Genomic DNA, 57,671 nt, shown 5'->3' with positions numbered 1-57,671 from the left:
TACTTAGAAACATCCAGCGTAAAGGAGTGCCTGATACAGCAGAGATAAAGAATGCTGCCAAACGGATTGCAATTGAAACGAGTCATCCAGAGTGGTTAGTTGAGCGTTGGACAGCTGCATATGGTTTGGAGACAACTAAAGAAATGTGTTTAACAAATTTAAACAGAAAATCTGTGTCCATTCGTGTACAGCCGTTAAAGATTACACGTAACGAAGCAATGAAAGCCCTAAGTGAGCAAGGTTTTGAAATTAGAGAATCCGTGTTCTCTGACCAAGGGATTATTATTGATAAGGGAAACATTCTTAAAAGTGACTTATTTAACGATGGATTTGTAACAATACAGGATCAAAGCTCTATGCTCGTAGCTGAGATGCTGAATGTAGAAAAAGAGATGCATGTACTGGATGCTTGTAGTGCCCCAGGTGGAAAAGTTACACATATCGCTGAAAAAATGAAGAATACTGGAAAGATACATGCGTATGATCTGCATCAGAAAAAAGTAAAGCTAATAGATAAAAAAGCGGCTGATCTTCAACTATCTATTATTGATGCTAAAGCGGTTGATGCCAGACTATTGCAGGAGGAGCATGAAGAGGAAAGTTTTGACCGTATAGTTGTTGATGCCCCGTGCTCAGGGCTTGGGGTGCTTAAAGGCAAACCTGAAATAAAATATCATAAAAAGGAATCTGATATTAATCGGCTAGCGACGATTCAATTAGATATCCTCGAGAGTGTTGCACCTTTACTGAAGAAAGAGGGCTTATTAATATATAGTACCTGTACCGTAGATCCTCAAGAAAACGAGGGAGTAGTTAACAAGTTTTTAGATAGAAATAGTAATTTTAGTATAGATGGACGTTTTTTTGAGGAATTGCCGAGTGAAATTAAATCATCACCGGGGATAACAGCTGCTGGATTACAGTTATTCCCTCAAACCCATGAAACTGATGGCTTTTTTCTCACTAGATTTATCAAAAATTGAGAATAATGTTTTTTTATTAGTTTAATTGTGTAATACTTTAAATACAATAATAGAATTACAAGCATTAGTCATGTATTCTAAGGGGTGATTCAATGAAGGGACAATTTTTGACTGATAAGGGTCTTATCCGGAGCCATAATGAGGATTCAGGTGGTATCTATACCAATTCTTCCGGTCAAATTCTTGCTGTTATCGCTGACGGGATGGGTGGCCATCAAGCAGGTGATGTTGCAAGTCAGATGGCAACAGCTTTAATTCAAGAAAAATGGTTAAGATGTACTGAACTACATACGCCAGACGAAACCGAAAACTGGCTTACGAATACTATCGGGGAGATCAATGAAGCTATCTATAACCATGCTATGCAAAATGAAGCATGTCATGGAATGGGCACAACGATAGTAGCAGCAATTTGTATCAGAGACTTTATTACTGTCGGCCATATTGGTGACAGTCGCTGTTATATTTTAAATGAAAACGGATTTAAGCAAATAACGGAAGATCACTCGCTCGTAAATGCACTCGTTCAATCTGGACAAATTACTAAAGAGGATGCATTAAATCATCCAAGAAAAAATGTCGTCCTAAAAGCATTAGGAACTGAAAAAGAAATGATTGCTGATGTGCAGACACTAATAATGGAGCAATCCAATAAAATTTTACTATGCACAGATGGTCTTACTGATAAGGTTTTGGATGAAGAATTATGTAAACTAATGCAAACTTCAAGTGATATAATGCAAACTGGCGTAAAAATGATAGAACTTGCTAATGAACGAGGTGGAGAGGATAATATTACGCTTATAATTATGCAGTATGATGCTTCTCAGGAAGTTGGTGGATCCCCATGTTAAACGGCCACCTCTTAAATGACCGTTACCAAATAAATGCAACCATAGGCGGGGGCGGTATGGCTAATGTTTATTTAGCTAGAGACATTATATTAAACCGTGATGTTGCCATTAAGGTATTACGTCCAGAGTATGCTGACGATGAAGAGTTTATTGCAAGATTTGATCGAGAAGCCCATTCGGCAACAAGTCTTTCACACCCGAATGTGGTTAATATTTATGATGTTGGTGAAGATGACACTATTTTGTATATTGTCATGGAATACGTAGATGGAATGACTCTGAAAGAATACATACAACGTTATAGTCCACTTGATGTTCAGGAATCATTAGACATTATGAAGCAAATCACTGCAGCTATAGCACACGCACATGCAAATGATATTGTTCACCGTGATATTAAACCACAAAATATTTTAATCGATACATATGGACAAGTTAAAGTTACTGATTTCGGTATTGCAATAGCCTTAAGCGCAACTTCATTGACCCAGACAAATTCAATTTTAGGTTCTGTTCATTATTTATCTCCTGAACAGGCAAGGGGAGGGATGGCTACAAAGAAATCTGATATTTACTCAATTGGTATTGTGTTGTTTGAGCTGTTGACTGGAAGACTTCCCTTTTCAGGACAATCACCGATTTCAATAGCTTTAAAACATTTGCAGAATGATACACCATCCGTACGAAGGTTTAATCAGAATGTCCCGCAAAGCGTTGAAAATATTGTGCTCAAAGCAACTGCTAAGGATCCATTTCACCGGTATGAAACTGTTTACGAAATGGATGAATCATTGGATACTGCTTTACATCCTGATAATTTAAACGAAGAAATATATACTCCACCGGTAGAAGCTGGTGAGGAAACAAAAGCCATTCCTATTATCACGGATAATCAATTACACCATGATGCAGATCAGGACACAGTGATCCATCAAACAAATGGAGTTACAAAAAACTTCAGCGCTGAAGAAAGTGCTGTATCGGACCCTGATTTACCAAAAAATAAAAAAGCTTTAAAAAAAGAGAAAAAGGAAAAGAAAAAGAAAAAAAAGGGTAGAAAAAAATGGGTTGTTATTTTTATCATAGCACTTATTCTGTTAACTTCCGGAATTGCAGCATTGTTTATCATACCTGGTATACTACAGCCTAAAGATGTTATCGTACCGGATGTAATAAATATGGAATATGAAGAAGCAGTTGAAGAATTAGGCAATCGTAATCTTTTATTCGAACAAGAGTTAATTTATTCAGAAGAAGTGGAAGAAGGCCTCGTTGTCAAAACCGATCCAAATCCGGGCAGGACAGTAAAAGAAGACTCTACGGTCGTTGTTTATGTTAGTCAGGGAAAAGAAAGAGTTGTATTTTCTGATTATGTAGGTAGGGAATATAGTCAGGTTGAACGCTTGCTCGAAGATGATTATGAAGAAGTGATTGCATATGAGAAACATTCAGATAGACCAGTAGGAGAAATCATTACACAAATTCAGCCTGAACCAGGTAGCGAGGTGGTACCAGGTGACACACGCGTTATCTTTGAAATTAGCAGTGGACCCGAGTTAATCAGCTTAAACAATCTCAGAGGGATGACTAAACAAGAGGCATCAGACTATTTAACTAACAATAACTTAACAATGAACACCATAGATGAAAATTCCGAAAATGTCCCTGAAGGAGAGGTCGTTCGCCAGGACCCTGGAGCTAATACTGAATTAAAAGAGGGCGATACTGTAAACGTGTATATATCGATTGGTCCTGAAGAAAAACCTCCAGTATCCCATTCGATTACCTATACGGTCCCATATAACCCCGAGAGCTCCGAGGGAGAAGAAGACGAAGAAAACGAAGAAGAACAGGTGGAGCAAATTGTAAGAATCTATATAGCGGATATGAATAACAACCTAGCTGAAGTGTATAAAGAAGAGGCGATCACAGAGGATACAGAGTTTACATTCACACTAACAATCGCTCCTAATGCGGAAGCAGAATATTTAATTATGCGTGATGATGATATAATTACAAATAAGTCGGTCTCGTACGAAGAAGGTGAATAAATGGCAGAAGGAAGAATTATAAAAGCACTAAGTGGATTTTATTATGTTAAATCAGGAGAAACAATATATCAATGCAGGGGCAGGGGGGTATTTCGTAAAAAAAATATAACCCCTCTAGTAGGTGACTTTGTTTCTTTTGATATAAATGATCCCAACGAGGGATACATAATGGAAATCAAACCAAGGTCTAACGAATTAGTTCGTCCTCCAATAGCTAACTTAAATCAAGCAATTATTGTAAGTTCAGCCAAGGATCCTGATTTTAGTGCTACCTTGCTAGATCGTTTTCTCGTATTAATAGAAGCAAAAAATATAAAACCAGTAATTTTTATAACCAAGATGGACATTGTATCCAGTTCAGTAAAGCAAGAAATCGAGACCTATCAGAAAGAGTATCAGCAAATTGGTTATGATGTAGAGCTTCTGTCCTCAAAATTACCAGCTCAATTACCGAAATTAGATCATTATTTCACTGACAATGTGACTGTGATAGCGGGACAGTCAGGTGTTGGAAAAACGTCCTTGCTAAATGCACTAGATCCAACATTACTCCTTAAGACAGCAGAGATATCGAAGAGCCTTGGTAGGGGAAAACATACTACAAGGCATGTAGAGCTGATAGATGTACAAGGTGGTTTGGTAGCGGATACGCCGGGATTTAGCGCTTTAGAATTCAGTGAACTGGAATTAGAACAACTTGCTGGTTGTTTTCCAGAAATAAGAGAACAGAAGCAGTATTGTAAATTTCGAGGATGTATGCATGTCAAAGAACCTAAATGTGCTGTTAAGCAAGCAGTAGACCAAGGCGCCATACCCGCTTACAGATACAAACACTACTTAAATTTTTATGAAGAAATACAATTAAGAAAGCCGAGGTATTAATAATGACGAAAATAGCTCCATCTATATTATCAGCAGATTTTTCTAAACTGGGACAAGAAATTAAAGACGTGGAAAAGGGAGGAGCCGATTATATCCATATCGATGTAATGGATGGTCATTTTGTACCCAATATTACAATAGGGCCATTAATAGTAGAAGCGGTAAAGCCGATAACAAACCTTCCACTGGATGTTCATTTGATGATTGAAAATCCGGATAATTATATACCTATGTTTGCTAAGGCAGGTGCAGATATAATCACTGTTCATCAAGAGGCGGCAAAACATTTACATCGAACGATTCAATTAATTAAAGATAATGGTGCAAAAGCAGGTGTGGTACTTAACCCGGCAACGTCAGCGGATGCTATTTTACCGATTCTTCCTGACGTGGATATGGTGTTGGTCATGACAGTGAATCCAGGTTTTGGAGGACAATCGTTTATTCGCAGTATGATTCAGAAAATCGAACAAATTGCAACCTGGCGTAAAGAAATGAACTTATCATTTGAAATAGAGGTAGATGGCGGTGTCAATGTACACACAGCAAAGGAATGTGCAGATGCAGGTGCAGATGTTTTAGTAGCAGGAAGTGCAGTATTTGGCCGCTCTAATAGAAAAGAAGCTATAAGAGATATAAAGAATGCTGTAAAGGGGAAATAACATACATGGTATCTGTAGCGATAGTGGGTAATGGACCTGAACATCTTCATCCTGATTTGGAATTGTATAGAGATGTTATTGATATCTGGATAGGTGCAGACCGTGGTACTTTACATTTAATTAAAAATAATTTACCGGTCAATTATGCAGTCGGTGACTTCGACTCAATTAACGAGGATGAAAAACAGGCTATTCAACAGAGTGCAGCGTACTATAAAGAGTACCCATCAGAAAAAGATGAAGCGGATTTGGAAATAGCTTTATCTAAAGCCTTTGACCTATCTCCCAAAACAATTTACTTATTTGGTGTTACAGGCGGAAGACTAGATCATGAATTAATTACTATTCAACTTTTGTATTCCATCATAAACAAGGGCATTAAGGGTATTATTTTGGATCAATCTAATTATCTGGAGTTAACGTTGCCGGGAAGCTATTTATTAGAGCATGATGATGACTATCCAGCTATATCGTTTATCCCGTACACCCAATACGTTAAAGGCATAACGTTAGCTGGATTTTATTATCCATTAGTTAATCAAACTATCACATGGGGCTCAACTCTTAGTATATCAAACAAGCTTCTTTTAAATAATGGTACTTTTTCGTTTGAAGAAGGCATATTATTACTAGTAAAGAGCCGGGATACGATTCCCGTGTAAGCGTGTTTGTAAAAGAGGAGGGCGGACTTATGAAATTTTATACTATTAAGCTCCCAAGATTTATTGGTGGATTTGTCAGAATTATTATTAGTACATTTAAAAAAGAAAAATAAATGTGACTGGCTTTTGTCAACGGATTGGCAAAAGCTATTTTTTTATTCGCAGAAAAAAATCACCCAATTGTATAGATTCATACAATTGGGTGATTTTCGTTTCAAAACTAATGCTAAGTGGTATTTTCGGTATATTATACGCGTTCTACTTTACCCGATTTAAGGGCACGTGCAGAAACGTAAACTTTTTTTGGTTTGCCATCTACCATAATACGTACTTTTTGTACATTAGCCTTCCAATTACGCTTGTTGGAATTCATAGCGTGAGAACGTTGGTTTCCACTGCGAGTTTGACGTCCAGTAATAACACATTTTCTAGCCATGCTATCCCTCCTACTCTAACATGTGTCATTTAATACTTATATAATTTACCACATGTATTACAAGAATGCAATTAAATCTTTTTTGTATAATAAAGAATCACCAATAATAGTTTTCTTATTTACCACCTGTTACCCATTTTAAAGACAACTTCTATAAAGAATAAATTCTTGACAGAATACCCATCATCATTCATTGTAATAGATGGTATTTTATACATAAAATTATAACACTGCTTTTAAAATTCATCTGAATGTAGTAGAATATGCTTATATAATGAGCAGGTATTTAAGGAGGATTATTATGTCCATTGAACTTAATACAAATGATGGTCAAGTAACTATTACAAATGAAGTTATATCCACGATTGCCGGCGGGGCCGCAGTAGAGTGTTATGGTATAGTAGGAATGGCATCTAAAAGCCAGATCAGAGATGGTATTGCAGAAATTCTGCGGAAAGAAAACTTCTCTAAAGGAGTGGTAGTACGTCAGGAAGACGACTACTTGCACATTGACATGTATATTATTGTCAGTTACGGAACAAAGATCTCTGAAGTAGCGCATAATGTCCAATCTCAGGTTAAATACACCTTAAGCCAATCATTAGGTTTATCAATTGACTCGGTTAATATATACATACAAGGTGTCCGCGTAGCTAAAGATTAACCTTGTTAAAATTTTATAACTTAACTAACTGTAGATAAGTTAACAATTGCGCATGGTCACCACCAGATCCAGTGCCCGGCTAGTAGACTTCTATGTTTTCTGGTTTGATTCGTCGCTTACACACGGACGCAATCTCCTAACCGATGCATGTACGGACATAGTATTATTACTGCTGAAGGAGCGCTTGCGCTATTGTTTATGGAGGAGGAAGTATAGTGACGGTACAAAAGTTGGATGGCATTACTTTTGCACAAATGGTGCTCTCTGGAACACATCATTTATCGAACAATGCCAATAGGATTGATGCATTAAATGTTTTTCCAGTTCCTGATGGAGATACAGGTACAAATATGAATTTATCGATGACTTCTGGAGCTGCTGAAGTTAAGAAGTTGAACTCAGAAGATATCTCTGAAGTAGCAAATGCCTTTGCCAAAGGGTTATTAATGGGAGCTAGAGGTAACTCTGGCGTTATTTTGTCCCAAATTTTCCGGGGATTTGCCAGAGGCCTGGAAAAAAAACAAAATGCGACAACAAAGGATTTAGCCATTGCATTCGAAAATGGAGTAGCTACAGCATATAAAGCTGTGATGAAACCTGTAGAAGGTACTATTTTAACAGTGGCTAAAGATGTAGCGAAAATTGCTGCAAAGGAAGCCAAAAGGGAAAAAGATGTTATCGTATTAATGGAAATGGTTATTAAGGAAGCGAAAGCGTCTCTGAAGCGTACACCTGATCTACTTCCAATACTTAAGGAAGTAGGAGTCGTTGATTCTGGTGGACAAGGCCTATTAACAATTTATGAAGGTTTTTTAGCAGCATTAAAGGGTGAAGAACTTCCTGAGAATGCTTCTGAAATAGACATGGAAGAAATGGTAAACGCCGAGCACCATAAAGTTACACAGGATTTCATGAACGCTGCTGATATTGAATTTGGGTATTGTACAGAATTTATGATTAAGTTCGAAGAGGATAAAATTGCTGAAAATCCATACAATGAGGAAGACTTCAGAAATGAATTAAGTAAGCATGGCGATTCCTTATTAGTTGTTTCGGATGATGAAATTATAAAAGTACATGTACATGCAGAGTATCCGGGAAATTGTATGACACTTGGCCAGCGCTATGGCAGTCTTATTAATATGAAAATAGAAAATATGCGTGAACAGCATTCTGCTCTTGTAGGGAAGAATCAGGCTGAAGCACCTAAAGAAAAAGTTGCGTATGCTATTATAACTGTTGCAATGGGAAATGGTTTAAAAACACTGCTTGAAAGTCTGGGAGCTTCTGTTGTTATTGAAGGTGGTCAAACAATGAACCCAAGTACTCAGGATATTACAGACGCAATTAAGAAGGCTAATGCTAAAAATGTGCTGATTTTACCTAATAATAAAAACATAATTATGGCAGCAGATCAGGCGGCAGAAATTGCAGAAGAAAACGTCAGGGTCGTACCTACACAGACAATTCCACAGGGGATCAGTGCTATGCTTGCATTTCATCCGGAAGCCGATATAGATGGCAATAAGGAAGTAATGGATGAAGCGAGGAAACAAGTGAAAACAGGACAGGTTACATACGCAGTTCGAGATACTCAGATTAATGGGATTACGATTGAAAAGGGTAACTTTATGGGAATTGCCGATGGTAAAATAAAGGCAACGCATCATGATAAAAAAGAGGCAGTAAAATTATTGTTAAATGAAATGCTTACAGAAGAAGATGAGATCTTAACTATTTTACAGGGTGAAGATGCATCTGACAGTGAAGTGAAAGAACTTATAAAGTATATTGAAGAAACATATGAAGATCTTGAGATCGAAGTCCATAACGGAAACCAACCGATCTATTCGTATATTTTTTCAGTCGAGTAATAAAAAAGAAATCGTCTCCAGGAGAGGCGATTTCTTTTTATTACTGGCTGTACATGAAGCAAAGCTGATTATCCAACACACCTTATATTCCTATAATTTTAATTAAAAATTCGAATAAGAATAGTGCGGATATAATTAGTAGGGCTACAGATAAATCCTTTTGTTTACCCATTGCAAGCTTTACAATGGGATAAGCAATAAACCCAAAAGCCATCCCATCAGCGATGCTGTAAGTAAATGGAATCATTGCTATAATTAAATAGGCAGGTACAGATTCTGATAAATCATCTAAAGGTATCTGTCGAATATTTTGAGCCATTAGAAATCCAACGATGATAAGAATCGGGCTGATTGCAGTATTTGGTATCATAGTAACCCAGGGTATGATAAAAATGGTTATTAAGAATAACAACGCTGTTATTATCGCTGTTGCACCGGTTCTACCTTTAGATGCTATGACCGCAGTGTTCTCAGCAGCTGAAACGGTTGGCGATGTTCCCAAAAAGGCACAGGTAACAGTTGAAAATGCAGTCACTTTATAAGCCCTGCCGTATTTTTCATTTTGATTCAGCATATAAAGCTGACCATGCAATAATCCCATATTTTCAAAAATAAGAATCAGTGCCAGTGGGAATACAGCTAACCAAAATGATAGTTGACCAACTGCTGTAAACGATGGGAGAAAGAGTATCTCTTCTGCCTTAATATTTACAGGTTCCGTTGATGGAATAACTATACCGAAAATGGATGCAAGTATGGTTCCGATGATCATCGTAATTAAAAAATTTGCAGGAACATTCTTAACAAATAAAAATAGTGCTAAGAATAATGTTATTATCCCTACGATGACAGTTGGAGAAGTGAAATCACCAATCTCAATAATCGTATTTTCCCCACTGACAGCAAGACCGCTTTTCTCCAAACCAATCAAGATTAAAAAGAATCCCAGCCCTACTGTTACAGCATGTTTTAACGAATCTGGTACAGCTTCTTTCAATATAATCCCAAGTTTGCTGAATGCTGTAATTAAAAAAATTATGGCAGCAACTAGCACGACAGCCAATCCTTCATGAAAACTGAGATCGGTTCCTTGTACTATCGTATAAGCAAATAGAGCGTTTATCCCCATTCCAGGTATTAAAATTAATGGCAGCCTGCCAACTAATCCCATTAAAAGCGTTCCGAGGAAACTTACAAGAATGGTTGCGATCATGCCTGTTTCGAGGGAAACTCCAGCTTCACTAAGTATAGACCCATTAACTACTACAATGTATACTGTAGTAAAGTATCCGATTAATCCTGCAACAATCTCGTTTCGAAAGTTTCCTTTCTGATTCAATTTTGATCCTTGGCTGTTATAAGGCATATATATTCCTCGTAGTTATTGATTGTCCCTCTCCCACCCGATTACTGCTTTCATAATCCACAAATGATTATTATGGACTTTTTTGTTATACTTAGCAATGGATGCGTAAACTATACTAATATTTAGGCGGTGACTATAAATATGAAGTTTAATTCAGTATTTGATATTATTGGTCCGGTAATGATTGGTCCCTCCAGCTCACATACAGCAGGTGCTGCACGAATAGGAAAAGCAGCACGTAATTTATTTGGAGAAGAACCAACGTGGGCAAAAATCTACTTGTATGAATCATTTGCAAAAACGTACAAAGGCCATGGAACCGATTTTGCTCTGGCTGGTGGTCTTCTTGGATTTGAAACGGATGATATACGAATGAGTAAAGCACTCGATATAGCTAAAGAAAAGAATCTTAAGATAGAATTTGTAGAAGATAGTGCAGCAGTTGATCATCCAAATACGGCCCGTCTTGTCATTGGAAATGATGAGGATCAAATTGAACTGGTCGGAATATCAATTGGTGGAGGTAAGGTGGAGATTACAGAACTAAATGGCTTCGAACTACGATTATCAGGAAATCATCCAGCAATATTAATTATGCATAATGATAGATTCGGAGCTATTGCGTCTGTTACAAGAATCTTAGCAAAATATGAAATTAATATTGGTCATATGGAAGTTAATCGTAAGGATGTAGGGAAAGAGGCATTGATGGTAATTGAAGTCGATCAGAATGTCGACGATACTGTTTTAAGAGAATTAGAGAATGCTGATCATATCATTCAAATTGCCAAGCTTGTCAGCTAGAAAAGCAAGGAGAGGAGTTTTACTATGTTTAGAACAGTAGCTGAATTAGTAGAAATTGCTGAAAAAGAGAATATTCTTATATCAGAAGTAATGATACGACAGGAAATGGATATCAAAAATAAATCCCGTGAAGATGTATATGCAGAGATGGAAAAGAATTTAAATGTAATGGAACAGGCTATTGAAGATGGCTTAAAAGGGGTGCAGTCTGTAACAGGCTTAACTGGCGGGGACGCTGTATTAATTCAAAAATATATGAAAGAAAATACACCGCTTTCAGGCAACATATTAATGGATGCAGTTAGTAAGGCGATGGGTACCAACGAAGTAAATGCTGCAATGGGTACAATATGTGCTACACCTACAGCGGGAAGCGCCGGCTGTGTACCAGGGACATTATTCGCAGTGAAAAATCAGCTGAATCCAACGCGTGATCAAATGATCCGCTATCTATTTACTTCAGGAGCGTTTGGATTTGTAGTTGCAAATAATGCTTTTATTTCAGGAGCTGCTGGTGGCTGTCAGGCCGAAGTAGGTTCAGCAGGTGCTATGGCTGCTGCTGCGATTGTTGAAATGGCTGGTGGAACACCGCAGCAGTCCTCAGAGGCATTCGCCATGACATTAAAAAATATGCTTGGCTTAGTTTGCGACCCAGTAGCAGGTTTGGTAGAGGTCCCTTGTGTGAAACGTAACGCAGGCGGTTCTTCCCTAGCAATAGTGTCAGCTGATATGGCATTAGCAGGTGTTACAAGCAGAATACCGTGTGATGAGGTCATCGGTGCAATGTACCGAATAGGAAAACAAATGCCCTCCAGTTTACGTGAAACTGGGGAAGGTGGGTTAGCGGACACACCTACAGGTCGTTTGCTAAAAGAGAAAATATTTGGAATGTAAGTATAGAGAGAGTGATTAACATGCTAAGTGAGTCTGTTACACAGATAAAAGGCGTCGGTGAAAAATTTGCTGAGGATTTAGCAGTAATAAATATTCATACTGTTGAAGATTTACTGAACAATTACCCATATAAATACAACGTATTCGAAATAAAGCCTCTTAGCGAATTGATACATGATGATAAAGTAACGATTGAGGGAAGGGTTATCCATGAACCTTCCCTCACATATTATGGAAAAAACAAATCCAGATTGTCATTTACTTTAGAGGTAGAGGGAGTTGCCATAAAAGCTGTCATGTTTAACCGGGCTTTTGCAAAAAAACAAATACATGCCGGAGATATGATTACATTAACCGGTAAGTGGGATACACATAGACTACAAATTACAGTTAGTAGTTATAAAACCGGACCAGCAGAAAACCATGCAGAAATTCAATCTATATATTCTGTTAAAGGCGATGTGACTAATTATAAATTAAAAAAAATTATAAAAAATGCATTAAGTGCTTACAGCAATGATATTGATGAAATGGTACCACAAAGGTATTTGAATGCTTACAAACTGCCGAATCGCAAAGATGCGTTATTAACCATACATTTCCCCCCTAATAGACTCGCGTTAAAACATGCACGACGCAGATTTATTTATGAAGAGTTTTTGCTGTTTCAGTTAAAAATGCAACTTCTTCGCAAACTAAAGCGTGAAGCAACCCAAGGTAATGCACAGCATTATGATTCAGAAAAAGTTAAGGAGTTTGTGAATATTTTTCCATTTACTTTAACGGAAGCTCAAAATAAATCTTTAAATCAGTTATTAACAGATATGAAGTCCCCTTACCGGATGAACAGGCTGCTGCAGGGAGATGTAGGTTCTGGGAAAACAGCTGTGGCTGCTGTATGCCTATACGCGTCAATTACTGCAGGAAAACAAGGTGCTTTAATGGTCCCAACTGAGATATTGGCAGAGCAACATTATCAGTCATTAACTAAACTGTTTGGTGAGAGAGCTCAGATTGTTTTATTAACAGGCTCTGTAAAAGGAAAAAGAAGAAGAGAAATGGTGGAAGCCATTAAAAGTCATAACGTGCAAATAGTTGTAGGTACTCATGCTCTAATTCAAGATGATGTTTATTTTAATGATCTGGGGCTTGTGATAGTCGATGAACAGCATCGGTTTGGGGTGAACCAGCGTCGAACTTTGCGGGATAAAGGTCTAAATCCAGATGTGCTATTTATGACTGCGACACCAATCCCTCGTACGTTAGCTATTACCGCTTTTGGTGATATGGATGTGTCGGTAATTGATGAGATGCCAGTGGGCAGAAAAGAAATTGAGACATACTGGATAAAGGAGAATGCGTTGGATCGAGTATTAGGATTCATAGAAAAAAGAATTATGCTTAAAGAGCAAGCATATGTTATTTGTCCTCTTATTGAGGAATCAGATAAATTGGACATCCAAAATGCGGTCGATTTATACCATCAACTCCAGGAATATTATCCTGATAATATAAAAATAGGATTAATGCACGGTCGGCTTTCCACAGATGAAAAGGATAGTATTATGAAGGATTTTGCTGCAAACAGAATACAGATACTAGTATCTACAACCGTTGTAGAAGTTGGGGTTAATGTGCCAAATGCAACAATTATGGTTATTTACGACGCTGAACGATTCGGTTTATCTCAACTCCATCAGTTGAGAGGGAGAGTTGGCAGAGGAGAACAGCAAAGTTATTGTATTTTGATCGCTGACCCTAAAGGAGAGGTTGGCAAAGAAAGAATGCGGATTATGACCGAAACTACGAACGGATTTGAATTATCGGAGCAAGATCTGAAACTAAGAGGACCGGGAGATTTCTTTGGCAAGAAGCAAAGTGGACTCCCCGATTTTAAAGTTGCTGATATGGTTCATGATTATAAGGCCCTTGAAACAGCACGTAATGATGCGCAAGAAATAATAGAAATGAACATGCTGGAACAGGATGAAGAGTTTTACAAGTTAAAGCAGTACTTGGAAAACGATTCCTTTTTAAAGGAGAAACTGGATTAAAGGATGCTTGCATAATTAAAGCTGGTAATATATATTACTATTAGTACCAAGTCTTAAATCTATATTTTTATCATTACATGTGGACGGTGTCATTTATGAGAAGATCTAAAGTTGAACGTCAACGTTTATTGAGGGAAACAATCCAGCACACACCTTTCATAACAGATGAAGCACTAGCAAAGGAGTTTTCCGTAAGTATTCAAACTATCCGGTTGGATCGGATGGAGCTTTCTATACCAGAACTCCGTGAACGGATTAAGTCTGTAGCAAATGTTCAATGGAATGAAACAGTAAAGGCATTGCCACTGGATGAAGTAATCGGAGAAGTTATTGATTTAGAACTGGACGAGCGAGCTATTTCCATTCTGGATATTAAACCTGAACATGTTTTTTCAAGAAATAAGATTGCCCGCGGGCATCATATATTTGCACAAGCTAATTCGCTTGCTGTAGCGGTAATAAATGACGAATTGGCATTGACTGCTAAATCAGAGCTTAAGTTCACCAGACAAGTTAAAGAAGGTGAACGTGTTATTGCAAAGGCAACCGTTGAGGGAAAAAACGAAAAAGGGCTAACAATTGTGCAGGTGAGCAGCTATGTAGAGAAAGAAATTGTCTTTACAGGATTCTTTCACATGTACCAGTCAAATGAACAAAAAGGGGAATTGTGATATGAGATTAGCAATTGATGCTATGGGTGGAGATCATGCACCGAAAGAAATAGTTTTGGGTGCCATGGATGCCGTTTCCCAGATAGACAATTTACATATAACCTTAATAGGAGACGAAAATAAGATTAGAGCATACGTAACTGACGAGAAGAATATTGACATAATACATACAGAAGAAGTAATTACAAGTGAAGATGAACCTGTTAGAGCGGTAAAACGTAAGAAAAATGCTTCCCTTGTTTTAATGGCTCAGGAAGTTAAAGAGAACAGAGCAGACGCTTGTATTTCAGCAGGGAACACAGGTGCATTAATGAGCGCTGGTTTATTTGTAGTCGGCAGGATACCGGGTATCGATCGACCGGCTTTAAGCCCGACTTTGCCTACAATTGACGGTAAAGGATTTTTGCTATTAGATGTTGGAGCGAATGTTGATGCGAAAGCCGATCATTTAGTACAGTATGCAATAATGGGATCCATTTATACAGAGAAGGTACGAGCTGTATCAAATCCAACAGTCGGACTATTGAATGTAGGCACAGAGGATGGTAAAGGGAACGATCTGACTAAAAAGGCTTTTGCTCAAATGAAAAATGCACCAATAAATTTTATAGGAAATGTAGAAGCACGTGACTTACTAAATGGAGCGGCAGACGTTGTTGTAACAGACGGATTCAGTGGTAACATTGCTTTAAAAACCATAGAAGGAACTGCAATGACTATGTTTTCGATGTTAAAAGATACGTTTATGTCCTCCATGAAAACTAAAATTGCAGCAGGTATGGTTAAAAAGGATTTGAAAGAACTAAAGAACAAGCTGGATTACTCTGAATATGGTGGAGCAGGATTGTTTGGATTAGCGGCCCCAGTTATAAAAGCCCATGGATCTTCAAACCGCAGGGCAGTATACAGCGCTATAAAGCAAGCATGCCATATGGTTGAATATAATGTGACAGAAACAATAAAAAATACAATTGAATTGAACAAGGAGGAGAAAGAATGAAGCGTGTTGCCTTCATGTTTCCAGGTCAAGGATCTCAGGCGGTAGGTATGGGAATGGAATTTTACGATAATTACCCTGAAGTTAAAGAGCTTTTCCAGGAAGCCAATCAAGTTTTAAATAAAGATATTACCCAAATTATGTTCGAAGGACCTAAAGAAAAACTAACTGAAACAGAGAATGCCCAACCTGCACTATTATTGTCCAGTATAGCAATACACTCCTTACTTCTGAAAGAAGAAATTCAACCCATTATGACAATTGGACACAGTTTAGGTGAATACAGTGCCTTAGTTGCAGCTGGATCCATTTCTTTGGATAAAGCATTACCATTAGTTGAAACTAGAGGTAAATTGATGGAAGAAGCGTTTCCTAAAGGTCAAGGAACAATGGCCGCAGTACTGGGATTAGATGAGAAATCTGTACAAAACGCATTGAAAGAGGTAAGTGGAGAGATTGTTGATATTGCTAATTTAAATTGTCCAGGACAAATTGTGGTTTCTGGCTCAAAAGAAGGTATTGAGGAAGCAATTACTACTCTAAAAGCCCACGGCGCCAAACGTGTTCTTCCACTGAATGTCAGTGGACCATTTCACTCCAGGTTAATGAAATCTGCCAATGTGGAATTCGCTAAGCATCTGGACAAAGTTGAGGTCAGAGATGCCAGTATACCAGTCTATGCCAACGTATCTGCTTCACCTGTTACAGATAATAAAGAAATAGAAGACCTGCTGCTTAAGCAGTTATATTCTCCTGTTCGGTTTGAAGAATCTATACGTCGTATGATTGAACAGGGTGTTGATGCTTTTGTTGAGGTGGGTAATGGAAAAGTGTTGAGTGGCCTGGTGAAAAAGATTGATCGTAGTATACCAGCCTTTGCAGTCCAGGACATAAAATCAATGAAAGACTTTATTTCATGGTATAAGGAGGAGTCATAAATGTTAAAAGGAAAAAATGCATTAGTTACTGGTGCATCACGCGGCATAGGCCGGGCAATCGCATTAGAGCTTGCCAAGCAGGGAGCCAATGTTGCAGTTAACTACGCAGGCAGCGAAGTTAAAGCACAATCTGTTGTTGAAGAAATTGAGCAACTGGGAACTAAAGCCTTCAAGGTACAAGCAGATGTTGCAAATGAATCAAGCGCAAAAGAGATGGTCAAAGAAGTAATTAGTCAATTTGGGACATTGGATATTCTAGTCAACAATGCTGGTATTACAAGAGATAATTTATTGATGCGAATGAAAGAAGAAGAATTTGACCAGGTTATTAATACAAATCTTAAAGGTACATTTATATGTACAAAAGCAGTTACAAGACAAATGATGAAACAAAAAGCTGGAAGAATTATAAATATAGCCTCTATTGTAGGTGTTAGCGGCAATCCAGGACAAGCTAATTATGTAGCAGCTAAAGCAGGGGTTATCGGCTTAACCAAATCTTCTGCAAAAGAATTAGCATCACGTAATATCCTTGTAAATGCTGTTGCACCAGGGTTTATATCAACCGATATGACAGATGCTCTAACGGATGAGCAACGTGCGGGAATGTTAACTATGATTCCTCTGGCGAAGCTTGGTGAACCTGAAGATGTGGCAAAAGTAGTACGTTTTCTGGCATCGGATGATGCTAATTACATAACCGGGCAAACCCTGCATATTGACGGTGGAATGGTGATGTAAATCCAAGATATGCAGGGTGTCGGATGAATTATTAGTGTATGGATGGGACTAGCTAGATTACTAAAGCTACCTCTTTAAAACGGTAGAAATCTAAACCTGAATCCTATATACTACTTGAAGGGAGGTGAAGTATTATGGCAGATGTGTTGGATCGTGTAAAAGCTATTATCGTTGACCGTCTTGATGTTGAAGAGTCAAAAGTTACAATGGAAGCTTCTTTTAAAGATGATTTAGAAGCTGATTCTCTAGATGTAGTAGAGCTTGTAATGGAACTGGAAGATGAATTTGATATGGAGATCGCTGACGAAGAGGCTGAAAAGATAAATACTGTTGGTGATGCTGTAAACTACATAAACAGTTTACAATAAATTAAGCAGAACAGACTGAGCTATTATAGAAGAGGATTTTTATAGTGGATTATTTAAGCTGTTTCTTTAATGTTCAGTAAATCTTTATTGAACACGACTAAGCTTTAAACAATAAAGTCTCGCATTAGCGGGACTTTCCGTATATATAAAGAAAACAGGGGTGACATGGATGAATGTTGCACAACTAGAAAAGCAGCTGGATATTACTTTTAAGAACCATAAATTATTGAAACAGGCTTTTACACATTCATCCTATGTGAATGAGCATCGTGAAGAAGTATTTTCGGATAACGAGCGATTGGAGTTTCTAGGTGATGCTGTTTTGGAACTGGGTGTTTCCCAATACTTATATAAAAAAAACACAGCAATGCCAGAAGGAGAAATGACAAAATTACGTGCATCCATTGTTTGTGAACCATCCTTGGTTAATTTCGCCAGAGATCTTAATTTTGGTGATCATATTCTTCTTGGAAAAGGTGAGGAGCAAACAGGAGGAAGGGAACGTCCTGCACTGTTAGCTGATGTATTTGAAGCGTTTCTGGGAGCCCTATACTTGGATCTGGGGTTTGAGCAGGTTTTGAAATTTTTAGAAGAGCATGTATTTCCGAAAATTACTACAGGTGCTTTTTCGCATGCGATGGATTATAAAAGTCAACTGCAAGAATTAATTCAACAATATAGAAACCAAGTAGTGGCATATAAGATAGTGGAAGAGAAAGGCCCTTCACACAATAAAGAGTTTGTCGCACAAGTGATTATTAAAGACAATATATCAGGAGTGGGGATAGGCCGTACAAAAAAAGAGGCGGAGCAAAGGGCTGCTAAAGCAGCTTTAGATAAATTCACCGAATGAGCATAATAAATAAAGGCTGTGACTTTGAACCACAGCCTTTTTCCTGCTTATTTCTTTCTAACCGTACGTAATTCTTCAATAAAAGCCTGGGATTCAGACGCACTTAACTGATCTTTATACAACACCATATCATACATAAGTTTTAAGTCATGGTATTTATCTATATCATAATCCTCTGCATCCATGATTGAACGATTAACTATATTTAAACGCTTAGTCAATTCGTCTAAGATAAACTTTAAATTTTCTTGTGATGGATAGTCCAAGTTCATTTTAACACCCTCTTCATTTTATGATTAGTACAGGAAACAAATATATACAACTCGTTCTATTCTTCTATTGCTTCTGTGTTTATGATAAAATAAATGCGGTGAAATGCCAAGTCATTTTTTAATATTTAGCTATTATTCTTACTAGTCTTCATTTTTTTGGGAAAGATCCACAGATGAATTTATATAGAGATTGTGCATTAATTTAAACTATTTTATAACTTTTTTTCAAGGGAGTAGAATTTGAACAAAAATGTGACTGGTATCAATTTAGCCAGGTCCGTAAGAAGAAGTCAACACGCAACTTTTCGTGATGCACGAAAAACTGCCCCTGTAACGTGCTAAAAGGCCACTTACGCTTTTGTTCTTTAGGAGAATGTATATGTATTTAAAAAGGTTGGAAAGTGTGGGTTTTAAATCATTTGCTGAACGGATAAAGGTAGAGTTTGTACCAGGAGTCACTGCCGTAGTAGGTCCAAATGGTAGTGGTAAAAGTAATATAACCGATGCAATCCGATGGGTACTTGGAGAGCAATCGGCAAAATCAATACGCGGATCTAAAATGGAAGATATCATATTTCAGGGAAGTGATTCAAGAAAAGCTCTCAATGTAGCAGAAGTTACACTTGTCCTCGATAATCAGGACCAAACATTGCCGCTGGATTTTAAAGAAGTGAGTGTAACAAGGAGGGTTTACCGTTCTGGAGACAGTGAATTTTATATTAACAAACAACCTTGCCGCTTGAAGGATATTGTTGACTTGTTTATGGACTCTGGTCTCGGACGTGAAGCGTTCTCTATTATTAGTCAAGGGAAAGTTGAAGAAATACTAAGTTCTAAGGCAGAGGAAAGACGTACAATTTTTGAAGAAGCTGCTGGTGTTTTAAAGTATAAACAACGGAAGAAAAAGGCTGAATATAAACTGGCAGAAACGCAGGAAAATTTAAATCGGGTTGAAGATATTATTTATGAGATAGAGCAGCAAATTAACCCGCTGGAGCAACAGGCGGATACAGCAAAAAAATATATTGAGTTAAAAGAACAGCTGAAGCAGCAGGAAATAGCTTTCTTAATAGCAGAAATTGATCAGCTTCATGGTGAATGGAAAGCATTATTAAGTAAATTAGATCAAGAAAAAATGGGTGAAATTAACCTTAAGACACGCATCCAACAAAAAGAAGCAGGATTAGAAAACGAACGACAGGATTTACAGAAGCTTGATGAGGCAATCGATGATTTACAAACAAGACTACTTACAACAACACAGCAACTTGAGCAATATGAAGGAAAAAAACAACTTCTAAATGAACGTACCAAGCATTTTGCGGAAAACAGAGAAAAGCTGGAGTCACAAAAACGAGAGAGCTCCGTTCGTATTGGTAAGTTACATGACGAGCTAATTGAAGAAAAAGAAAAATTATCTGAGTTGCAGGTAATAAAAGATAAGACTCAGCACGATGTAAAACAATTGCAGGGTAAATTAGCAGTCGATAATCAAACAATAGCCAACAAGATTGAGGATTTAAAATCGGACTATATTGAATACCTTAATAACCAGGCTGCAAAACGAAATGAAAAGCAGTCTGTCCAGCAGCAACTACAACAATTATTTAGTAAGAAAGACATACAAACAGTAAAGTTTGAGGACTTGAATAAACGTAGAGAAGAAATAACAAAGAATGTATCACAAACCGCAGAGAATTTAGAGACACAAAAGACGATCTGCATCAAAAAAGAAACGGCTATAAGAAAGTTAAAAAGTGAAATTGAAGAGGAACGTGGCCTGTACGAAGAGTCGCAGTCAAAGCTGTATCAAGGTTATCAATATATTGAAAAGCTAAAATCAAAGAAGGAAATGCTGGAAGAAATGAAAGAAGATTTCCAAGGTTTTTTTCACGGTGTTAAGTCCGTTCTTAAAGCAAGAGACGAAAAAAAACTGGTAGACCTGCATGGTGCTTTAATCGAGTTAATAGAGGTTCCCAAGAAATATATTACTGCTATCGAGACCGTTTTAGGTGGTCAAGCTCAGCATATAGTAGTTGACGATGATCAAGCAGCACGTAACGCAATTACATGGCTTAAACAAACGAATAATGGCCGCGCGACATTTTTGCCATTGTCTTCTATACAAGAGCGGTTTATTACAAAGGATATGCTCACCAAAATCAACAATCATCCTGGGTTTATAGGCATTGCCGCAGATCTGGTGAAATCCAGTGTGCGCCATGAAAAAGCTGTAAATCATTTAATGGGGCATGTAGTCATTGCAAAATCCTTAAAGGATGCTAATGATTTAGCAAAGGTTATTATGCGAAGATATCGTGTTGTAACACTTGAAGGAGACGTAGTCAACCCGGGTGGATCCATGTCGGGTGGGGCACAAAAGAAAACAAACCAATCCTTATTTACAAGAGAGAAAGATTTACAGGAAATCACAGAAAAGTTAAATGAATTTCAGGTAAGGGCTAGTGCTTTTGAAAAGAAGGTTAATGAACAAAAACTGTTACTCGGTCAAAAGGAAAAGCAATTAGAGGCAGAGGAAGAATCCATTATTTCTGAACAGCAATCCCAACAAGAACTAACGACAGTGCTAAGAGAATTAGAGACGAAGAAAAATGCATTAAATGATAACCTTGCCATCTATGATCAGGATAAGCAACAATTTCAACAGGACAGAGATCAACTGGAATTAAGAGATGAACAGCTGTCAAACGAACTCAGTAACATCAAAGATCAGCTTATAAAAATACAAGAAGAAATAGACACATTAACCAATAAAGAGGCAGCAGTTAAAGAGAACCAGGAACAATTACAAACAGATTTACATCATTACCAAGTTGCATTGGCAGAACAAGAAGAGCGGGTAAAAAACCAACGGGAAAAAACGAATGTTATTCAGGTACAGCTGACAGAACTGCAAGAACAATATGATGAATACAAATTAGATTTGGATGAATTGCTGGCATTCAATAAAAGCGAAGAAACAGAAGAGGGTATTGATCATATTATACATTCTAATAAAAATGAAAAATCTGCATTAAACCAAACGATTCAACAAACTCGTTCTCAACGATTAGAGAAAACCCAATTGATGCAAGATAAAGAAAGAGAGTTAAAAGAAGAAAACAAAAATCACCAAAAAGTGATGCAGACAATTCAACAAACAGAAGTTCAAGCTAATCGCTTAGATGTTGAGTTGGAAAACCGCCTTTCTCATTTACAAACGGAATATACAATTACATTCGAAAAAGCCAAAAAAACTTATGAAAAAGCGGAACAGATGGAAGAGGCAGAGTCTATTGTTAAGCAATTAAAGCTGAGCATAGAACGATTAGGCACAGTAAATTTAGGTGCTATCGATGAGTTTGAGCGTATTTCGGAACGATATACATTTTTATCAGAACAAAAGAATGATCTAGTTGAAGCAAAAGAAACAATGTATGCTGTGATTGCAGAGATGGACGAAGAAATGCAAAAAAGATTCGACGTGACGTTCTCCCAGATAAAAGAAGAGTTTACGCAAGTCTTTAAGCAGTTGTTTGGCGGGGGACATGCTGAGTTGAAATTAACTGATCCTGCTAATTTATTAGACACTGGAGTGGATATTATCGCACAGCCACCTGGTAAAAAACTCCAGCATCTGGGCTTGCTTTCAGGTGGAGAACGTGCCCTAACGGCAATTGCTTTGTTGTTTGCAATCTTACGTGTCCGACCAGTACCTTTTTGTGTGCTGGATGAGGTTGAAGCTGCATTGGATGAAGCCAACGTAACCAGGTTTGCAAAATATGTAAAGCTGTATAGTAAGGATACGCAATTTATTGTTATTACGCACCGGAAAGGTACAATGGAGGAAGCGAACGTACTCTATGGCGTTACCATGCAAGAATCAGGAGTATCACGGTTAGTATCCGTAAGGCTGGAAGATACAAAGGAATTGGTTGAATTACAATAGGATTAGGAGGCTTCTACGAATGAGTTTTATGCAGAAATTGAAAAATAAATTCACACAAAATGAAGAAACAGAAGAGGTTTCTTTAAAATATAAAGAGGGGATGAAGAAAAGCCGCACTTCATTCTCAGGCAGAATTAATGATCTAATTGCCCGTTACCGCAGCGTTGATGAAGACTTCTTTGAAGACTTGGAAGAAGTACTTATATCAGCGGATGTTGGTGTAATGACTGTAATGGATTTAATAGACGAGTTAAAAATGGAAGTAAAGCGTCAAAACATTAAGGATACAAAGGATATAAAAGATGTTATATCTGAAAAACTGGTAGAAATTTATTATGGAGATGACAATGAACAAATTGAGGGTTTAGCAATTAAAGAAAATGAGCTATCCGTAATACTTGTAGTTGGCGTAAACGGTGTAGGGAAAACAACCTCTATTGGTAAGCTGGCAAATCAATTGAAACAACAAGGAAAAAAAGTCGTACTAGCTGCTGGGGATACGTTCCGTGCTGGGGCGATAGAGCAATTGGAAGTCTGGGGAGAGAGAGCTGGCGTAGATGTTATCAAACAGAGCGCAGGGAGCGACCCGGCGGCAGTAATCTTTGATGGTATAAAGGCAGCTAAATCGCGTAAAGCCGATGTGCTGCTATGTGACACTGCTGGAAGGCTCCAAAATAAAGTCAACCTTATGAATGAACTTGCAAAAGTAAAGCGTATTATTGAAAGAGAAGTTCCAGGCGCTCCACATGAGGTTTTACTTGTTTTGGATGCAACAACTGGACAAAACGCTCTAAACCAAGCGAAAACATTTTCTGAAGCTACGTCTGTTTCTGGGATTATACTGACAAAACTGGACGGAACTGCAAAAGGTGGAATAGTACTGGCAATACGCAATGAATTAAATATACCAGTAAAATTTGTTGGGCTGGGTGAACAAGTGAACGATTTGCAGCAGTTTAATGCACATGCTTTTGTATATGGACTTTTTGCTGATATGCTGGATGAATAACAGACGGAACCTACTTGACAATGAAACGGAACTTTCGTTATTATATATTGTAAAGGGATTTCACTTAACAAGGGGTGTACAATATGCTTGAAAAAACAACACGTATTAATTATTTATTTGATTTCTATCATGCATTGCTAACACCCAAGCAACGGAATTATATGGAAATGTATTACTTGGAGGATTATTCTTTAGGTGAAATTTCGGAGTTGATTAAGGTTTCGCGGCAAGCTGTGTATGATAATATTAAACGAACAGAAGCAATGCTTGAATCTTATGAAGAGAAATTATATTTATATAAGAAATTTCAGCAACGTGCTGAACTTATTAAACAAATGGAAGAATCACTAGTTGAGGATACTAGTGATTTATTAAACATGATTAACCAATTAAAAGAATTAGATTAGGGGGACACCTTCTATGGCATTTGAAGGCTTGGCCGACCGTTTACAAAGTACAATCAAGAAGATTACTGGTAAAGGTAAAGTATCAGAACAAGACGTTAAGGAAATGACCCGTGAAGTACGCCTGGCTTTACTTGAAGCTGACGTTAACTTTAAAGTGGTCAAAGATCTGATCAAGCGGATTAAAGAACGCTCCATAGGGCAAGAAGTAATGGAAAGTTTAACGCCAGGTCAACAGGTTATTAAGGTTGTTAAAGAAGAGTTGACAGAACTTATGGGCGGGGAACACAGTAAAATTGCAGTTGCTGAACGATCACCAACTGTTATTATGATGGTAGGTTTGCAGGGAGCAGGTAAAACGACTACTTCAGGTAAATTGGCTAATCTGCTGCGTAAGAAACATAATCGATCACCGTTACTTGTTGCCTGTGATATCTATCGTCCAGCAGCAATTAATCAATTAGAAACATTGGGACAACAACTCGAGTTACCTGTCTTCTCTATGGGCACGGATACAAAACCAGTTGATATAGCAACAAAAGCAATAGAGAAAGCTAAGGAAAACCACAATGATTATGTAATAATTGATACAGCAGGAAGATTGCACGTAGATACAGAACTGATGGATGAATTGCAACAAATTAAAGGCAATGTTAAACCAGATGAAATTTTTCTGGTAGTTGATGCCATGACAGGGCAGGACGCAGTAAATGTTGCTGAAAGTTTTAATGATCAACTTGATATTACAGGGGTGGTCCTGACTAAATTAGATGGAGATACAAGGGGCGGTGCTGCATTATCTATTAAAGAAGTAACTGATAAACCAATTAAGTTTGCTGGTATGGGTGAGAAATTAGATCAACTGGAGGCATTTCACCCGGAGCGAATGGCTTCTCGCATACTCGGAATGGGCGATGTTCTGTCATTAATTGAAAAAGCACAAACTGATGTAGATGAAAAACAAGTAAAAGAACTGGAAGAAAAAATGCGTACGATGTCGTTTACCTTTGATGACTTTTTAGAGCAAATGGGTCAAGTTAAGAATATGGGGCCATTAGATGATTTAATGGCGATGATCCCTGGCGCCAATAAAATGAAAGGGCTAAAAAATGCGCAACTGGATGAGAAACAACTTGTTCACGTGGAGGCTATTATTCAGTCGATGACAAAGAAAGAAAGACAAGACCCTGGTCTTATGAATGCCAGCCGAAAAAAACGTATTGCAAAAGGGTCTGGTACATCAGTTTCTCAAGTAAATCGTCTATTAAAGCAGTTTGACGAAATGAAGAAAATGATGAAGCAAATGACCAATATGCAAAAAGGGAAAAAAGGAAAAGGAATGAAGTTTCCATTTATGTAATGTAAAAGGCGAACCAACCTGATAAAGATATCACTAGTGCAGGTATGCACGGGGGATAGATGATTACTGATCTGAAGACAACAAAACATTAACCGAAATATGCCTTGTAGTCTTAGAGATTTAATGAAATAAATTCATTGGTTTTTCCGTTGTAATGTAAAAACACTTTACAGACTTTGCGATTTCTGATAGAATCTACAATTGTGTAAAACATTTATATTTGGAGGTGCAAGATAATGGCTGTTAAAATTCGTTTAAAACGTATGGGATCGAAAAGAAATCCATTTTATCGTATCGTCGTAGCTGATTCACGTTCTCCTCGAGACGGACGTCAAATAGAACAAATCGGAACATATAACCCGGTTGTGAATCCAGTTGAAGTTAAAATAGATGAAGATAAAGCTCTTGATTGGATGACTAAAGGCGCGAAGCCAAGTGATACAGTACGCAATCTTTTCTCAAAAGAAGGCATCATGAAGAAATTCCACGACCAGAAAAATCAAAAGTAAAGTAGTGTGATATCATGAAAGCCCTAATAGAATCTATTGTTACGTCATTAGTTGATCATCCGGAAGACATTGTTGTGACAGAAACAGAGGAAGAAACAAAGATTGTTTATCATCTTTCTGTTAATCAAGAGGATGTTGGAAAGGTAATTGGCAAAAATGGACGTATCGCTAAAGCAATCCGTACAGTTGTTTATGCAGCGAAGACGGATTCTAAAAAGAGAATTTATTTGGATATTATGTAAAGGGAGAGGGAGATACCTTTCCCTTTTTACACATCTCAGGAAAACAGAATATAAGACGTTTTGTGAGGGTGAGGAATAGAAAGTGAAAATAATGAAGAAAGTCCTAATCAAACAAATTGTCACAGAAAAGAGCAAAGAAAAACTAAGGGAAAACTTTCATAATCATAAAATGCGGCTTGAACAAGAGTGTCAACAACTTCTGTTTGAACAACGGAAGCTACAAAATAAACCAGGTATATCGAAGCAGGAAGTAACGAATCGTTTTCAACAAGAAATCAATAATCGGAAAGAAAAAATTAAGCTTGCCGATTTTAAGAACGAACAATTGGATATGCTTGAACTGGGCAGTGAAATTACCGAAAAAGAAGTTGAAGCTCTTGTTGAAGTGTCAGAGGGTTCGCATTGGAATGATATTATGGGGGAAAGAGCGATTGTCATTAAAGATGATATCGTAATCCGAATAGATTGATAGCAGGTGATGAAATGAATAAAAAGATGTTTAACGTAGGAAAGATTGTAAACACACATGGAATACGCGGAGAGCTTAAAGTACTACGTATAAGTGACTTTGAAGAGCGTTTTGCTGCAGGAGAAACTCTATTTATAGTTTCTGAAGGAAGCGAGCCGATGGAAGTGGTGGTCAAGAGTCGTCGTCTCAATAAAGGTTTTGAACTTATTCTATTTGAGGGCTACGATAATATTAATGATGTAGAGAAATTTAAAGGGTCCGAATTAAAAATTACAGAGGATCAGTTAACAGAATTGGAAACAAACGAATATTATTATCACGAAATAATTGGCTGTGACGTTTTTACGAACAATAAAGAAAAACTTGGTACTGTTACTGAGATTTTATCTCCAGGAGCAAACGATGTCTGGGTGGTTAAGCAACCAATAGGGAAAGATATACTAATTCCCTATATTGCAGAGGTTGTAACTGAAATAGACATTGCTGGAAAAAAAGTAGTCATTAAACCTATGGAAGGACTGCTTGACTGATGCATATTGATGTACTCACCCTATTTCCGGAAATGATCACAGGTGTTTTTAACTCATCAATATTAAAAAAAGCACATGAAAAGGAAAGATACAGTTATAACCTGGTTAACATTCGAGATTATACAGAGAACAAGCACAAGAAAGTGGATGATTATCCCTACGGTGGGGGAGCAGGAATGGTTTTAACCCCGCAGCCTGTTTTTGATGCGGTTGATGCTATTACCCAAAAAAATGCAACGGTTCCCCGAGTAATCCTGATGTGTCCCCAAGGTGAAACTTTTACACAGAAAAAAGCAGAAGAATTGGCAAAAGAAGAACACCTGATATTCATCTGCGGTCACTACGAAGGCTTTGACGAGCGAATCAGAGATCACCTGATTACAGATGAAATATCTATTGGTGACTATGTATTAACTGGTGGAGAACTAGGTGCTATGGTTGTTGTGGATAGTGTTGTCCGTTTAATTCCCGATGTGTTGGGAAATGAAGAATCCGCACCGAAAGATTCCTTTTCAACAGGATTCCTGGAACATCCACATTATACAAGACCTGCTGAGTTTAGAGGATTTAAAGTGCCTGATGTTCTATTATCCGGGGATCATGCGAGAATTGAGGCATGGCGTAAAAAGGAATCACTCAGAAGGACGTATGAACGGCGTAAAGATTTATTAGAGATGCAAACATTGTCAGATGAAGAGTTAAAACTATTAAATGAAATCAAGGAATAAATTATAGAATACGGTTGTGCTCATAATCCTATTATGGTATATTTATTCTTGTGTTTAAGTTTATAACTTAAGCCACATAGACGATGTTCCGCTGTCACCTAGTGAGATAAGAACATTGGTTGGAAGGAGTGAAGCAAGATGCAAAAACTTATTGAAGACATAACAAAAGATCAACTTCGTGCAGATCATCCTGAATTCAGATCAGGTGACACTGTTAAAGTTCACGTTAAAGTTGTAGAAGGAACTCGTGAGCGTATTCAGGTATTCGAAGGTATTGTAATCAAGCGCCAAAATGGTGGAATCAGCGAGACATTTACAGTAAGAAAACTATCTTACGGCGTTGGTGTTGAACGTACTTTTCCAGTACATTCCCCTCGTGTCGCAAAAATAGAAGTTACTCGCCGTGGTATTGTGCGTCGTGCGAAGTTATACTATCTTCGTAACCTGCGTGGTAAAGCAGCACGTATCAAAGAACGTCGATAGAAAAACATTATTCAAAAAAGGAGCTTGGCAATGTGCACAAGCTCCTTTTTGTTTTAATTACAAGTCAAAGTTGTATGTTATTGATCTGTTAGCTTAAACTATAGAGTAGATATATAGTACTTTGTTCGGAGGGGAATACATGGCTAAAGAGAAAAGTGAATGGTTTGACTGGGTTAAGGCACTGTTAATTGCTTTTGGCTTAGCTTTTATTGTTCGCATGTTTTTGTTTGCTCCTATTGTTGTAGATGGTCCATCTATGCTGCCGACATTGCATGATAGAGATCAGATGATTGTTAATAAATTTATTTATACTATTAAAGAACCTGAACGATATGATATTGTTGTTTTCCATGCCTCTGCTCAAAAAGATTTTATTAAACGAGTCATAGGACTACCAGGAGAGCATGTTGAAGTAATTGATAATGTGTTGTACATTGATGGAGAAGAAGTACAGGAGCCATTTTTAACAATGCAAAAGGATCAAATGAAATCATACCAAACACTGACAACAGACTTTACACTGGAGAACCTTCCAGGAGAACATGAAGTTGTCCCTGAAGGCCACCTGTTAGTTTTAGGAGATAACAGAAGTAACTCGACGGATAGTAGAATGCTGGGTGTTATTTCAATAGAAGAAATTGTCGGTAGAACAAATTTAGTTTATTGGCCGTTTGATCGAATACAGATTGTAGAATAGTAGGTGGAATAGCATATGTCAATACAATGGTTTCCAGGTCACATGGCAAAAGCGAGGCGGGAAGTAGAAGAAAAGTTAAAGCTAGTAGATTTTATTATGGAACTAGTGGATGCCCGTGCACCGTTGTCATCCCAAAATCCGATGCTGCAGCAAGTATTGCAGAGTAAATCGAAAATGATCGTTCTAATGAAAAAAGATTTAGCTGATAATCGACAAACAGATAAATGGATTGAACACTTTAAAGAAAAAGAAATCCCGGCAATCGCAGTTAATGTGAATGACAAGGCTGATATTAAGCGAGTTATTCAACTAGCTAAGGAGCTTGGGCAGGAAAAAATGGACAAACTTGTTAAAAAGGGTATCAATCCAAGACCTGCCAGAGCTATGATTGTTGGTATTCCTAATGTGGGCAAATCTACACTAATCAATCGGTTAGCAAATAAAAAAATAGCAAAAACAGGTGATCGACCAGGTATCACGAAACAGCAATTATGGATCAAAGTGAAAAAGGACTTCGAATTGCTTGATACGCCAGGGATATTATGGCCGAAATTTGAAGATGAATTAGTAGGATACCGTTTAGCAGCAATAGGTACTATTAAAGATCAGTTATTGTCACTCCAGGATATAGTTGCATTTGTGGTTAGATATATGCAAGAGCATTATCCAAATGCATTTCAAGAACGATACAATGTCAATCCAGGTGAAGAAGATATGTTGAAAATATTTGTTGAAATTGGAAAACAGCGCGGCGCATTGGAAAGTGGCGGTAATATCAATTTTGAAAAAGTATCCGATATTGTTATTCGTGACCTCCGTACAGGTAGACTTGGAAACATTACATTAGAGACACCAGAATAAGAAAGGCAGGACATGCATCTTAGGATGGGTGTCTTATTTTTTGACTGTTTTCTAAAAGTTTATGACTGGTTACTCGTCCCGCCAAAAACATCTATGAGCAAACGACGACACTTGAACGCCGTGTTCGTCGGAGCAACAGTGTCCGAAGACTCCGGTAGAACCGTTCTTTGCTTCTCTAGGAGGCTTTAGGCTGTGATCATGGAAAGCGTTATATTGTGCCGGAGCGAATCCGGGCACTCAACGCACTTTATATCAACTGTGAGAATTAAAACGCAACAAAGTTCGCGACAAGAGCCTATTTTTTGTGTTAACTAACAATTTTAATCGTAACTGCCGATAAAAGATAGAGAGAAAGGTGTTTATATGAATAAAAAATCAATTGCTACCTTAAAATATTTATTTGAGGCTGGTAAGCTTAATGAGGAATTAATTGCAGAATTAAAAATGGACGAACGAAAAGGGGTTCATCAGCTGATTAATAGTTATGAGAAAAAGAAGGAAAAAGTGGAAGAACTGGAATCTAAATATAAATATATGAGCAGTTATGAGCGGCATGCATATGCATCTGGTTATAAATGTATAGCAGGCATTGATGAAGCCGGCAGAGGCCCCCTTGCAGGTCCTGTGGTAGCTGCTGCAGTTATTTTACCTGCTGATTTTAAATTACTTGGCTTAAATGATTCAAAACAGTTAAATGAGAAGACACGTAATGCTTTCTTTTCTATTATAAAAGAGCAGGCTGTAAGCTATGGTATTTCCTTAGTCAATAGTCAAAAAATTGATCAAGTGAATATATATGAAGCAACTAAAATAGCGATGTATGATGCAGTAAAACAGTTGGATCCACAACCTGATTATATATTGGTAGATGCTGTTCCTTTAGGTAATCTACCATGCAATTCAGAAGCAATTACAAAGGGAGATGCCAAAAGCATAACCATTGCAGCTGCAAGTATCTTAGCAAAGGTTACACGAGATAATTATATGAAAAAAATACATAATGAATACCCGGTATACGATTTCAAATCAAACATGGGCTATGGTACGGCAAATCATATAAATAAACTTGATGAACATGGCGCTTCTCCCTACCACAGAAGATCTTTCTCTCCAGTACGTAATATCGTTCAATGAATTTGGGGGTGACTTTATTTGAGTATATATCGAGTATCTGGAACACAGAAAGCTCAGACTGAAATCGCTGTTCAAGGATTTAGAACAGGACAAATAATCCAAGGCAAAATACTGAAACTTTATCCTGAGAACAAAGCACAAATTCAACTGGGATCGCAAAAAATGATTGCTCAATTGGAAGCATCATTATCTGTTGGTGGAAAATACCACTTTCAAGTTCAGGCTACAGGTGACGTTATTCATTTAAGAGTCCTGGGAGAGCCATTAGTTAATCAAGAGCACAGTAATGCAACCAATCTTATGCAGCAATTAGGACTGAAAACAAGTAAGACAAATACAGACTTTCTGCAAACGTTAATCGGGGAAAAAATACCGTTTGATAAAGTGCAGTTGAGTCGGGCATTTCAAGTGCTGGATGGTGTTAAGAATAAAGTTCAGGCAGGGACTATACTCAAAGAGATGATTACAGCAAAATTTCCAATAACAGAATCCGTTTATCACGCACTGGTTGTAAAACATTCGTCGTCTAGTACAGTTCAAATGAAATCAGTCTTACAGCAACTTAGGCAGGATTCAATAAAGCCTCAATTAACAGACCGATTAAGCAGGATGGTTGAACCACCTTCAAATGCCAGTACTGCATTAATAAAGCAAATCCTTAACGAAATTATGACAAATAATCGCCAGCTTTTTACTATACTAAAAGCAGCCGGTGCTGTTGACCAATCAGTGGAATTTTCTGCCTGGAAGTCTCAATGGGAAGCGGTGGCTAAACAAAATAATTTAAACCTTCAGCACATTACAAACCAACAGACTTCAACATTGAAATTACCACATCAAATAAATGCTAATGGGGTAATTCAAGCCTTCGAACAAATGGTTACGAATAAGGAAGCGTTGCTGAGCGGAACGAGAGAAATAACACAATTATGGGGAGACAAAATCAGCCGGTCAGTAGCTGTTAATAGTACTCTATCCTTACAGGAATTCAGCCAAATGAAGCAGCAAGTTACGCAGTTAATAGCACCATTGCTATCTGACGGACAGCTGCAGATAACAAAGATAGTTCAAAATAACCCTGTACAACTTCGTCAGCTTTTAGCAGTGATCCAAACATTAAATCATATGCAAACCTATACGACTATCGAACATACTTTACATACAGTAAATACGAATAAAGGATTTATACAGGCTACACCAAGGGACCAATTTATGATGCAAGTAAATCAGACACTTTTATTTACTGGATTATCTTATGAGAATCAGCTGGCTAAGGATCCTGAACAGCAGCAGGCGACTGTAAAAGGAATGCTTTTGCAACTGCTTCAGCACAGTGATGGAGCCGTTAACGAACGTGGACAACAGCTGCTTCATTTCATTAACGGGATGCAGCTCAGTACAGTTAATGAAACAACTAACTTTCTGCAGGCAAGCTTACAAGTACCAGGTGAAAGGCTTGGTTTAGCTAGTGATCTGAACTTGGAGATTGAAGGAAGAAAAACAGCTGAAGGGGAAATTAATCCGGATTATTGTCGAATTTTATTTTATTTGGATCTTGCCAATTTGAAAGAAACCATAATTGATATGAATATACAAAAACGTGCCGTAGCGGTAACAATATTTAACGACACTGATCAGTTGAAGGACCTTTCTATTTCCATACAGCCGGTTTTAAAAGAAGGACTGCAAGACCTAAATTATCAACTATCTACAGTTGCGTTTAAGCCGATTAAAAAATCAGACGATCCGATAAAAGCTAAAACAGCATACCAACCTTCTTACAAAGGAGTTGATTTCCGCATATGAAAGAATCACGAAGAAAGGCCGCGGCGCTAAGATATGATCAAAAACGCGAAAATGCGCCTGTTATTGCTGCATCGGGTAAGGGGCTGCTAGCTGATCGTATTATTGAAAAGGCAAATGAAAATAATATTCCTATATTGGAAGATTCTTCACTAGTAGAGCTTTTAGCTGAGTTGAATATTAATGAAACCATCCCAGAAGAGCTGTATCTAGCGGTAGCAGAGGTCTTCGCTTTTGTGTACCGAACGGATCAGCGTCTGGAGGGCAGTGATTAATTAATATATGTACCGACATATTTCTGTAATTGTTGTGAAATTTGTTGTTTTTTAATACAATAGAAATGCAGTGAATTTTGATGGGAGGATAAAAGATGAACATTCATGAATATCAAGGCAAAGATATTTTGCGAAATTATGGCGTAAATGTTCCTAATGGCCATGTTGCATATACGGTAGAAGAAGCTGTTGAAGCTGCAGAGAAGTTAGGAAGCGCTGTTACAGTTGTAAAAGCGCAAATTCATGCTGGTGGCCGTGGTAATGCTGGTGGTGTGAAAATCGCAAAGAACCTGGACGAGGTGCGTACATACGCAAATGAAATTCTTGGAAAAACATTAGTGACACATCAAACCGGACCAGAAGGTAAAGAGGTAAAACGACTCCTTATTGAAGAAGGTTGCGATATTCAAAAAGAATATTATGTAGGTGTAGTGCTTGATCGCGCAACATCCCGTGTAGTTATGATGGCCTCTGAAGAAGGCGGTACGGAAATCGAAGAAGTTGCTGAAGCAACTCCAGAGAAGATTTTCAAGGAAGTAATTGACCCGGTTGTTGGTCTTTCTGGTTACCAAGCTAGAAGACTAGCATTTAATATCAATATTCCTGATGAACTAATTGGAAAAGCAGTTAAATTTATGGGAAGCCTTTATAATGCGTTTGTTGAAAAGGATTGTTCCATAGCAGAAATCAACCCATTGGTTACGACTGGGGATGGCCAAGTACTAGCATTAGATGCCAAAATGAACTTTGATGATAATGCTTTATTCCGTCAAAAGGGTGTTCTGGAGTTACGTGATTTAAATGAAGAAGATGAAAAAGAAATTGAAGCATCCAAATTTGATCTAAGTTATATATCTTTAGATGGCAATATTGGCTGTATGGTAAATGGAGCCGGGCTTGCAATGTCTACAATGGATATCATTAAACATTATGGCGGCGACCCCGCTAACTTCCTTGACGTTGGGGGCGGCGCAACTGCTGAAAAAGTTACAGAAGCATTTAAAATCATTTTGTCCGATTCCAATGTTAAAGGTATTTTTGTAAACATTTTTGGTGGAATTATGAAGTGTGATGTTATTGCCGAAGGTGTTGTAGCAGCAACGAAACAAGTAGGGTTAGAAATTCCGCTTGTAGTACGTCTAGAAGGAACTAATGTTGATTTAGGAAAGAAAATTCTAGATGAGTCTGGCTTAAATATTACGTCTGCTGGTTCTATGGCTGACGGCGCGGAAAAAATCGTTTCCATGGTTAAATAATTTATCATAATGAACGTATAGATCATGCAGAAAGGACGGACGAAAATGAGTGTATATGTTAATAAAGATACAAAAGTAATTGTCCAGGGAATAACTGGTGGTACAGCCAAATTCCATACTAAACAAATGCTAGAATACGGAACGAAAATCGTTGGTGGCGTTACACCTAAAAAAGGCGGTACAGAAGTTGAGGGTGTACCTGTATTTAATACAGTAAAAGAAGCTGTTGAAAAAACAGGTGCTAATGCATCCGTAATCTATGTTCCTGCTCCATTTGCAGCAGATGCAATTATTGAAGCAGTAGATGCAGAACTTGATCTGGCTATCTGTATTACTGAACACATTCCAGTATTGGATATGGTTAAAGTAAAACGATATATGGAAGGTAAAAAAACACGCTTAGTAGGTCCTAACTGTCCTGGAGTAATTACCCCAGACGAATGTAAAATAGGTATTATGCCTGGTTATATTCATAAAAAGGGACATATCGGAGTTGTTTCGCGTTCTGGTACCTTAACATATGAAGCTGTTCATCAGTTATCAGAAGCTGGTTATGGTCAGTCAACTGCTGTTGGTATTGGCGGAGATCCAGTCAATGGAACCGATTTTATTGATGCACTAAAGGCGTTTAACGAAGACTCAGAAACTGAAGCAGTAATTATGATTGGTGAAATTGGTGGTACTGCAGAAGAAGAAGCTGCTGAGTGGGTAAAAGCTAATATGACTAAACCAGTTGTTGGATTTATTGGAGGAGCAACTGCACCTCCAGGAAAACGAATGGGTCATGCTGGCGCAATCATCTCAGGTGGTAAAGGTACTGCTGAAGAGAAAATCCGTGTTATGAATGAATGTGGTATCCAAGTTGCTGAAACACCTGCAGTAATGGGAGAAACAATGATTAAAGTTTTAGAAGAAAACGACTTGGTAAAAAAATGTAAAACACACTAAAAGAACAAAAGCACTGGACGTGGCTGTTTAAGTGTATGAATTAATGGCAGCCAAAAATTTATACTTTCTTACCTTATCAAAAAGGAACCTAAAGGTATCATAAGCTTTTAGGTTCCTACTATATTAAAGGACGTGATTAACCTGTATTCAATGCGCGAGCGACTCATCCATTTACAACGCTGTCGTGGAATCACACGACGTACTATTCGTAAAATCCTTCATGCTGACCCGGCATTACAGCAAATTTTTCATTTATCATCCACTCAACTTAGTCACCTCTATTTATTATCTGCAAAGCAAGCCACACGATTATATTCAGACCTTCATAATCAAACAATTAAAAAGCAAATCGCCCATGATATAAGCAAATTTACTGTCATCACAATCATTGATGATGACTACCCCCCTGTGTTACAAACAATAAAAGATGCTCCGATTGTGTTATATGCGCTAGGGAACATCTCATTATTATCTCATAAACCGGCCATTAGCGTGATTGGAACACGAAATCCCTCATATGAAGCAAAAGCTAAAATAGAATATATAGTTAAACCACTTATTAAAAAGGATTGGTTAATAGTGAGTGGTATGGCTAAAGGTATAGACAGCTTCGCACATACACTTACTTTAGGAAATAATGGAAAAACAATTGCCGTATTGGGGGGTGGTTTTCATCATATCTACCCTAGGCAAAATACAGCTTTATTTAAACAAATCACAGAAAATGGGTTAGTATTATCTGAGTACCCACCGCATACACCACCAACTCGATTTCACTTTCCAGAAAGAAATCGGATAATAAGTGGTTTAAGTTTTGGTACATTAGTAATTGAGGCAACAGAAAAAAGTGGTACGCTGATTACTGTAGATCAGGCACTTGATCAGGGCAGGGAAGTATATGCGGTTCCAGGCTCACCATTAATTGAACAAACGAAGGGTTGTCTTAAAATGATTCAGGATGGAGCTAAGCTGGTACACTGCCCACAGGATATAATAGAGGATTGGGAGACGATTGGACAAAACATGGTGTATAGTAAGTAACGGAGGAGAAATAGACTGGGAACCTGCGATTTATTACAGTAAGTTTGACAAATATGTAGTATATATTTAATATTAGTGAAGATTTCCAATTTAATTAACGTAACCTCACTATAGGAGGAAATACAATGTCAGATTATCTAGTAATCGTAGAATCGCCGGCAAAAGCGAAAACGATTGAACGTTATTTAGGCAAAAAATATACAGTTAAAGCATCTATGGGACATGTGCGCGATTTACCTAAAAGTCAAATGGGCGTGGATGTTGAAGATGAATTTAAACCGAAATACATTACAATTCGTGGAAAGGGCGATGTGTTAAAAGACTTACGAAAAGCGGCAAAAAAAGCGAAAAAAATATATCTAGCAGCCGATCCGGACAGGGAAGGTGAAGCGATCGCTTGGCATTTGGCACATATTTTAAATGTTGATGAGAATTCACAGTGCCGTGTTGTCTTTAATGAGATTACGAAAGACGCGATAAAGGAGTCCTTTAAACATCCACGATCGATAGATACAGATTTAGTTGATGCACAACAGGCAAGACGAATTTTAGATCGTCTTGTTGGATACAACATCAGTCCTTTACTTTGGAAAAAAGTAAAGAAAGGGTTGAGTGCAGGAAGAGTACAATCGGTAGCTGTAAAGATGATAATAGATCGTGAAAAAGAAATTGAGAATTTTAACCCTGAAGAGTATTGGTCTATTGAAGGAGAATTTCAAAAGGACAACGAAACGTTTGAAGGAGCTTTTTATGGTTTAAAGGGAAAAAAACAGCATTTAAAAACAGAAGATGACGTTAAGAATATAATTAAACAAATTGAAGGTCCCGATTTCTCTATCGATAAAGTTAATAAACGGGAACGAAAGCGAAACCCTGCTCAACCATTCATAACATCCTCTTTACAGCAAGAAGCAGCAAGAAAGTTGAACTTCCGTGCCAGAAAAACGATGATGGTGGCCCAACAATTATACGAAGGAATTGATTTAGGGAAGAAAGCTGGAGGTATAACGGGTTTAATTACGTATATGCGAACGGATTCAACACGTATCTCTGATACAGCAAAAGAAGAAGCGAGAGGTTATATAGAAGAGAAATATGGAAAAGACTATCTTGGGAACCATAAACCCGGCAAGAAAAAAGAGGGTGCTCAGGATGCCCATGAAGCAATAAGACCGACTTCGGCTATGCGAGATCCCAAATCATTAAAAACAATCCTATCCAGAGATCAACTACGTTTATATAAACTAATCTGGGAACGGTTTCTTGCCAGTCAAATGGCTTCAGCAGTTCTGGATACAATGACCGTGCATCTAATTAATAATGATATTGAGTTCCGTGCAACTGGTTCGAAGGTAAAGTTTAAAGGTTTTATGAAAGTATATATTGAGGGTACAGATGATAACAAGAAAGAAGAAGATAAGTTTTTGCCCGACTTAAAAGAAGGAATGACTGTCCAGTCAAAGGAAATTATTCCAAATCAGCATTTCACACAACCGCCACCAAGATATACAGAAGCCAGACTGGTTAGAACTATGGAAGAATTGGGGATTGGCAGACCATCCACATTTGCCCCTACGTTAGATACAATTCAACGTAGAGGTTATGTAAGCATTGATAATAAACGATTTATACCAACAGAACTTGGTGTAATTGTTATCGATCTCGTACAAGAATTCTTTCCGGAGATTATTGATGTTGCGTTTACAGCAAGAATGGAAGGTGATTTGGATTCCGTTGAAGAAGGCACCACTCAATGGATAAGGGTTATCGACGAATTTTATCAGGATTTTAATAAACGTTTAGAAAAAGCCGAACTGGAAATGGAAAAAGTAGAGATCAGGGACGAACCTGCTGGAATTGATTGTGAAGAATGTGGCCATGAAATGGTATATAAAATGGGCCGTTACGGTAAGTTTCTAGCATGCTCAAACTTTCCGGATTGCAGAAATACTAAGCCTATTTTAAAAGAAATTGGCGTAAAGTGTCCGAAATGTAAAGAAGGAAATGTAGTAGAAAGAAAGTCTAAGAAACAGAGAAAGTTCTTTGGTTGTGATCAATTTCCCGATTGTGATTTCATCTCATGGGATAAACCAATTTCCAGACCCTGCCCAAAATGTGAATCGTTACTTGTTGAGAAGAAAAGTAAAAAAGATACACAAATTCTATGTACAAGTTGTGAATATAAAGAGATAGCACAAGAATAAAATTCAACTGCTCGGCTTTTGCGAGCAGTTTTAATATTGATTTTTTGACTACGTTTGATCTAACGAAAAAAGGGAAAGCAGAATAGTAAGGAGGCTATTCATATGACAAACAAAAAGCATTATTATGTAACAGTCGATAAACAGGAGATCCGTGACATATCTATTCCCGACAATGGGGTTGAATATAAAATAATTGCTAATCAAAAAGAGAAAGAAGAAATAGAGGAATTATTCAGAGCGAAAGATAAAAACGAAAAGGATGCCGTAAAGTTCCTGGCAAAACCATTTGATGAATGGGGTGCTGATGATAAAAGAGAAGATTATGATAATAAAATGATAGAACTTTATCGCAAGGTTTACGAACTTGGTACCTCTGAAACAAAGCGTGAAATTAATAACCTAGGGTTATTTAATTAAAAAGATGTCAATAACAGTAATACCCTTTATTCACAAAGTTTTCACACTGTATCAGTTTTCTGGACGTTTACGTTGTAGTTTGTTGACTATTTACTTTCAAGGATATATAATTACGCATTGGTAAGGTTATATACTTGACAGGTAAATCAAACTTAGTTTTAACATTCAACTTAAACAGTTTAAAATTAGTTTTTGGTTGTGTTATAATTAGAATTGAACTCAATTCAGAATTTTGTTGCAATTTAGTTAAATCTGTTGCATTAAAATGTATAGTGTGTTATGATTTATTCGCTATTTGAATGGGGTGAAAATTTGCACAATTTCACAGCAAGTTCTAAAGAATTTGTAGAGTATTTACAAATCGAAAAAAATGCATCACGATACACCGTGAAGTATTATCAGAATGATCTGGAAATTTTTTTTGGTTTTTTGGATCAAGAAGGCATCACTAGTCTTTATGAAGTTGATCAAAGAGTTGTTCGATTATTTCTAACCAGCTTATATGAACAGCAACTCAGCAGAAGATCAGTATCCCGCAAAGTTTCTTGTTTAAGAAGTTTTTACAGATTTTTAGAACGGGAAAACCAGCGTATAACGAATCCATTTACACATGTATCTTTACCAAAGGCAACTCGACCGATTCCAGGTTTTTTATATATGGAGGAGTTAGAAAAGCTTTTTGAAGTCAGCGATATGACAGATGCTTTGGGTCAACGTGATCAAGCCATTTTAGAAACGCTTTACGGAACAGGAATGAGGGTGAGTGAGTGTCAAGGCTTACTAATTGGGGATATAGATTTTTCAATTGGAACGATGCTTATCAACGGAAAGGGTAGAAAAGAACGTTATGTACCCTTTGGAAGATTTGCAGAAATTGCCTTGGAAACTTACATAAATGAAGGTCGGAAAACGTTATTGAGTAAAGCAAAACTAACTTCAAACGCGGTCTTCTTAAATTCCCGTGGGGCTCCATTAACTGCAAGAGGTATGCGTCTTATACTTAATAAGCTAGTAGATAAAGCAGCATTAACCGTTCATGTCCATCCTCATAAATTACGACATACGTTTGCTACTCATTTATTAAATGAGGGCGCTGATTTACGTAGTGTGCAAGAGTTATTGGGCCATGAAAGTTTAACTTCAACGCAAATTTATACACATGTTACTAAAGATCATTTGCGTAAGGTGTATATGAACAGTCATCCCAGAGCTAATGAACAATAATGTTAAAGAGGTGATATTTAGTGGCGAATGAATTTCATGCTACAACCATTTTTGCCGTTAAGCACAATGAACAATGTGCAATGAGCGGGGATGGGCAGGTCACATTAGGTAATGCTGTTGTAATGAAACATAAAGCTAAGAAGGTACGTACTTTATATAAGGGGCAGGTCTTAGCAGGATTTGCTGGGTCTGTGGCAGACGCTTTTACATTGTTTGAAAAATTTGAGGCAAAGCTTGAAGCTTTTAACGGTAACCTGGCAAGAGCCTCTGTAGAGCTGGCAAAAGAATGGCGCAGTGACAAAGTTCTACGTAAATTGGAAGCAATGCTTATTGTTATGAATAAAGACGATATGTTTTTAGTGTCAGGTACTGGAGAAGTCATCGAACCAGATGATGGGATGCTCGCTATTGGCTCTGGCGGAAATTATGCTTTAAGTGCTGGTCGAGCACTTGCAAGATACTCAAATCAGTTAACAGCTAAGGAAATAGCACAAGCAGCGTTAACAATTGCTGGAGAAATTTGTGTTTACACGAATGATCATATTACATTAGAGGTGCTTGATTAAAAGGAGGCCTTTCGAAAGTATGGGAATAGATTACACTCCAAAGCAAATTGTTGGTCAATTGGATAAATATATCATAGGTCAGCACAATGCAAAAAAGTCAGTTGCTATAGCTTTACGGAACCGTTATCGGAGAATGCAGCTGGATGATGCAATCAAAGAAGAAATTGTACCTAAAAATATTTTGATGATTGGACCGACAGGGGTAGGTAAGACAGAAATTGCAAGACGGTTAGCCAAACTTGTCGGTGCACCATTCGTAAAAGTCGAGGCGACTAAGTTTACTGAAGTTGGTTATGTTGGTCGGGATGTGGAGTCAATGGTTCGTGATTTGGTCGAAATGTCCATGCGGATGGTCAGAGAAGAGAAAATGGCTGAGGTTATGGGAATTGCTGAAATGGAGGCTAATAAGAAATTAGTAAGTCTTCTGGTTCCCCAGGCTAAAAAAGATTCGACGATGAAAAACCCATTTGAGATGTTTTTTTCAGGTCAAGCGGATAATGATGATACAAACAAGGATCAAGCTAAAGATGAAGAAATAAGGAATAAACGAAAGCGTGTAGAGTCCCAATTGGCTTTAGGTGAGTTAGAAGATCATATGGTAACCGTGGAGATAGAAGAACTGCCCCCTTCCATGTTTGATATGCTGCAGGGTTCAGGGATGGAACAAATGGGGATGAATATGCAAGATGCTCTCGGGCAGTTTATGCCCAAAAAGAAAAAAACACGAAAGTTACCTGTTACAGAGGCGAGGAAGGTCCTGACCCAACAAGAGGCTGGGAAGCTGGTTGATATGGAAGAAGCAGCGCAGGAAGCAATTGAGCGTGCTGAGCAGTCCGGAATTCTATTTGTAGATGAAATTGATAAAGTTGCAGGTAAACAGGATAATTCAGCCAACGTGTCACGAGAAGGTGTTCAACGTGATATTTTACCAATAGTTGAAGGCTCAACCGTTATAACAAAACACGGTCCTGTTAAAACAGATCACATGCTGTTTATAGCTGCTGGTGCATTTCACATGGCAAAGCCTTCTGACTTAATTCCAGAATTACAAGGCAGATTTCCAATTCGAGTAGAATTAGAGAAACTCTCAGTAGAAGATTTTAAACGAATATTAAGTGAACCATCAAATGCGTTATTGAAGCAATACCAAGCCTTACTGAAAACAGAAGGTATAAATGTAGTTTTTACAACCGATGCTATAACAAGGCTTGCTGAAATAGCATACCAAGTTAATCAGGAGACTGATAATATCGGCGCAAGAAGACTTCATACTATTCTGGAAAAACTATTAGAAGACTTATCTTTTGAAGCACCGGATATTCGTATGGAGGAAATAGAAATAACACCTAAATATGTGGATGAAAAACTTAGTTCTATTGTCAAAAACAAAGACTTAAGTCAATTTATACTATAATTAAAATTAAACAAAAAGGAGAATCATTATGGAACTATTAACACGCGCAAGAAAAATTAATGCTATGTTACAAAAAGCAACAGGAAAATCGGTGAATTTCAATGATATGTCAGCTTCATTACGAGATGTAATTACTGGTAATGTATACATTCTGAGCAGAAGAGGTAAGTTATTAGGTTTTGCGATCAACCAGGAGATAGAAAATGAGCGTATGAAATCGATGCTTGAAGAAAGACAATTTCCGGAAGAATATATAGAGGGACTATCCAACATTCGTGAGACGACTGCAAATCTGGGTATCGACAGCCCACAGACTGTATTCCCTGTTGAGAACCGTGAGCTTTTCCAAAATGGTTTAACAACAATCGTACCAATAATTGGTGGGGGAGAGCGTCTTGGCACGCTAGTATTAGGTAGATTAACAGAAACTTTTAATGATGATGACTTGTTATTGGCTGAATATGGAGCTACTGTTGTAGGAATGGAAATACTACATGAAAAAACAGAAGAGATTGAAATGGAAGCCAGAAGCAAAGCAGTTGTTCAAATGGCGATCAGTTCTTTATCATACAGTGAACTAGAAGCTATTGATCACATCTTTGAAGAGTTGAATGGAAATGAAGGCTTACTTGTAGCAAGTAAAATTGCGGACAGAGTAGGTATTACAAGGTCGGTTATCGTAAATGCGTTAAGAAAACTTGAAAGTGCCGGTGTTATTGAGTCTCGCTCATTAGGTATGAAAGGAACGTACATTAAAGTACTTAATAACAAATTCCTTGTTGAACTCGAAAAATTACGTTCAAGATAAAAAACAAGTAAAAAAAGCTAGGTGACTCTAGCTTTTTTTTATGCAAAATTTTATTGAGTAATGAAAATTAAACTAATTAACCTGATATAGCGATAAAAGTAAATTATAATTTTGAAGTAATTATAATTTACTTTTATCGCTATTTTTTGACATAAAATAGGGAAGTGCAGCTGGTTTTAATAAATTAGAGCGCTTATTTGACATAAAAAGGTATTTTGTCATTAGAAATGACCTAGTTATATTTAACTATATTATTATCTAAATGGGGAAAATGTCGAAAAGAGATAGACTTTATAGGATATATAAATTACAATATTCGTAGGCGTTTTATATTTTATGTCCGGCGTTTAAAAAGAAATATTTAGGAGGAATGGTTTTGACTTTATTTGGAAGCACTATTCATACTTTAGAGAAGTCGCTTGACTATGCATCAACGAAGAACCAGACAATATCCAATAATATATCAAATATTGATACACCAAATTACAAGGCAAAAGATGTAGTGTTTAAAAATGAACTAAATGAGGCTATGTCAAATAGGGTCGAGGCAAAGCGTACACATTCTAAACACATACCATTTGACCAATCAGCTTATACTTCCTATCAAATCACAACAAATAAAAACACTAACTTTAACCACAATGGGAACAATGTGGATGTAGATAAGGAAATGGCAGAATTGGCTAAAAATCAAATCTATTATCAAGCATTAGTTGATCGTATAAATGGCAAGTTTGGTAGTTTGCAAACAGTAATTAGGGGGGGAAGCTAAGGATGTCGATATTTAATGCAATTAATTCGAGTGCAAGTGCGTTGACCGCCCAACGTCTCCGTATGGATGTTATTTCTTCTAATGTTGCTAACGCACAAACAACTCGTGCAACTATGAACGAAAATGGAGAATATGAAGCCTATCGGAGAAAAATGGTTGTGGTTGAACCGCAGGACAAGAGTTTCCAGTCATTTTTGCATAAAGCAGCCTCTGCAGGTACAGGTTCTGGAGTAAAAGTATCAGCTATCAGAGAAGATGATGAGCCGTTTAAATTGGTATTTAATCCGTCACATCCCGATGCAAACGAAGCTGGATATGTAGAAATGCCCAATGTTGATCCACTTAAAGAGATGGTCGACCTAATGAGTGCTACCAGATCCTATGAAGCAAACGTTACATCATTAAATGCCAGCAAGGGTATGTTGATGAAAGCACTGGAAATTGGAAAATAAAGATAAGGGAGACTTTTAAATGAGTTTACTAATACATAACACCCCTCAAACTACTATACCCGGTTCTATTAATTCTAGAACAATGAATTCGCCTGGAGAAGCACAAGCTAATTTTTCCAACATGTTAAAGGGTGCTATTGAGAATGTTAATAACGCGCAATTAGCTTCAGATCAAAAGACGGATGCATTGGCACAAGGAAAAATTGATGACCTGCATGATGTTATGATAACTGCACAAAAAGCCAGTATCACATTAGAAACGACTGTGCAGGTACAACGGAAAGCTATAGATGCCTATAATGAAATTATGCGCATGCAAGTATAATTTTTAGTTTTTTATAAGCCATGTAATTACTTTTAGTCGGGGATTATCTTCCTTCTAAATGAATTTTTACTTTATCTTTTGGCACTATGGTGGGGGAAAATATGAAAGAAACTATAATGAATTGGAAAGAAACTACATCAGCTTTTTGGTCAAAACGATCAACCAGCCAAAAAAGCATCTTTATCGGCTCCATCCTAATTGTTATTTTGTTAATCGCTGGAATAACATTCATGACAACAAATTCTAAACTTGTCCCACTTTATAACAACTTATCATTGCAAGAAGTAGGTCAAATAAAAACAGAGTTGGATTCAAGAAGAATTCAGTATGAGTTAGAAGATGGGGGTACTACCATTACTGTTCCTGAACAACAAGTGGATTCGCTTCTTGTTGACCTTGCAGGACAAGGTATTCCGAATAGTGGTAACATCGACTATTCATTCTTTAGTGAAAATGCCTCATGGGGAATTACCGATAATGAATTCAGTATTATGAAACTCGATGCGATGCAGACGGAATTAGGAAATTTAATGCAGGGAATTGAAGGTATTGAAAACGCAAAAGTAATGATAAATATGCCGAAAGATCCTGTCTTTGTAAGTGAATCAACCCAAGAGGCCAGTGCTTCCATTGTATTAAGCACACAGCCGGGATATCAATTTCAGGGGAATCAGATTGAATCTCTTTATCACCTGGTCTCAAAAGCAGTCCCTAACCTGCCGCCTGATAACATTGTAATAATGAATCAGTTTTTTGAGTATTTTGATCGAAATGCACATACAGCACAGGGAACACAGGATGCACATTCTTACCAGCAATCAGTAAAAAAAGACGTAGAACGTGATATTCAGCGAAGACTTCAACAAATGCTTGGGGCAATGGTTGGAATGGAAAATGTAATTGTTTCGGTTACATCTGATGTTGATTTTACACAGGAGAATCGTATAGAAGAACTCGTTGAACCGGTTGATTTAGAGAATATGGAAGGTCTTCCTGTAAGTATCGAAACAATCCATGAGACGTACTCTGGAAATCCAGTAATTGGCGGCATCGAAGGTACTGGAGAAGGAGATATAGCTAATTATCCTGGAGCTGTGGAAGGCGAAGGTGGCGAATATGAATTAGTAAAAGAAACAATTAATAATGAATTTAACCGCATTCGTAAAGAAATCGTTGAAAGCCCCTATAAAGTAAGAGATTTAGGGATTCAAGTAGCCGTTAACAATGTTATAGATTCAACAGAAGACGGGATTCAATATTTGACTCAGCAGGATGAAAATGCAGTAGAAGCAGGAATAGCTTCTATTTTAAATTCCATTGTCGGTACGTCAATTGACAAAGAGTATGGGGAAGTAATTCCAGAGGAGAAAATATCTATAGTATTTCAGGAATTTGCAGGAGATACTGCAATACCTGAACAGCCAGCACCAGTTATCCCATTATGGATGTATATAGCAGGAGCGGTTTTACTTATAATCATAATAACTTTAGTTGTACTTTTAATACGTAATAGAAACGAAGAAGAGGAAATTGTTGAAGAAACAATTACTGCACAAACAACAACGGAAGTACCAGATATGCCAGATAATGAGCAATCTGAGTCTGTTATCCGCAGAAAGCAATTAGAAAAAATAGCAAAAGATAAACCAGAGGATTTCGCTAAACTATTAAGAAGCTGGATCGGGGAAGATTAGGAGGGATAGAAGTGGCTAGACAAAAAAGTGCTTTAACTGGTAAGCAAAAGGCAGCAATTCTGTTAATCTCCCTGGGCCCGGATGTATCCGCACAAGTATACAAACATTTGACAGAAGAAGAAATTGAGAAACTGAGCTTAGAGATATCATCCGTGAAAAAGGTAGAGTCCAGTTTGAAGGAAGATGTACTAGAGCAGTTTCATCAAATCGCTCTTGCTCAGGATTATATTTCACAAGGTGGAATCGGATACGCGAAAACAGTGTTGGAAAAAGCATTTGGCAAGGGTGAAGCATCAAATATTATTAATCGGCTAACATCTTCTTTACAGGTTAGGCCATTTGATTTTGCTAGAAAGGCTGACCCGCAACAGGTTTTGAATTTCATTCAAAGCGAGCATCCGCAAACAATCGCACTTGTATTGTCCTACCTAGACCCTGAACAAGCCGGACAGATTTTATCTGAACTACCACAGGAACTCCAGGCGGATATTGCAAAGCGGATTGCGACAATGGATTCAACATCTCCAGAAATTATCAGCCAGGTAGAGCAAGTGCTGGAAAGAAATATTTCCGCTTCTCTAACAGAAGATTATACACAAACCGGAGGTATTCAAGCTGTAGTTGAAGTATTGAATGGGGTTGACCGAAGTACAGAAAGAACAATTCTGGATGCCTTGGAAATACAGGATCCTGAACTGGCTGATGAGATCAAAAAGCGCATGTTTATATTTGAAGATATTGTTATCTTAGATAACCGCGCTATCCAGCGTATTATTAGAGAAGTAGAAAATGAAGACCTTCGCCTATCGTTAAAAGTAGCTAGTGATGAAGTGAAGGACATCGTATTTAAAAACATGTCCCAACGGATGGCTGAAACATTTAAAGATGAAATGGAGTATATGGGACCAGTTCGCCTAAAAGATGTTGAAGAAGCGCAAACGAGGATTGTTGCAATCATACGTAGGTTGGAAGACATTGGTGAAATTGTTATCGCACGTGGTGGAGGTGACGATATTATTGTCTAAACTCCATACCGAAAAGATAATAAAAATAAAACCAATTGAATTTTTAAGGAAACGTGATGATCATACTGCCAGTTTGAGTGAAGATTCCATACAGGAGGAGTTAAAGCAGGCCCATGATGAACTGCAAAACCTGTTAAAGGAGAAAGAATTGCTTGTTAAGGAAACGACTGCTGAGATAGAGGCAGCTAAAGAAAACTGGAAAACCGAGAAGCAGAATTACATTAAGGAAGCTGAACATATCGGTTATGAGGCAGGGTATAAGAACGGTAAGGAAGAGAGCCTGGAAAAATATAGGCACTTATTGGACAAAGCTGACTCAATAACTAAGTCAGCTTTGTCAGACTATCATACAACCATCGATAAAAATGAGGAAACAATTATAGAGTTAGCCATCCATACGGCAGAAAAAATTATGAACCAAAAAATAGCAGAAGACCCTGACGCCTTTTTATCTATTGTGAAAACTGCAATCGGCGAGTTGAAAGATCAGTCGGTCATAACAATCTATTTACATCCTGTTAATTATCAATTTGTTTTACAGCAGAAGGAAGAACTAAATCAAATCCTAGAAAATGAAGCTAAGTTATCAATCCAGGTAAATGAAGAAGTAGCTGAAAATGGCTGTTTAATCCAGCATCCGTTCGGGCAATTAGATGCCAGTATCGATACACAACTGCAACAGATACGAGATGCGCTTCATGAACTGGCAATGGAGAATAAGCAATGAATATAAGTAATTATCATGCTGTTATTGCCCAAACGGATACTCACAAACGGTATGGAAAAGTCTTGCGAGTGGTAGGTCTTATGATTGAATCACAAGGACCTGCAGCAAATGTGGGGGAAGTTTGCTACATACATACTTCTACTGCGAATAAAGCGCCCATACTTTCAGAGGTTGTAGGATTTAATAATGAGAAGATCATACTTATGCCATACGCAGAAGTAACAGAAATAGGGCCTGGCTGTTTGGTTGAATCTACTGGGAAACCATTAAGTATCAAAATAGGAAGAGGACTTATTGGTAAAGTGGTAGATTCACTAGGGAAAAGTCTGGATGAAACTATGTTACCTAAAGGATTATCCAATTACCTGACTGAGCAATCACCTCCTAACCCAATGTTACGTCCACCTATAGAGGAACCGATTCAGGTAGGGGTAAAAGCAATTGATTCATTGTTAACGGTAGGGAAAGGTCAGCGGATAGGAATCTTTGCAGGTAGTGGTGTAGGAAAAAGTACATTGCTCGGGATGATCGCAAGGAATAGTAGTGCAGATATTAATGTTATAGCACTGATTGGTGAGCGGGGTCGGGAAGTTAGAGAATTCATTGAGAAGGACCTAGGAGAAGAAGGCTTAAAAAAGACAATTGTGGTAGTAGCAACTTCTGATCAGCCAGCTTTAATGCGGATAAAAGGAGCATATACAGCTACAGCAATCAGTGAGTACTTCCGTGATTTGGGGTACCAGGTAAATTTAATGATGGACTCAGTGACCAGGGTTGCTATGGCACAACGGGAAATAGGTCTCGCAACAGGAGAACCACCGACAACAAAAGGATATACACCTTCTGTATTTGCTACATTGCCCAAGTTACTAGAGCGAACAGGGACAAATTTACATGGCACTATTACTGCTTTTTATACTGTCCTGGTAGATGGAGATGACATGAATGAACCGATAGCAGATACAGTTCGGGGGATACTGGACGGACACTTTGTAATGGATCGAAAATTAGCAGAACGTGGACAGTTTCCAGCTATCAATATATTGAAGTCAATTAGTAGAGTAATGACTCAAATAACCGCTGAGGAACATCAGGAAACAGCCCTTCAGATACGTTCTCTTCTTGCTACGTATGAAGAAAATAATGAATTGATCCAAATCGGTGCCTATAAAAGAGGAACTAATCAGGAGATTGACCGGGCTATTTCTTTTTATCCCAAGATACAAGCATTTTTAAAACAAGAAATTCTCGAGTACAAAACACTTGATGAAACAATTGATTTAATGAAGGCTCTTCTTAACGGAGGTGGAAAATAATGACTCAAACAATAGCTCTGTCTAAAATCCTCCATGTGCGCGAGAGGGAAAAAAACGATGCACAAAAAGCTTATTATCAGTCCACTGCGTATTTTGAGGAGATGGCAACACAGCTATATAATTTGTTAAGAAGAAAAGAAGAAGCTGAAGAAACATATGAAGATCATTTACAAACAATAATTTCCCTGGATAAAATCCGAGAACAGCTAACATTTATAGAGAAATTGAATTCACAAATTTTAAAACGTCAGCGGGAAGTACAACTTGCTAGATCGGATATGGAATCTAAACAGCTAAAGCTAACAGATGCTCATGTCGAGGTGAAGAAGTTTGAAAAAATTATCGAAGTACGAAAAAAATCCGAAGACGATAAGTTGCAAAAGATAGAAAAAGCATCGATGGATGAAATATCAATCCAACAATACTTAAGCCATAAAAATAGGTGAAGCAAATGGTCAATAAAATCAAAAATGAAAAGAAAAAAACAAATCCATTTTTATGGTTTTTGTTTGCTATAGTTATACCTGGCGTTATCGCAATTACTTTAGCGGTAATTATATTCACCTTAGCAGGTGTCGATATTGGTGACTGGGTAAAGAAAAAGGGGAGTGATATTCCTGTTATCTCCTCCATCATCTCAGCACCTGAAGAAGAATCTGTACAACGTGATGATGAAAGAGTGCAAAATACGATCGACAATAAAGATGAAGAGATTCAAGAATTAAATCAGGAAGTATCTGATATGAAAGCTACAATAGAGGCATTAGAATTAGAAATAGTTAAACTGGAACGAAATGCCACCGAAATAGATGATAATCAGGATGAAAATCTACAAGGAAGCGATAAAGTAAAGTCTATTTCAAGCTCTTTCAAAGATATGGACAATGAGCAGGCAGCATTAATAATACAAAATCTTGATAATGATACAGCTCTAGCTATTTTAAGTGAATTGTCCAATAAGGTTCGCGGTGAAATTCTGGAAGCTATGAACACAGAAGCGGCTGCAGAACTAACTAGGTTATTTATTAACAGCGACAATTAAATAAACTTACTTGAAAGGGGGTGAAATAGTGAACGCGATCGGAATGTTATTTCAACAAATTCAACTACCTAAAACATCAGCAGGAGTTACTAGACAGCCTGGTTCAGGAGAAGATGTCCTATCATTCAATTCTTTATTAAACACCGAGCAGTCAGAAGTGGAATCAGAATTGGATGAAGCCTTATCTTTTAGTCAGCAAACAGGGGCAAACAAAGGGATGAAAAGTAATGACCCACTTACTGGTGAGCAAGAGCTCTATTCATTACTCATTAATTCTGGGCACCTTGAGCTTGCTGCTGTTGATGAACAAACAAAGGATACGATTAATTCTTTGATAAATAATTTAATCATGGAAAAAGCGACGGCTTCTGACCAACACACTACAGTTGTCAATCAGACAGAGCTTACTGATGAGGATATCGTATTGATCCACAAAGAATTTGCAGCTATTTTTTCAAAGATTGAAAAAATAGTAATGGAATCTAATAAGAATGACTTTATTAAGTCAGCTCCAAAAGTACTTGATCTCTTACAGCAATGGTCTGCATTAGAAAGACAAATTGGCAATGAAAAGTGGGTTAGCGATCCGGTATCTTCGTTAAAAAATGAAGGAACAAAAGAGCATGCTATTTGGAAAGAATTAGTACAGGCATTTGAAAAAAGAAATCAATTGTCTGAAAGACGTCAGTATATGGAGTCGAAAGTTACTAGTACAGATGTAGCAAAGTGGATGGGGAAGGCAATGGACAATCAGACACAGGTAGATAGAGTTATCGGACAACAAACCATTACTCCTTCAGGATCAGCTGTGCCAATAACAAGACTAGAACAGTATGTAATTCACGTTAATTCGAGTCAGAACTCAGAATCCACAGACAAACAGATGGTTGAACAGTTTCAAAAAGTGATAAATTCAAGTAAGTTTTTATCGAAACCAAATGGAACGAATCAACTATCCATTACTTTACGACCGGATAACTTAGGCGAGATGATGGTTCGTTTAACGCAAGTGAATGGAGAAATGACTGTTAAGATATTGGTTTCTTCTCTAGCAGCAAAAGAAATGCTTGAAACGAATATGAGTCAGCTGAGAAATATGTTTTCGCCACATCAAGTAGTTATTGAGAAACAAGAGCTAAATCTAAATACACAGCAAGAACAGGATGTTCAAAAAGAAGCAAAAGAAGAGCAGCTGAAGGATCAAGAGAATCAGTCACATTCGGATCAGAATAAGGAACAGCAAACGGAAGATGATTTTGCTGCGCAGTTCCATGAATTATTGATGAATGAGAAAGTGTAGGTGGATAGAATGAATAAGATTGATCCAACGTTATATTTACAAAGTCAACAGACTTCACGAGCGCCAAGTAATGATCTTGGTAAGGATGAGTTTTTAAAAATATTAATGACACAGTTACAAAATCAAGACCCGACTAATCCGATGGATGACCGTGACTTTATTGCACAAATGTCACAATTTTCTACATTAGAGCAAACGATGAATATGGCAAAATCTATTGATGATTTAGTACAAAGCCAGCTGATTTCTCCTGTTATACAATATAGCCATATGATTGGAAAAGAAATTTCATACCAGGCAATTGATAAAGAAACAGGTCAAAAATTGGATGTTGAAAAAGGCAATGTTATTGCGGTTAGCCAAAAAGAAGGCTGGGCTATATTAGAGCTGGATAATGGAGAAAAAGTATATGCAGACGCCGTATTACAGGTCAGTGACCCGAAGTCCAATTCTAATAAATCGTAACAGGGTTATAAAACAAAGGAAGTGAGTAAGATGGATCACCGTATACACCAAATGCAGCAAAACCATGCTCTGCAGTTTCCTCGTGTGAATAAGCCTAAAAGCAATCAAAATACGGTTAATTTTAAAGATGTATTAATAGCTGAGAATCAAGGGCTTAAAATAAGCAAGCATGCTACACAGCGTTTAAATGAAAGAAACATTACTATTAATGAAACACAGTGGCAAACAATTGAAACAAAAATGAATGAAGCCAAACAAAAAGGAATTACGGATTCATTGGTTGTTATGAATGATGCAGCGTTATTAATAAGTGCAAAAAATAACACAGTGGTAACTGCAATGAATAGAGAAGAAGCTACAAGTCGAATTTTTACTAATATCAATGGAACAATTTTAATTAACGAATAGGCTGGACCCTATTGGGAGGCCAAATAAGCTGTTGAATGAATGATACAGCTATTAATTATAAACCATTAAAGGGGATTAAATTATGTTACGTTCAATGTATGCAGGTATTTCAGGTATGAAGAATTCACAAACAAAATTAGATGTGATTGGAAATAATATCGCCAATGTGAATACATCTGGTTTTAAAAAGGGACGTGTAACCTTTCAGGATATGATGAGTCAGACAACTTCAGGTGCACAAGGCCCAACAGATGCACGTGGTGGTGTTAACGCAGCGCAAGTAGGTTTAGGGTCTCAACTAGGAACTATTGACAATATCCATACACAAGGTTTTCGTCAGGTTTCAAATAACCCGTTGGATTTAGCGTTAGAAGGAGATGGGATGTTTGTATTACAGGATGAAAATGACGCAACTTTCTATACACGGGCAGGTAACTTTTATTTGGATGATAGTGGCGATATTGTTAATCCTGATGGATATTATCTAATGGGTATGAATGAAGCGCGTATTAATTTACCAGAAACTGCTCAAAGCTTTAGTATCCAAACAGATGGAACGGTAAATTATATAGACGGCGCAGGTGTAACTGTAGTAGCTGGACAGATTGCATTAGCAAGTTTTTCTAATCCTGCTGGGCTTCAAAAGGCGGGAAGTAACTTATTCTTAGACTCACCAAACGCTGGCTTGGCTGATGCCTGGGTCACTCCTGAAACACAAGGATCTGCTTCTATTATCAGTGGTTCGCTTGAGATGTCCAATGTTGACTTATCTGAAGAATTCACTGAAATGATTACAGCACAACGTAGTTTCCAGGCTAATACTAGAATAATTACAACTTCTGATGAAATATTACAAGAGCTTGTAAACTTAAAACGATAGTAAGGAGGTAGGGAGTGCCTAATAATTAGAGCACTCCCGCCCACATTATGATTGAATTAACTCGTTTAAATGGAGATAAATTTTCATTAAATGCATTAATGATTGAACAAATACAGTCTTTACCTGATACAACAATATCTCTAATTAACGGCAAGAAAATTATTGTAAAGGATCCACACACTGAAGTTACAGCGCTGATAAAAGCATATTATCAGGAAATCGGGATCCAAGAATCATTAATAGAGGTAGGTGAAGCAAATGAGTAAATTGGTGAAGACGATGGTTACTTCATTAGTTATTCTGTTGTTGGGTTCTGTTACTGCTCTAGTTATTGTACTGAATGTCTCAGGAGATGACAAAGAAGGTGCTGCACAATCAATTGATGATATTATTGAACACGCCTATGAATCACCTGAAATCACAACAGATTTAAATGATGGGAGCTTCGTACGGATTCAGTTTCAAATTTTAACAGATGGAAAAGGTGCACAAACAGAAATAAGTAAACGGGATTTCCAATTAAGAAATATCTTAATTAAAGAATTGGCAACCATGAATGAAGATGATTTTAAATCGGGGCTTACTGATTTAGAAAAGATCGTTCAAACGAAGTTAAATGAAGTTATGACTGACGGAAAAATCACTGATGTTTACACAATAAGTAAAATACTTCAATAAATAAACGAATATAGTACTCCAATACGGAGGTGAGTGTTTTTGGCAGATGAAGTTCTTTCTCAAAATGAAATTGATGCTCTATTGTCTGCGATTACTTCGGGCGAAATGGATGCAGAGGAATTAAAAAGAGAAGAAAAGGAAAAAAGGGTTCGCGTTTATGATTTCAAGCGGGCACTGCGTTTTTCCAAAGATCAAATAAGAAGTATATCAAGAATTCATGAAAATTATGCGCGATTATTAACGACTTTTTTCTCGGCACAACTTAGAACCTATATAAATATATCAGTTGCTTCTGTTGATCAGATACCTTATGAAGAATTTATAAGATCTGTTCCTAAAATGACCGTGCTAAATATATATAGCGTCGCTCCACTCGATGGAAGAATCGTAATGGAAATAAACCCCAATATTGCTTATGCAATGCTGGATCGAGTGCTTGGTGGAAAAGGAAACAGTGTAAATAAAGTTGATAATTTAACGGAAATTGAAACAATACTTTTGTCACAGCTCTTTGAAAAGGCGATGACTAATCTTCAAGAGGCATGGTCATCTATCGTCGAAATAGATCCTGTTTTAGAGGAATTTGAGGTAAATCCTCAATTTTTACAAATGGTATCACCAAATGAAACGGTAGTTGTCGTATCGCTGAATACTGCTATTGGTGAATCCAGTGGGATGATTAATATATGTATCCCTCATATTGTGTTAGAACCAATCATAGCAAAATTGTCAGTACATTATTGGATGCAAACAACTACAAAAAATAGAGATGCCGATGCATATGAAAAGCTCTCTAAAAATATAAAGAACGCCGAAGTAGATGCGAAAGCAATTCTTGGTGAAACAACTATTGATATCCAACAATTTTTGAACTTACGTGAACAAGATGTTATTGCGCTAAACCAACCAATTGATCATCCACTTACATTGGCAATTAATGACGAAGCTAAGTTTTATGTGCAGCCCGGTAAGTTTAAAAATAAAATGTCAGTGCAAGTATTGGAAGAAATAAAAGGGGTGAATGAACATGATGAATGATGGGATGTTATCTCAAGATGAGATTGATGCACTTCTAAAAGTTAATCCTGATGACGAAGAAAAAAAGAATGCTAATCAAGATACAAATGCCAGTCACTATTTATCGGGAATTGAAGAAGACACACTAGGGGAGATAGGTAATATCTCTTTCGGCAGTTCTGCAACTACACTCTCTACTATACTAAAACAAAAGGTAGAGATTACAACACCAAAAGTAAGCGTGGTGAAAAAAGAAGACCTAGAAGCATTCACATTTGAACCTGTAAGTGTAGAAGTTAATTATGTAGAGGGATTTACAGGTAAAAACGTGTTTGTTATAAAGTCAGATGATGCTGCTATTATCTCTGATATTATGTTGGGCGGAGACGGCACTAATCCAGATAAAGAACTTACAGAAATACATTTAAGCGCAGTACAAGAAGCGATGAATCAGATGATGGGTGCAGCAGCAACAAGCATGTCGACTGTATTTAATAAAAAAATAGACATATCACCTCCGATCATACGGCTCGAGGACCCAGAGAACGAGACGGGAACCACTTTTGCTGAAGAAGCTTTTGTAAAAGTATCATTTCAATTAAAGGTCGGTAATCTAATAGACTCTAATATTATGCAACTCATCCCATTACAGTTTGCAAAACAGATGGTAGATCAACTACTTAATGAACCGGCAAGTAATGAGGCGGCTGCAACTATAGAAGCACTTGAAGTCCCACTTGAAAAGTCTTTGGATTCTACTTCTGAGCTTGGAAGTCAGTTAGAAGTAGAGAATAATAGTACAGCAGCACAGCATAAGTCACAGTACTTAGGGAATGCAGTTGACGAAGATACTACCGTTCAACAAGCATCTTTTTCTAATTTTGAACACGTCGAATTAAACAATGTAGAACAGCGGAACTTAGATATGCTCCTTGATATTCCATTAAAGGTAACGGTGGAGCTTGGTCGGACAAAGCGAACAATCAGAGATATTTTAGATTTATCATCTGGTTCTATAATTGAACTTGACAAGCTGGCTGGAGAACCTGTTGATATATTGGTAAATGAAAAACTGATTGCCAAAGGTGAGGTTGTCGTAATAGATGAAAACTTTGGCGTACGAGTAACAGATATTATTAGTCAATCAGATCGATTAAAGAAATTGAAGTAAACTATTACGGGGGGTTTTAGAAATGGGAAAGCGTATTTTAATTGTTGATGATGCAGCTTTTATGAGAATGATGATTAAAGATATTTTAAATAAAAATGGTTTTGAAGTAGTTGGGGAAGCTCAGGATGGAGTCCAAGCTGTGGAAAAGTATAATGAACTGCAACCAGACCTCGTAACAATGGACATTACAATGCCTGAAATGGATGGAATAACAGCATTAAAACAAATTAAGGATTCACATTCAGAAGCAAAGGTTATTATGTGTTCAGCAATGGGGCAGCAAGCTATGGTAATTGATGCAATCCAAGCCGGAGCCAAAGACTTTATCGTCAAGCCATTCCAGGCAGAACGTGTAGTAGAAGCTATATCCAAGGCTTTAAATTAAGAAACGAGTGAGTATGTTGACACAAAAAATCAGTCTTACTATCTGTTTAATGATAGTACTTACCTCCATTGTATTTACAGGTGGTGTTGCTGCAAAACCAATGAATGTTGTTGATTGTTTAGAGGAAGATGTTGATTGCTTGGATGGAAGTTTTTCAACTGACGGGGAAGGCAGTCAAACGGAGCAACTTATCGAAAGTGAAAGCACTGGTTCCTTATTGTTTAGTCTGGTAAAGATGTTTTTTGCATTACTTTTAATCCTTGCACTTATTTATCTTTTATTGAAGTTCCTAAGTAAGCGAAGCAAACTGTTTCATCAAGTTAAAGCATTGGAGAATCTGGGCGGGGTTTCTGTAGGACAGAATAAATCTATACAAATTGTTCGTATTGGAACACAGGTATTCTTAATTGGTGTAGGTGAAAATGTAGAGATGCTGCATGAAATTACTGATAATGAAGTTATAGAAGATTTATTACATAGTGAGAAAGCTGTTCAGAATGAAGTTTCTGCCGGCACACTATTTTCATCGATTTTAAGAAAAAAGTCTACAGAAGATATGGGGTCGACCATACAAGATAAAGGTGACTTCAAGAAACTTTTTTCGGGTGAGTTAGAAAAGGTTAGGAAAAACAGGGAAAAGTTAATTAAACAGAACGG

Annotated in this window: 64 protein-coding genes (2 of these 64 cut by a window edge); 61 read left to right on the top strand and 3 right to left on the bottom strand. The window is 37.4% G+C overall.

Annotated features, from left to right (window positions below; genetic code table 11):
* The 7 genes from rsmB to spoVM form a co-directional block, all read left to right on the top strand.
* Window positions 1-983, top strand: the 3' portion of a protein-coding gene (rsmB, locus tag QGM71_RS04425; protein WP_327606295.1) for a 16S rRNA (cytosine(967)-C(5))-methyltransferase RsmB. 364 nt of this gene lie to the left of the window's left edge; 983 of the gene's 1,347 nt are visible here — the last part of the coding sequence; its start codon lies beyond the left edge, outside the window; its stop codon occupies window positions 981-983.
* Window positions 984-1,075: 92 nt separating this feature from the next.
* Window positions 1,076-1,837 (top strand): Stp1/IreP family PP2C-type Ser/Thr phosphatase, encoded by a 762-nt coding sequence (locus tag QGM71_RS04420; protein WP_327606294.1) that lies wholly within the window; start codon window positions 1,076-1,078, stop codon window positions 1,835-1,837.
* Window positions 1,831-3,888 carry a Stk1 family PASTA domain-containing Ser/Thr kinase gene (gene pknB, locus QGM71_RS04415; protein ID WP_327606293.1) on the top strand — a complete coding sequence of 686 codons (2,058 nt, stop codon included), beginning with the start codon at window positions 1,831-1,833 and terminating at the stop codon, window positions 3,886-3,888. The genes QGM71_RS04420 and pknB overlap by 7 nt, the downstream gene beginning before the upstream one ends.
* Complete coding sequence (gene rsgA / locus QGM71_RS04410; protein WP_327606292.1) at window positions 3,889-4,770, top strand: ribosome small subunit-dependent GTPase A; 882 nt, start codon at window positions 3,889-3,891, stop codon at window positions 4,768-4,770.
* A 2-nt stretch (window positions 4,771-4,772) separates the two neighbouring features.
* On the top strand, window positions 4,773-5,432 hold the full coding sequence (gene rpe / locus QGM71_RS04405) for a ribulose-phosphate 3-epimerase (protein ID WP_327606291.1): 660 nt from the start codon (window positions 4,773-4,775) through the stop codon (window positions 5,430-5,432).
* Window positions 5,433-5,437: 5 nt separating this feature from the next.
* On the top strand, window positions 5,438-6,094 hold the full coding sequence (locus QGM71_RS04400) for a thiamine diphosphokinase (protein ID WP_327606290.1): 657 nt from the start codon (window positions 5,438-5,440) through the stop codon (window positions 6,092-6,094).
* A 29-nt stretch (window positions 6,095-6,123) separates the two neighbouring features.
* Window positions 6,124-6,207 (top strand): stage V sporulation protein SpoVM, encoded by an 84-nt coding sequence (gene spoVM / locus QGM71_RS04395; protein WP_327606409.1) that lies wholly within the window; start codon window positions 6,124-6,126, stop codon window positions 6,205-6,207.
* Between the two features lie 134 nt (window positions 6,208-6,341).
* On the opposite strand, the gene rpmB is transcribed toward spoVM, so the two are convergent.
* A complete protein-coding gene (rpmB, locus tag QGM71_RS04390; protein WP_327606289.1) occupies window positions 6,342-6,530 on the bottom strand; it encodes a 50S ribosomal protein L28 in 189 nt (62 codons plus the stop codon).
* Window positions 6,531-6,831: 301 nt separating this feature from the next.
* Here rpmB and QGM71_RS04385 point away from each other — a divergent pair, with 301 nt between their 5' ends.
* Both QGM71_RS04385 and QGM71_RS04380 read left to right on the top strand, forming a co-directional pair.
* On the top strand, window positions 6,832-7,194 hold the full coding sequence (locus QGM71_RS04385) for an Asp23/Gls24 family envelope stress response protein (protein ID WP_327606288.1): 363 nt from the start codon (window positions 6,832-6,834) through the stop codon (window positions 7,192-7,194).
* A gap of 215 nt (window positions 7,195-7,409) precedes the next feature.
* The gene (locus tag QGM71_RS04380) at window positions 7,410-9,068 is read left to right on the top strand and encodes a DAK2 domain-containing protein (protein ID WP_327606287.1); all 1,659 of its coding nucleotides are present in this window, start codon (window positions 7,410-7,412) and stop codon (window positions 9,066-9,068) included.
* An 82-nt stretch (window positions 9,069-9,150) separates the two neighbouring features.
* Here the strand turns inward: QGM71_RS04380 and QGM71_RS04375 are convergent, their stop codons facing one another.
* Window positions 9,151-10,434, bottom strand: coding sequence for an NCS2 family permease (locus tag QGM71_RS04375; protein WP_327606286.1), 1,284 nt, complete (start codon window positions 10,432-10,434; stop codon window positions 9,151-9,153).
* A 141-nt stretch (window positions 10,435-10,575) separates the two neighbouring features.
* Here QGM71_RS04375 and sdaAB point away from each other — a divergent pair, with 141 nt between their 5' ends.
* From sdaAB to rnc, 9 genes are all read left to right on the top strand, one after another.
* Complete coding sequence (gene sdaAB, locus QGM71_RS04370; RefSeq protein WP_327606285.1) at window positions 10,576-11,238, top strand: L-serine ammonia-lyase, iron-sulfur-dependent subunit beta; 663 nt, start codon at window positions 10,576-10,578, stop codon at window positions 11,236-11,238.
* A 24-nt stretch (window positions 11,239-11,262) separates the two neighbouring features.
* Window positions 11,263-12,132 (top strand): L-serine ammonia-lyase, iron-sulfur-dependent, subunit alpha, encoded by an 870-nt coding sequence (sdaAA, locus tag QGM71_RS04365; protein WP_327606284.1) that lies wholly within the window; start codon window positions 11,263-11,265, stop codon window positions 12,130-12,132.
* A 20-nt stretch (window positions 12,133-12,152) separates the two neighbouring features.
* The gene (gene recG / locus QGM71_RS04360) at window positions 12,153-14,186 is read left to right on the top strand and encodes an ATP-dependent DNA helicase RecG (RefSeq protein WP_327606283.1); all 2,034 of its coding nucleotides are present in this window, start codon (window positions 12,153-12,155) and stop codon (window positions 14,184-14,186) included.
* Between the two features lie 95 nt (window positions 14,187-14,281).
* Window positions 14,282-14,857, top strand: coding sequence for a transcription factor FapR (gene fapR / locus QGM71_RS04355; protein ID WP_327606282.1), 576 nt, complete (start codon window positions 14,282-14,284; stop codon window positions 14,855-14,857).
* Window position 14,858: 1 nt separating this feature from the next.
* The gene (gene plsX, locus QGM71_RS04350) at window positions 14,859-15,857 is read left to right on the top strand and encodes a phosphate acyltransferase PlsX (RefSeq protein ID WP_327606281.1); all 999 of its coding nucleotides are present in this window, start codon (window positions 14,859-14,861) and stop codon (window positions 15,855-15,857) included.
* Window positions 15,854-16,792 carry an ACP S-malonyltransferase gene (gene fabD / locus QGM71_RS04345; protein ID WP_327606280.1) on the top strand — a complete coding sequence of 313 codons (939 nt, stop codon included), beginning with the start codon at window positions 15,854-15,856 and terminating at the stop codon, window positions 16,790-16,792. Before plsX ends, fabD begins: the two co-directional genes overlap by 4 nt.
* Window positions 16,793-17,533, top strand: coding sequence for a 3-oxoacyl-[acyl-carrier-protein] reductase (fabG, locus tag QGM71_RS04340; protein WP_327606279.1), 741 nt, complete (start codon window positions 16,793-16,795; stop codon window positions 17,531-17,533).
* Window positions 17,534-17,667: 134 nt separating this feature from the next.
* Entirely contained in the window at window positions 17,668-17,901 is a 234-nt protein-coding gene (gene acpP / locus QGM71_RS04335) for an acyl carrier protein (protein WP_327606278.1), read from the top strand.
* Between the two features lie 169 nt (window positions 17,902-18,070).
* Window positions 18,071-18,754, top strand: coding sequence for a ribonuclease III (rnc, locus tag QGM71_RS04330; RefSeq protein ID WP_327606277.1), 684 nt, complete (start codon window positions 18,071-18,073; stop codon window positions 18,752-18,754).
* Between the two features lie 47 nt (window positions 18,755-18,801).
* Here rnc and QGM71_RS04325 read toward each other — a convergent pair whose 3' ends face one another.
* On the bottom strand, window positions 18,802-19,026 hold the full coding sequence (locus tag QGM71_RS04325) for a DUF1128 domain-containing protein (protein WP_327606276.1): 225 nt from the start codon (window positions 19,024-19,026) through the stop codon (window positions 18,802-18,804).
* A 379-nt stretch (window positions 19,027-19,405) separates the two neighbouring features.
* Here QGM71_RS04325 and smc point away from each other — a divergent pair, with 379 nt between their 5' ends.
* From smc to QGM71_RS04110, 43 genes are all read left to right on the top strand, one after another.
* On the top strand, window positions 19,406-22,975 hold the full coding sequence (gene smc / locus QGM71_RS04320; protein WP_327606275.1) for a chromosome segregation protein SMC: 3,570 nt from the start codon (window positions 19,406-19,408) through the stop codon (window positions 22,973-22,975).
* Window positions 22,976-22,994: 19 nt separating this feature from the next.
* Window positions 22,995-23,984: a signal recognition particle-docking protein FtsY gene (gene ftsY / locus QGM71_RS04315; RefSeq protein WP_327606274.1), complete on the top strand. Its 990-nt coding sequence runs from the start codon at window positions 22,995-22,997 to the stop codon at window positions 23,982-23,984.
* Window positions 23,985-24,067: 83 nt separating this feature from the next.
* Window positions 24,068-24,391, top strand: coding sequence for a putative DNA-binding protein (locus QGM71_RS04310; protein WP_327606273.1), 324 nt, complete (start codon window positions 24,068-24,070; stop codon window positions 24,389-24,391).
* A 13-nt stretch (window positions 24,392-24,404) separates the two neighbouring features.
* Entirely contained in the window at window positions 24,405-25,748 is a 1,344-nt protein-coding gene (ffh, locus tag QGM71_RS04305; RefSeq protein WP_327606272.1) for a signal recognition particle protein, read from the top strand.
* Window positions 25,749-25,984: 236 nt separating this feature from the next.
* Window positions 25,985-26,257: a 30S ribosomal protein S16 gene (gene rpsP / locus QGM71_RS04300; RefSeq protein WP_327606271.1), complete on the top strand. Its 273-nt coding sequence runs from the start codon at window positions 25,985-25,987 to the stop codon at window positions 26,255-26,257.
* 14 nt (window positions 26,258-26,271) lie between these two features.
* The gene (locus QGM71_RS04295) at window positions 26,272-26,499 is read left to right on the top strand and encodes a KH domain-containing protein (protein ID WP_327606270.1); all 228 of its coding nucleotides are present in this window, start codon (window positions 26,272-26,274) and stop codon (window positions 26,497-26,499) included.
* A gap of 91 nt (window positions 26,500-26,590) precedes the next feature.
* Window positions 26,591-26,968 carry a YlqD family protein gene (locus tag QGM71_RS04290; RefSeq protein ID WP_327606408.1) on the top strand — a complete coding sequence of 126 codons (378 nt, stop codon included), beginning with the start codon at window positions 26,591-26,593 and terminating at the stop codon, window positions 26,966-26,968.
* A 14-nt stretch (window positions 26,969-26,982) separates the two neighbouring features.
* Entirely contained in the window at window positions 26,983-27,498 is a 516-nt protein-coding gene (gene rimM, locus QGM71_RS04285; RefSeq protein ID WP_327606269.1) for a ribosome maturation factor RimM, read from the top strand.
* On the top strand, window positions 27,498-28,226 hold the full coding sequence (gene trmD / locus QGM71_RS04280; RefSeq protein WP_327606268.1) for a tRNA (guanosine(37)-N1)-methyltransferase TrmD: 729 nt from the start codon (window positions 27,498-27,500) through the stop codon (window positions 28,224-28,226). The genes rimM and trmD overlap by 1 nt, the downstream gene beginning before the upstream one ends.
* Before the next feature lie 138 nt (window positions 28,227-28,364).
* A complete protein-coding gene (gene rplS, locus QGM71_RS04275) occupies window positions 28,365-28,709 on the top strand; it encodes a 50S ribosomal protein L19 (protein ID WP_327606267.1) in 345 nt (114 codons plus the stop codon).
* A gap of 139 nt (window positions 28,710-28,848) precedes the next feature.
* Window positions 28,849-29,406, top strand: a complete 558-nt coding sequence (gene lepB, locus QGM71_RS04270; RefSeq protein ID WP_327606266.1) for a signal peptidase I — start codon at window positions 28,849-28,851, stop codon at window positions 29,404-29,406.
* 15 nt (window positions 29,407-29,421) lie between these two features.
* Entirely contained in the window at window positions 29,422-30,267 is an 846-nt protein-coding gene (gene ylqF, locus QGM71_RS04265) for a ribosome biogenesis GTPase YlqF (RefSeq protein WP_327606265.1), read from the top strand.
* Between the two features lie 363 nt (window positions 30,268-30,630).
* Window positions 30,631-31,401: a ribonuclease HII gene (locus QGM71_RS04260; RefSeq protein WP_327606264.1), complete on the top strand. Its 771-nt coding sequence runs from the start codon at window positions 30,631-30,633 to the stop codon at window positions 31,399-31,401.
* 18 nt (window positions 31,402-31,419) lie between these two features.
* Window positions 31,420-33,207 carry a hypothetical protein gene (locus QGM71_RS04255; protein ID WP_327606263.1) on the top strand — a complete coding sequence of 596 codons (1,788 nt, stop codon included), beginning with the start codon at window positions 31,420-31,422 and terminating at the stop codon, window positions 33,205-33,207.
* Window positions 33,204-33,479, top strand: a complete 276-nt coding sequence (locus QGM71_RS04250) for an EscU/YscU/HrcU family type III secretion system export apparatus switch protein (protein WP_327606262.1) — start codon at window positions 33,204-33,206, stop codon at window positions 33,477-33,479. Before QGM71_RS04255 ends, QGM71_RS04250 begins: the two co-directional genes overlap by 4 nt.
* Before the next feature lie 95 nt (window positions 33,480-33,574).
* Window positions 33,575-34,735, top strand: coding sequence for an ADP-forming succinate--CoA ligase subunit beta (sucC, locus tag QGM71_RS04245; protein WP_327606261.1), 1,161 nt, complete (start codon window positions 33,575-33,577; stop codon window positions 34,733-34,735).
* 45 nt (window positions 34,736-34,780) lie between these two features.
* Window positions 34,781-35,683 carry a succinate--CoA ligase subunit alpha gene (gene sucD, locus QGM71_RS04240; RefSeq protein ID WP_327606260.1) on the top strand — a complete coding sequence of 301 codons (903 nt, stop codon included), beginning with the start codon at window positions 34,781-34,783 and terminating at the stop codon, window positions 35,681-35,683.
* A gap of 150 nt (window positions 35,684-35,833) precedes the next feature.
* On the top strand, window positions 35,834-36,724 hold the full coding sequence (gene dprA, locus QGM71_RS04235) for a DNA-processing protein DprA (RefSeq protein ID WP_327606259.1): 891 nt from the start codon (window positions 35,834-35,836) through the stop codon (window positions 36,722-36,724).
* A gap of 125 nt (window positions 36,725-36,849) precedes the next feature.
* The gene (gene topA / locus QGM71_RS04230) at window positions 36,850-38,928 is read left to right on the top strand and encodes a type I DNA topoisomerase (RefSeq protein ID WP_327606258.1); all 2,079 of its coding nucleotides are present in this window, start codon (window positions 36,850-36,852) and stop codon (window positions 38,926-38,928) included.
* Between the two features lie 102 nt (window positions 38,929-39,030).
* The gene (locus QGM71_RS04225; protein WP_327606257.1) at window positions 39,031-39,345 is read left to right on the top strand and encodes a hypothetical protein; all 315 of its coding nucleotides are present in this window, start codon (window positions 39,031-39,033) and stop codon (window positions 39,343-39,345) included.
* Window positions 39,346-39,657: 312 nt separating this feature from the next.
* Window positions 39,658-40,569 carry a tyrosine recombinase XerC gene (xerC, locus tag QGM71_RS04220; RefSeq protein WP_327606256.1) on the top strand — a complete coding sequence of 304 codons (912 nt, stop codon included), beginning with the start codon at window positions 39,658-39,660 and terminating at the stop codon, window positions 40,567-40,569.
* Window positions 40,570-40,589: 20 nt separating this feature from the next.
* Window positions 40,590-41,135: an ATP-dependent protease subunit HslV gene (hslV, locus tag QGM71_RS04215; protein ID WP_327606255.1), complete on the top strand. Its 546-nt coding sequence runs from the start codon at window positions 40,590-40,592 to the stop codon at window positions 41,133-41,135.
* A 19-nt stretch (window positions 41,136-41,154) separates the two neighbouring features.
* Window positions 41,155-42,549 carry an ATP-dependent protease ATPase subunit HslU gene (gene hslU / locus QGM71_RS04210; protein WP_327606254.1) on the top strand — a complete coding sequence of 465 codons (1,395 nt, stop codon included), beginning with the start codon at window positions 41,155-41,157 and terminating at the stop codon, window positions 42,547-42,549.
* Window positions 42,550-42,577: 28 nt separating this feature from the next.
* Window positions 42,578-43,357, top strand: coding sequence for a GTP-sensing pleiotropic transcriptional regulator CodY (codY, locus tag QGM71_RS04205; RefSeq protein WP_327606253.1), 780 nt, complete (start codon window positions 42,578-42,580; stop codon window positions 43,355-43,357).
* Between the two features lie 376 nt (window positions 43,358-43,733).
* Complete coding sequence (flgB, locus tag QGM71_RS04200; protein WP_327606252.1) at window positions 43,734-44,129, top strand: flagellar basal body rod protein FlgB; 396 nt, start codon at window positions 43,734-43,736, stop codon at window positions 44,127-44,129.
* A gap of 2 nt (window positions 44,130-44,131) precedes the next feature.
* Window positions 44,132-44,581: a flagellar basal body rod protein FlgC gene (flgC, locus tag QGM71_RS04195; RefSeq protein ID WP_327606251.1), complete on the top strand. Its 450-nt coding sequence runs from the start codon at window positions 44,132-44,134 to the stop codon at window positions 44,579-44,581.
* 82 nt (window positions 44,582-44,663) lie between these two features.
* Window positions 44,664-44,906 carry a flagellar hook-basal body complex protein FliE gene (fliE, locus tag QGM71_RS04190; protein WP_327606407.1) on the top strand — a complete coding sequence of 81 codons (243 nt, stop codon included), beginning with the start codon at window positions 44,664-44,666 and terminating at the stop codon, window positions 44,904-44,906.
* 101 nt (window positions 44,907-45,007) lie between these two features.
* Complete coding sequence (gene fliF / locus QGM71_RS04185) at window positions 45,008-46,600, top strand: flagellar basal-body MS-ring/collar protein FliF (protein WP_327606250.1); 1,593 nt, start codon at window positions 45,008-45,010, stop codon at window positions 46,598-46,600.
* Between the two features lie 11 nt (window positions 46,601-46,611).
* Window positions 46,612-47,625 (top strand): flagellar motor switch protein FliG, encoded by a 1,014-nt coding sequence (gene fliG, locus QGM71_RS04180; protein ID WP_327606249.1) that lies wholly within the window; start codon window positions 46,612-46,614, stop codon window positions 47,623-47,625.
* The gene (gene fliH / locus QGM71_RS04175; RefSeq protein ID WP_327606248.1) at window positions 47,618-48,352 is read left to right on the top strand and encodes a flagellar assembly protein FliH; all 735 of its coding nucleotides are present in this window, start codon (window positions 47,618-47,620) and stop codon (window positions 48,350-48,352) included. The genes fliG and fliH overlap by 8 nt, the downstream gene beginning before the upstream one ends.
* Window positions 48,349-49,668 (top strand): flagellar protein export ATPase FliI, encoded by a 1,320-nt coding sequence (gene fliI / locus QGM71_RS04170; RefSeq protein ID WP_327606247.1) that lies wholly within the window; start codon window positions 48,349-48,351, stop codon window positions 49,666-49,668. The genes fliH and fliI overlap by 4 nt, the downstream gene beginning before the upstream one ends.
* On the top strand, window positions 49,668-50,114 hold the full coding sequence (gene fliJ, locus QGM71_RS04165) for a flagellar export protein FliJ (protein ID WP_327606246.1): 447 nt from the start codon (window positions 49,668-49,670) through the stop codon (window positions 50,112-50,114). The genes fliI and fliJ overlap by 1 nt, the downstream gene beginning before the upstream one ends.
* A gap of 5 nt (window positions 50,115-50,119) precedes the next feature.
* Window positions 50,120-50,710 (top strand): MotE family protein, encoded by a 591-nt coding sequence (locus tag QGM71_RS04160; protein ID WP_327606245.1) that lies wholly within the window; start codon window positions 50,120-50,122, stop codon window positions 50,708-50,710.
* 28 nt (window positions 50,711-50,738) lie between these two features.
* A complete protein-coding gene (locus tag QGM71_RS04155) occupies window positions 50,739-52,010 on the top strand; it encodes a flagellar hook-length control protein FliK (RefSeq protein ID WP_327606244.1) in 1,272 nt (423 codons plus the stop codon).
* Between the two features lie 9 nt (window positions 52,011-52,019).
* Window positions 52,020-52,475 carry a flagellar hook assembly protein FlgD gene (gene flgD / locus QGM71_RS04150; RefSeq protein ID WP_327606243.1) on the top strand — a complete coding sequence of 152 codons (456 nt, stop codon included), beginning with the start codon at window positions 52,020-52,022 and terminating at the stop codon, window positions 52,473-52,475.
* Between the two features lie 30 nt (window positions 52,476-52,505).
* The gene (locus QGM71_RS04145) at window positions 52,506-52,883 is read left to right on the top strand and encodes a TIGR02530 family flagellar biosynthesis protein (protein WP_327606242.1); all 378 of its coding nucleotides are present in this window, start codon (window positions 52,506-52,508) and stop codon (window positions 52,881-52,883) included.
* An 82-nt stretch (window positions 52,884-52,965) separates the two neighbouring features.
* Window positions 52,966-53,763, top strand: a complete 798-nt coding sequence (gene flgG, locus QGM71_RS04140; RefSeq protein WP_327606241.1) for a flagellar basal body rod protein FlgG — start codon at window positions 52,966-52,968, stop codon at window positions 53,761-53,763.
* A 47-nt stretch (window positions 53,764-53,810) separates the two neighbouring features.
* Window positions 53,811-54,029, top strand: a complete 219-nt coding sequence (locus tag QGM71_RS04135; RefSeq protein WP_327606240.1) for a flagellar FlbD family protein — start codon at window positions 53,811-53,813, stop codon at window positions 54,027-54,029.
* Window positions 54,022-54,441, top strand: a complete 420-nt coding sequence (gene fliL, locus QGM71_RS04130; protein ID WP_327606239.1) for a flagellar basal body-associated protein FliL — start codon at window positions 54,022-54,024, stop codon at window positions 54,439-54,441. Before QGM71_RS04135 ends, fliL begins: the two co-directional genes overlap by 8 nt.
* Before the next feature lie 39 nt (window positions 54,442-54,480).
* Window positions 54,481-55,479, top strand: coding sequence for a flagellar motor switch protein FliM (gene fliM, locus QGM71_RS04125; protein ID WP_327606238.1), 999 nt, complete (start codon window positions 54,481-54,483; stop codon window positions 55,477-55,479).
* Window positions 55,469-56,629 carry a flagellar motor switch phosphatase FliY gene (fliY, locus tag QGM71_RS04120; RefSeq protein ID WP_327606237.1) on the top strand — a complete coding sequence of 387 codons (1,161 nt, stop codon included), beginning with the start codon at window positions 55,469-55,471 and terminating at the stop codon, window positions 56,627-56,629. Before fliM ends, fliY begins: the two co-directional genes overlap by 11 nt.
* A gap of 22 nt (window positions 56,630-56,651) precedes the next feature.
* Entirely contained in the window at window positions 56,652-57,014 is a 363-nt protein-coding gene (locus tag QGM71_RS04115) for a response regulator (RefSeq protein ID WP_327606236.1), read from the top strand.
* 16 nt (window positions 57,015-57,030) lie between these two features.
* Window positions 57,031-57,671, top strand: the 5' portion of a protein-coding gene (locus QGM71_RS04110; protein WP_327606235.1) for a flagellar biosynthetic protein FliO. The gene runs 25 nt beyond the window's last position; only the first 641 of its 666 coding nucleotides appear in the window; its start codon is at window positions 57,031-57,033; the stop codon falls past the right edge of the window.

This window comes from Virgibacillus tibetensis, assembly GCF_036026595.1.
GTDB lineage: Bacteria > Bacillota > Bacilli > Bacillales > Amphibacillaceae > Virgibacillus_P > Virgibacillus_P tibetensis.
This window is presented reverse-complemented; position numbering and strand designations above follow the sequence as displayed.

What these genes read in the sequence shown, in the direction of transcription:
- QGM71_RS04420 (WP_327606294.1), top strand. Translation starts at nt 1,076, where the DNA reads ATGAAGGGACAATTTTTGACTGATAAGGGTCTTATCCGGAGCCATAAT.
- pknB (WP_327606293.1), top strand. Translation starts at nt 1,831, where the DNA reads ATGTTAAACGGCCACCTCTTAAATGACCGTTACCAAATAAATGCAACC.
- rsgA (WP_327606292.1), top strand. Translation starts at nt 3,889, where the DNA reads ATGGCAGAAGGAAGAATTATAAAAGCACTAAGTGGATTTTATTATGTT.
- rpe (WP_327606291.1), top strand. Translation starts at nt 4,773, where the DNA reads ATGACGAAAATAGCTCCATCTATATTATCAGCAGATTTTTCTAAACTG.
- QGM71_RS04400 (WP_327606290.1), top strand. Translation starts at nt 5,438, where the DNA reads ATGGTATCTGTAGCGATAGTGGGTAATGGACCTGAACATCTTCATCCT.
- spoVM (WP_327606409.1), top strand. Translation starts at nt 6,124, where the DNA reads ATGAAATTTTATACTATTAAGCTCCCAAGATTTATTGGTGGATTTGTC.
- rpmB (WP_327606289.1), bottom strand. Translation starts at nt 6,530, where the DNA reads ATGGCTAGAAAATGTGTTATTACTGGACGTCAAACTCGCAGTGGAAAC.
- QGM71_RS04385 (WP_327606288.1), top strand. Translation starts at nt 6,832, where the DNA reads ATGTCCATTGAACTTAATACAAATGATGGTCAAGTAACTATTACAAAT.
- QGM71_RS04375 (WP_327606286.1), bottom strand. Translation starts at nt 10,434, where the DNA reads ATGCCTTATAACAGCCAAGGATCAAAATTGAATCAGAAAGGAAACTTT.
- sdaAB (WP_327606285.1), top strand. Translation starts at nt 10,576, where the DNA reads ATGAAGTTTAATTCAGTATTTGATATTATTGGTCCGGTAATGATTGGT.
- sdaAA (WP_327606284.1), top strand. Translation starts at nt 11,263, where the DNA reads ATGTTTAGAACAGTAGCTGAATTAGTAGAAATTGCTGAAAAAGAGAAT.
- recG (WP_327606283.1), top strand. Translation starts at nt 12,153, where the DNA reads ATGCTAAGTGAGTCTGTTACACAGATAAAAGGCGTCGGTGAAAAATTT.
- fapR (WP_327606282.1), top strand. Translation starts at nt 14,282, where the DNA reads ATGAGAAGATCTAAAGTTGAACGTCAACGTTTATTGAGGGAAACAATC.
- plsX (WP_327606281.1), top strand. Translation starts at nt 14,859, where the DNA reads ATGAGATTAGCAATTGATGCTATGGGTGGAGATCATGCACCGAAAGAA.
- fabD (WP_327606280.1), top strand. Translation starts at nt 15,854, where the DNA reads ATGAAGCGTGTTGCCTTCATGTTTCCAGGTCAAGGATCTCAGGCGGTA.
- fabG (WP_327606279.1), top strand. Translation starts at nt 16,793, where the DNA reads ATGTTAAAAGGAAAAAATGCATTAGTTACTGGTGCATCACGCGGCATA.
- acpP (WP_327606278.1), top strand. Translation starts at nt 17,668, where the DNA reads ATGGCAGATGTGTTGGATCGTGTAAAAGCTATTATCGTTGACCGTCTT.
- rnc (WP_327606277.1), top strand. Translation starts at nt 18,071, where the DNA reads ATGAATGTTGCACAACTAGAAAAGCAGCTGGATATTACTTTTAAGAAC.
- QGM71_RS04325 (WP_327606276.1), bottom strand. Translation starts at nt 19,026, where the DNA reads ATGAACTTGGACTATCCATCACAAGAAAATTTAAAGTTTATCTTAGAC.
- smc (WP_327606275.1), top strand. Translation starts at nt 19,406, where the DNA reads ATGTATTTAAAAAGGTTGGAAAGTGTGGGTTTTAAATCATTTGCTGAA.
- ftsY (WP_327606274.1), top strand. Translation starts at nt 22,995, where the DNA reads ATGAGTTTTATGCAGAAATTGAAAAATAAATTCACACAAAATGAAGAA.
- QGM71_RS04310 (WP_327606273.1), top strand. Translation starts at nt 24,068, where the DNA reads ATGCTTGAAAAAACAACACGTATTAATTATTTATTTGATTTCTATCAT.
- ffh (WP_327606272.1), top strand. Translation starts at nt 24,405, where the DNA reads ATGGCATTTGAAGGCTTGGCCGACCGTTTACAAAGTACAATCAAGAAG.
- rpsP (WP_327606271.1), top strand. Translation starts at nt 25,985, where the DNA reads ATGGCTGTTAAAATTCGTTTAAAACGTATGGGATCGAAAAGAAATCCA.
- QGM71_RS04295 (WP_327606270.1), top strand. Translation starts at nt 26,272, where the DNA reads ATGAAAGCCCTAATAGAATCTATTGTTACGTCATTAGTTGATCATCCG.
- QGM71_RS04290 (WP_327606408.1), top strand. Translation starts at nt 26,591, where the DNA reads ATGAAGAAAGTCCTAATCAAACAAATTGTCACAGAAAAGAGCAAAGAA.
- rimM (WP_327606269.1), top strand. Translation starts at nt 26,983, where the DNA reads ATGAATAAAAAGATGTTTAACGTAGGAAAGATTGTAAACACACATGGA.
- trmD (WP_327606268.1), top strand. Translation starts at nt 27,498, where the DNA reads ATGCATATTGATGTACTCACCCTATTTCCGGAAATGATCACAGGTGTT.
- rplS (WP_327606267.1), top strand. Translation starts at nt 28,365, where the DNA reads ATGCAAAAACTTATTGAAGACATAACAAAAGATCAACTTCGTGCAGAT.
- lepB (WP_327606266.1), top strand. Translation starts at nt 28,849, where the DNA reads ATGGCTAAAGAGAAAAGTGAATGGTTTGACTGGGTTAAGGCACTGTTA.
- ylqF (WP_327606265.1), top strand. Translation starts at nt 29,422, where the DNA reads ATGTCAATACAATGGTTTCCAGGTCACATGGCAAAAGCGAGGCGGGAA.
- QGM71_RS04260 (WP_327606264.1), top strand. Translation starts at nt 30,631, where the DNA reads ATGAATAAAAAATCAATTGCTACCTTAAAATATTTATTTGAGGCTGGT.
- QGM71_RS04250 (WP_327606262.1), top strand. Translation starts at nt 33,204, where the DNA reads ATGAAAGAATCACGAAGAAAGGCCGCGGCGCTAAGATATGATCAAAAA.
- sucC (WP_327606261.1), top strand. Translation starts at nt 33,575, where the DNA reads ATGAACATTCATGAATATCAAGGCAAAGATATTTTGCGAAATTATGGC.
- sucD (WP_327606260.1), top strand. Translation starts at nt 34,781, where the DNA reads ATGAGTGTATATGTTAATAAAGATACAAAAGTAATTGTCCAGGGAATA.
- dprA (WP_327606259.1), top strand. Translation starts at nt 35,834, where the DNA reads ATGCGCGAGCGACTCATCCATTTACAACGCTGTCGTGGAATCACACGA.
- topA (WP_327606258.1), top strand. Translation starts at nt 36,850, where the DNA reads ATGTCAGATTATCTAGTAATCGTAGAATCGCCGGCAAAAGCGAAAACG.
- QGM71_RS04225 (WP_327606257.1), top strand. Translation starts at nt 39,031, where the DNA reads ATGACAAACAAAAAGCATTATTATGTAACAGTCGATAAACAGGAGATC.
- hslU (WP_327606254.1), top strand. Translation starts at nt 41,155, where the DNA reads ATGGGAATAGATTACACTCCAAAGCAAATTGTTGGTCAATTGGATAAA.
- codY (WP_327606253.1), top strand. Translation starts at nt 42,578, where the DNA reads ATGGAACTATTAACACGCGCAAGAAAAATTAATGCTATGTTACAAAAA.
- flgC (WP_327606251.1), top strand. Translation starts at nt 44,132, where the DNA reads ATGTCGATATTTAATGCAATTAATTCGAGTGCAAGTGCGTTGACCGCC.
- fliE (WP_327606407.1), top strand. Translation starts at nt 44,664, where the DNA reads ATGAATTCGCCTGGAGAAGCACAAGCTAATTTTTCCAACATGTTAAAG.
- fliF (WP_327606250.1), top strand. Translation starts at nt 45,008, where the DNA reads ATGAAAGAAACTATAATGAATTGGAAAGAAACTACATCAGCTTTTTGG.
- fliI (WP_327606247.1), top strand. Translation starts at nt 48,349, where the DNA reads ATGAATATAAGTAATTATCATGCTGTTATTGCCCAAACGGATACTCAC.
- fliJ (WP_327606246.1), top strand. Translation starts at nt 49,668, where the DNA reads ATGACTCAAACAATAGCTCTGTCTAAAATCCTCCATGTGCGCGAGAGG.
- QGM71_RS04160 (WP_327606245.1), top strand. Translation starts at nt 50,120, where the DNA reads ATGGTCAATAAAATCAAAAATGAAAAGAAAAAAACAAATCCATTTTTA.
- flgD (WP_327606243.1), top strand. Translation starts at nt 52,020, where the DNA reads ATGAATAAGATTGATCCAACGTTATATTTACAAAGTCAACAGACTTCA.
- QGM71_RS04145 (WP_327606242.1), top strand. Translation starts at nt 52,506, where the DNA reads ATGGATCACCGTATACACCAAATGCAGCAAAACCATGCTCTGCAGTTT.
- flgG (WP_327606241.1), top strand. Translation starts at nt 52,966, where the DNA reads ATGTTACGTTCAATGTATGCAGGTATTTCAGGTATGAAGAATTCACAA.
- QGM71_RS04135 (WP_327606240.1), top strand. Translation starts at nt 53,811, where the DNA reads ATGATTGAATTAACTCGTTTAAATGGAGATAAATTTTCATTAAATGCA.
- fliL (WP_327606239.1), top strand. Translation starts at nt 54,022, where the DNA reads ATGAGTAAATTGGTGAAGACGATGGTTACTTCATTAGTTATTCTGTTG.
- fliY (WP_327606237.1), top strand. Translation starts at nt 55,469, where the DNA reads ATGATGAATGATGGGATGTTATCTCAAGATGAGATTGATGCACTTCTA.
- QGM71_RS04115 (WP_327606236.1), top strand. Translation starts at nt 56,652, where the DNA reads ATGGGAAAGCGTATTTTAATTGTTGATGATGCAGCTTTTATGAGAATG.